The sequence below is a fragment of the Pseudoalteromonas phenolica genome (assembly GCF_005876835.1).
Taxonomy (GTDB): domain Bacteria; phylum Pseudomonadota; class Gammaproteobacteria; order Enterobacterales; family Alteromonadaceae; genus Pseudoalteromonas; species Pseudoalteromonas phenolica_B.
This window is the reverse complement of the sequence record NZ_PPSW01000030.1, coordinates 1-57,671: the sequence shown is the minus strand read 5'-3', so window position 1 is coordinate 57,671 and position 57,671 is coordinate 1. Positions and strand designations below refer to the sequence as shown.

Genomic DNA, 57,671 nt, shown 5'->3' with positions numbered 1-57,671 from the left:
TTTTTTAGCTCAAATAAGTTGTAATCGAGGTCAACACTCAGATTATCAGAGACAACATATTGAAGTGACAACTGTGTTGAGGCACGCTCTCGGCTTTCATCAAATAAAATTGATGACATCGCACCATAAGACTTTCTTGCTGTATCATCAGTATCGACAAAATCCCCCGTTGGCCCAGGACCAAAGTTAGATAAAGTTTCTCGATATACTTTTGACTCTTCGTTCGAATAGGCAAACAATACACCTATTTTTTCTGCATCATCTTTCCAACTATATAGTGCAGAATAAGCTGGTGATGTTTCTTTTGCACTGGTGTGATAGGCGGCTTCCGCTGAAGCATAAAAAGTATTGGCATCCATGTCTAATGGCTTACGTGTTTTAAGGTTAACTGTGCCCCCCATCGCACCTTCATTGATCTGCGCTTCAACCGATTTATACACATCCATGCCAGAAATCTGCTCTGCCGCAAGCATCTCAAAGTTAAAGCTACGATTCATTCCGCCTAAGTCAAACCAGCCAACAGAGGCCACATTTTGACCATTAAGCAACACCATACTGTGCTCTGGCGCAGTACCGCGAACTGTCACACCATTCACTTCACCAAAGGTTCTTACAACAGTCACCCCAGGAATTCGCTGCATGGCATCTCCGATGTTTTTATCGGGGAATTTGCCTATGTCTTCAGCTGAGATAGAGTCGACAACTGAATTTGCAAAACGTTTGGTATTTAAAGCCTCAGTTAAACTACGACGAATACCTCTGACCTCTATTACTTCAACGTCAGATTTGGCTGCCGTTTCTTCTGCAACCGCTGAAACTGAAAGACCAGATAAAGCAGCGCCTATACACACAGCAAGATAGCTTGCCAATGTCGTCTTAGGCTGTTTTTGGTTGGTTAATTTCATTTTGTTATCCTTATTATGTTTGCACACCCAAACTCAATTAAGTTCAGTTCACCAAGCTTTCATCAACATTGAGTGTGTCATGCTGTTTATCTGATACTGCGTCGATAACTCAGTTTATTTAGTAAAATTATTAGACTAAATATTTAATAAATCATTTTGACTAAATGTCAAGCATTCATTATTGCTATTTTTTATTAATGACAGACTCCCCTATAACTTATTAGCCAGTGCCGTCGCAGCACAGGCTCTACTTGAGTAAGCACAAATATAAGTAGATAAATCAGTATATTGGGTAAGTTCATAATCAGAACGCATAGCAACAACCACAACCTGTTCTTGCCATTTTGATAGCGCTTTTTGCACTAAATCTTGCTGATTTTGCACGTCAAAACGCGTGCCCGGTAATGGGTAGTCTTCGGTCACAATCACCAGAGGTAAAACGATATCAGGCACAGAGTCACTATTAAGTAGTTCAGAAAAGTCATGCCAATCTAAAATATTCAGCGTTGATTTTCGCTGTTTAAGTTGCGCTATTAAGACTTCTTTTACGGAATTGGGATCATTGGGTCCAATACCTCGACAGTTCACAATGTCGTCATAGCACCTTGGATGTGTGGCGAAGAATAACGAGTATTCACAGTCTTTTAATGGCCATAGTCCTTGGTTATTTCGCAACACAGTTAAGCTTTTTTCACATGCGCTAGTCACTACACTCTTTATCTCACTGCTTGATAGTTGTGGCTGAAGAGGCTGATTTTGTAGCTGCTGATATTTATAAGTTAAGACATGAGCCAAACGTGTATCGATAAGTGCTTCTCTCAATTCGCCTTGTTTAACGGCATTTACTACACCTTGAATGGTTTGCGCTTGTAACGCTTTGTAATCGGTGGTGCTGTTTTCATAATGCTCTTCACTGAGCATTACCAAATGCGCACCTGCTTGCAAAGCTAACACGGCTGCTTGCTCGGGCTGATAATTTTTACGCATCGCCCACATATTCATGCTGTCAGTAATAATAAGCCCTTTAAACCCCATTTCTTCAACCAGTAGATCCGTTAAAATGACTTTTGACAACGTTGCAGGATATTGCGCATCAACTTGAGGATATTGAATATGACTGGTCATTACCAAATCAACACCTGCCTCTATGGCCCGTTGAAATGGCACAAGGTCTTGGGCACGTAGCTCTGCCAGAGATTTATTAACAATAGGTAAGCTTTGATGCGAATCAGTATGGGTATCACCATGCCCAGGAAAGTGCTTAGCACAACTTAAATTACCTGCTTTCTTAGCACCGCGCACAGCTGCAGCAACATGCTTTGCTACTTTATCTGTTTGCTCACCAAAAGAGCGCAGCCCAATGATTGGGTTATTTGGATCTGCATTGATGTCAGCACAAGGTGATAGAAGCGTGTTATAGCCAATACTTCCCATTTGCTGCGCAAAGGTTTGATACATTTTCTCCGTTAACACCACATCGTCGGCTTTACCCAATGCCAAATTACCCGGCCCGACATCGGTATACTGAGTTAAAATCCCCCAAGCGCCCTCTTGATCAACGGCTAATATTAATGGTGCATCACATCCTCTCAGTGCAGCTTGATGCTGTAATATTTCAGATAGCTGTGTGGCTTCGGTTAGACTAGAAGCATTATCATCTGTGATGTAAAAACCACCAACGTGCTTTGTCTTCACTAAGTCTTTGGCATAGTCGAGATCTTTCCCAGCAAATGCCAAAATGAACAATTGCCCTACTTTCTCCTCTAAACACATAGTGCCTAATAGTTGCTTTACTTTTTGCTCGATATTCATGCTATTCCTTAAATTTTGCTCGCAAAAAGCCTTCGGCTGATAATTGCTCATCAACCGTGCTTTTAAAATGAATAAAATTATGCGGCGTGAATTTCCGCTATTTGTGCTTGCGATTTAGCGCCAGTGATCAAGGCGACTAAATCTTCTTTTGAGACTTCATCGACAGCGACATCTGCAACTGACTCGCCTTGGTATAACACCACTGCGCGATCACAGGTTTCGACCACATGCTGCATGTTGTGGCTTATTAATAAAACCGCGACGCCCTGCGAACTAATGACATTGATTAACTCATTAACTTGTGCGCTTTGCTCAACACCAAGCGCTGCGGTCGGTTCATCCATAATCACAATATCAGCCCCCCAGTTAACGGCTCTGGCAATGGCAACCGCTTGACGCTGTCCCCCAGATAAAGATTGTATTTGTGTATCGAAGCTAGGAATTCGGCTATTAAGACGATTAATGGCTTTTTTTGCCCGTTTTTGCATGGCTTTTTTATCAAGCCAGCCCAGCTTGGCTAACAAAGGGTTTTTATGTTTGATTTCTCGATTCAAAAATAAGTTATCAACAATATCAAATTCAGGGATCATGGCCAGATCTTGAAATACGGTTTCAATGCCTACCTTGCGAGCGTCTAACGGCGTGTTTATCTGTACTGCGGTACCATTTACTTTTACTTCACCTTTGTCAGGGGCATGTATTCCAGAAATGCAGCGAACCAAGGTTGACTTACCGGCACCGTTATCACCTAACAGCCCGACGACTTCCCCTTTATTAATCTTAAAGCTGACGTTTTTTAAAGCTTCTACAGGCCCAAAGCTTTTGCCTAGATTACTCAACTCTAATGCAACTTGATCGAGTGCTGTTCTAACCATTTTTCATCTCCTTTACACCAATTGCGACCGCTGCAATTAAAATTACTCCCCTGGCAATCATTTGCTCATTGGTTGAAAAACCCGATAAAATTAGCCCATTATTAATGAGTCCCATCAGCCAAGAACCCAGTACCGCCCCTATGATACAGGCACGGCCACCGAATAAGCTGGTGCCACCGATCGCCACAGCAGCTATTACAGTAAGTAGGTCTGCTTCACCTAAAGTATATCTGGCACCATGTAATCGCCCAGCATAAAGCAGTCCAGCTAACGCTGCTGCCATCGAAGAAATAACCAAAGCATAAATACGCACTCTGGTAACCTGAATACCCATTGCCAATGCTGCCTTTGGGCTTCCCCCCACAGCCAACAAATGCCGCCCAAATGCCAATTTCGTCAACACAACATAACCGATGCCCGCTATTATCAAAGTCCAAATCAATAATGAAGGCACGCCAAAAATCTCACCTGCGCCAAAAAAGCCGGTAAAGTTCGAATTTATGATAGGGACTGATTCAAGGTTAGTAAATTGGCGAGCAAGACCTGTGATCACCCCCATAGTGCCAAGGGTAATTAATAAAGAAGAAACTTGTAACCGTTCAATCAGCAAGCCATTTACAACCCCAACAACCAAGCCAACACTTAGTGCCCCCAATACGGCTAAAGGAGTACCCACATGCTGTAATAACACTGCCCCCACTAAGGCAGATAGGGCAACAACCGAGCCAATTGATAAATCAATATGTCCAACTGCCAAAGCAAACGTTAATCCCACCGCCATCACCGTTAAAGGCGCCGTTTGACGAATAATATTCATAAAATTGGCAAAGCTAAAAAACGCTGTGTCATGCAACGCCACTGCAAATAGCAGTAACACAGCGATGAAAATGTAATAAATAAAATACTCACGCTTGAGCGCTTTTTTGCTAATAAACTCTGAGGCTCGTGCCTTGAAGTCGGGGTTATTTACTTGACTAACACTCATGGTTATTCCTTATTGTTGTAGTGCAAGGTCTAATAATTTGGGAACTGGCACTTTAAAAGCATGCTGCCAGATGGTGGATATATTTTTTTTGGTAACTGTATCGTAGGGTACCAAGGTAAAGAGTGGCGTTGGCTCATCTAACACCGCAAGCCCTGCTATATAAGCCATACTCGAGCCTATGGTATAGGGTCTATCCGAAATCGTACCAAACATGTTACGACTCATTGCCATATCAAGTAAGTTATTTACGCCCAAGTCATGGGTGATCACTTTGACCTTTTTATTGCCAAAAGACCTAAGGGCTTCTACTACCCCTTCTGCTGCGGCATCCCAAGAGACATAAATAGCATCGAGTTCAGGGTTTTGAAGTATCATCGCGGCTGCGATATTACTGGTCTCACTTTCTTTAATGAAACCTCGTTGACTCACCACTGTTAAATTTTCAAACTCTTGTAGTTTGATTTTAAAGGCATTGTCGCGGTTATTGGTAATAAAATAATTCGCATCGTGATAAATAATCCCCACCTTCCCTTGCCCTTCAACAGATCTATTTACTAGCTCAGCCGCGGCCTTACCCATACCAAACATATCGTCAGTGACTATGCCAAAAAAATCTTTACCATGTTGAAATCCAGGAATGGGATTGCTCAATAAAACCAGTTTTGCCCCTTGGCTTATGGCTTTTTGGTAGCTCTGCTTAGTGCTTATCCCATCTACACTCAGTGATAAAATAATATCGGGGTTAAGCGCAGAAATATTTTCAAGGTCAGCAACTTGCTTCGCTGGATCAAATTGCGCATCGGTTACTGCAACTACTTCAACGCCCAATTGCGCAAAAGCATCTTGTGCGCCTCGAGTAACAGCTGTTATCCAAGGACTTGCACCATGCCATACTAAGGCTGCTGTAAGCTTTTTATCTTTTAGCTGTTTTTTTTGTGTTTCACTCAGTGAAATATCTGAAGCTTTTGCCGCTTTGGCCCAGTCGATGTTCTGCACTTGCGTCGCAAGTGCTTCAAAGCACAAGGCAAACAGCAGCGCGGTAAACAAGGCAAAAAACCGTATTGAGTTCCATGTTATTTGCATTTTTTTAGTCTAAATGATCCGTCGATAGGTTTATATTTATGCAACAAAACCTTTATGTCAAACATTTTGACTAATTCTTTTTGTACGATTCTGCCCTTGCTTAGCATACAATGACGAATCAGTAATAATAATGACCAGCCACCTTCTGGCTCAAAAAACAAACTGGGTGTAAGCACATTGATAGGATCGAATGCCAAACAAAACAAAGCGTTAAACTTACGACTAGTACTCGCCCAAATCGTTGCGCTCGGCCCCATTTCAAGGGTTGAAATCGCCAGAAATACCCACCTCACCAAACAAACCATTACCAATATGGTAGAAGCGCTTTTAGCGCAAAATTTAGTGACTGAAGTTGGCATCAAAAAATCAGAAGGCGCAGGGAAGCCTTCAAAAATGCTCTGCTTAAATGAAACAGCAGCTTACTCTGTTGCCGTCAGAGTAACTAATACAGAGCTACATGTTGCTTTATTTAAACTTAACGGTGAGTGTATAAATAGCCTTCATACTCAATGCAGTCACAGCGAATTACTTGAAAAAACAGCTTATCTCGTAAATACCTTACTTAATATTGATAATATCGATAAATCTCAAGTGCTTGGTGTTGGTTTTTCGATGCAAGATAGCGCTCACTTGGCGTTAGAAAGCCACCTGACAGCGCAAAAAATTCAGCAAGATTTAGCGCAACAGTTAGCACTACCTATTGCGATTGAAACATCTGCAGCGGCTGCAGCATCTTATCAAATGTTATTTGGTGAAGCCAAAGATCTACACAACTTCATATATGTCCATTTGGGTAACCGTGTAGAGGCTGCAGTTGTATACGACCGGAAAATTCTACTCGGCCAAAACGGCCTAACTGGCGCCATTGGCGACATTTTTGTCACACCTGAAACCGATGACAAGACTGGCGAATTAGGCCGACTCAATGACTTTGTCTCTTTGCAATCTTTAAAAGCACAGCTCAAAGACACAAAGTTAACCCAAGATATGCTGTTATCTGAATTAAATGAAGAGAATAAAGTTGTACTTAATTGGGTAGATAAAGCCGAAGAGCCACTTCGTATTGCAATACATACTCTTGAGTCTTTGTTAAACACACAAACCATTATTTTAGGCGGTGATATCAATGACTGGTTGTTAGATAAGTTGCTAACACAATTACGCCCTTATATTCCGAGTATTGCTCAATACGGTGAACGTAATGTGATCCGCTTAATCAAAACACCTGATGTGAGCCAAATTGCCATGAAAGGGCTGGCTACTTTGCCTCTTCATGCAGCTCTTAGCTTTGAAAATATGCAAACCCTATATACCCCAGACAACCTTATCCCCTCAGATCTACAGTCACTTATTTATGGTTAACTGAGGTAAAAATTAAAGGCCTGCCATTTGTGCTTCAGCATCAATACCGACTACTGCTAATCGCTCTTTTCGCCAATTTAACCACCAATATGAAGCGTGATTGGCGATAAACTCTCGATATTCGGCTAACTCATGACTCTCGCCTTGGCTTTGCTTTAGCTCTAGCAGTAATAAGGCACTGTTTAAGCTCAACCAATTCAAATGCTGGCCACGACCAATATTGAATGAACGTTTAGCATAAGTGATGGCATTATCGATATCATCCAGTGCCCGATAATATTGTGCATGTAATAACGCAGAACGCGCAGGGTCTGTTATTTTTTCTACCACTTCAAGCGCTGCTTCAGGTTTGTCTAATTTTAAATATAACTTTGATAACTGATCTGCAGAAGAGAAAAACACCCAATAGTTTTCAGGTGTCACTGGCTTATCTAACACCTCATGGTAAAACTTAATGCGCTCTTCCTCGGTTTGGGCAAACAAGGCAAAGTGATACATAGGCAGCATATAATGAGAGCCATCTAACTGGTATTCAGCCAGTAAGGTTTTCGCTTGAATAAGGTAATCCATACGTTCTTTTTTCATACCAAATTTACTGGCTTTAATAGAGAGTAAAGTATAAGCGCGTATTTCGGCGACAGGCTTTTTTCCTAACCTAGCTAAGCTTGCAGCCTTGTATAAATAACGGTGTATAGCATCATAATCTTCTTTAGTATGCGCAATTGAGTGCGCAAGTTCAGCCATCGATTTATTCACTTCTGCCTGCAAATCATAAATATGCGCATCAGACAAAAGCAACTCAGCTTGTTCATAGAAGGTTTGAGCACCAATTGCGTCTCGTTTACCTTGATAAAGTTGCCCTTTTAACCATTTTCCATAGGCATAATAAAGCGGATGTTTTAGCTCACTTTCAGCCAATAGTAATTCAACATAGCCACTGGCCGAGTCAAACTTATCTGCCTGAATAAGCTGGTAAGTTAATAAAGGCAAAACATGTAAAGACGCATTCATATTCTCTTTCATTAAAGTGAGCTCAGCAGAAAGTAATGACTCACTTTTTAAAACAAAATAATCACTGTTCGCCAACTCATTTATCAACGCCTCAGTTTGCTCTGCAAGATCGGTCATCGAGCTACCATACAAGTAACTTGTCCAACTTCGCTCTGGACCTTGTACTAGTAACTCAAGTAAATAAGGTGCCTGCTTACGCGTAGCTGAGTCGCCATTATTTTTTAAGATCCCCGTAAATACCAGTGCGTTATTAACGCTTAATTTTTGATACTGCATAAATGGTGAGTTTATGAAATCTCTGGTATCTAGCGCTTTGTTCTCAAGCGCAAAATCAAGTTGGGTATGTAAAGCAGCTAACTCGTCTTTAAAGTGCCTCGGGCTATCAGCTGTGAAAGGAATAAACTGCAACTCACTGTGCACAGCTTGATTATCACTTTTAGTGTTGAGTTCTTTTACTTGCAGGCCTAGTTTGTTGCTAAAGATGCCATGTTCTGCATGATAGTAAGCTGCACCTGAAATCAAAATAATAACCATCAAACATGCCATAGCAATACGCTTATCGAATGTTTTCTTTAGATTAGTTGACTCGACAATATTTTGAGAGGCTAACTTTTGCTCTTCTGAGCTTTTCTCTACTTTAAGGCTGGTATTTGCTATTTGAGAATGATTAGGCCTTTTCAGCTTCTCTAGAGGGGCTTCAATTAAAATTAATTCTAGGTGCCATTGATACCCTTTTTTTGGAAAGGTTTTGATTGCATCTTCGCCTAAAATTGAGCGCAATTGGCTGATATTCTGAAAAACGACTTGCTCAGATACCACCTTTGAATGCCAGATTGCCGTGAGGATATCTTCTTTACTGAATATTTTTTGAGGGTTGGAAATAAACAACGCCAGTAGATTAGATTGAGTACTGTTTAGTGGAATAACTTCTCCAGCTTTATATAAGACAGACTGACTCTCATCAAACTCAAAATCTAGAAACTGGATCATACAGCGCACAACCTTTGCTTTTATACCAACCCGCTTAACTGAGGTGGTATTTTTATTTTTTCAGTGTCGAAAACACGGCCCCGCTCAGTGTACGACAATCAGGGCCGAATTCAATCTAAGGTGTTTTCAATCGCTTATAAAACTGTGGAAGACTAAAGTTTTTTTACATCTAACCAATTAATTGAAAGACGTGTTCGCTCTCCTACAGGTTGAATTGTGAGTGTGTGCGTGCCTTTAGGTAAAGTCACAGGCACTGCACTGGCCGTTTGCCAACCGTTTTCACCTGTTGTGGTGATGTCTTTCAACAACTTGCCATTTAATAACACTGAAAATGTCTGTTTGTCGCCACTGTGAAATACTCTTGGTTCTAGTGTGTACTTACCCGCTTTGGTTACCTTTACTTGGTAATCAGCGCTGGTATTACGCATATTCGCAAATACCAAATCGTGTTTTGGCTCTTGAGAAGAGTTTCGAACGTTCACTTCAGTACCTTGACTGAATGCTTCCGCTTGAATACGAGCTGGTAAGGCATGGGTATAAACGGCATTTGAATCCGCTGTATTTGAAGCGAGTCCCTCTCGCTCTCCAATCTGAGGCGTCACTTTATAACGAGCTTTATTCTTGCTTGGCTTAGTATCGACATATTTTAGTCCTGAGACGCCTTTTGCAATCACTTGTTCTTCATTTGAGACTAAATCTAAGCGAGTCACTTTATAAGTTGTACCAGTAATATCTTGTTGATGTTGCCAGGATAGAGCCACTTCTCGGCCTTTGTCTTTCAAAGAAAGCTTAGATACTTTACTTGGGTAATCCGCTATTTGCGCATGCATTATTTTGGCTTGCTTTTGTGCTTTCGCTAACCCGGTCACAAATTGGTCACTACCAGCCTGTGCAGGGAGGGTTTTACCTTTTGTATCAAGTACCAAACGAAAACCTTCTATAGCCGCGATAAAATCATCAGCCATTTCTCCTCTTCGGTCTAGATCTGGTACCTCCCAGTGCCAACTACTGCCTTTAGCAATACGTGAAGTACAATTAGCTTGAGTAACAGGTCCTCCCCCTTGAGGGAATCGTTGTTTACCATCAACATAACAATCAGCAACCACCTCTTGAATGTTACCAAGCAGGTCATGCACACCATATTTATCCGCTTTATATAAGCCTACGGTAGAAGAAAGTATCTCTTTGTCATTACAATCCTCAATGGTATAAGCAGATGAATATGGGGCTTGATACACTTTGCCTGTCATCGCATTTGCGTGTTGGTCAGCTAAGTTGGCTATTTCACATACTTGATGACGCTTTTTACCTTTTTCAGTAACATACTCGTCATACCCCCCAGTTCGCATCACATATAACCACTGCGCTTCTGACATAAGTCGATACTGCTTACCCGTTTTATCTGAAAGCCATTTAGCATACTCTTCAGCACCCTTTGTCCCAATACATACCACAGGATGGTATTCAGAAAGATTAAAAAAATTGTTATCCCACGAGCCATCTCGCTCACCCGCACCAAACCATCCCGGGCCAATTTCGTGCATACAATTTGTTGGTGCTTTATAACCTGTATCTTCAATGAATTTTCTAAACTCTGCCACCGTGAGCTCATACTTTGCCATTTGAAATGGCTGCATTGACACCTTATATCGACCTTCCCCGTCATGGTCTTTTGCCATAAAGCTACCAGCAGGAATACTGGCTGTAGGCGGTTCGAAATATGATACTGATTGTGATTTTGCGAATGCTTGAGTACAACTCAAAGCAATGACTATTGAAAGGATCTTTTTAACCATTATGTGCTCCGTTTACACCTGTTTTGTTGTTGAGCAAACAATAGTGAGTACACAGTTTTTAGTCTTATTATTTTTCTAAAAAATTTTTCTCTCTTTATTTAACCTTTAAATACAATAACTTTAGATTTTTTATAGCTTCTACGATGCCATAAAACTAATATAGGCTTTTCATAAACTCGCTCCGAAATCTTATTCGAATAATAAAAGTACGTCGTACACGGTTGAGTTTTTCACACATTTCCTGCCATGTTCTACACTTAAAGCATGTTTAACTGTCACTATATGCTGTGGAAATATCTTTAAGGGTGCTATGAAGTTAAAGACCGGATTTATCATTTCCCAAACCAGTATTATTATCAGCCTAATTGTGACCCTTGTTGGTGGGCTTTTTTTATACCAACAATCACAGCTTAATAAACAAATAGATCAACACCTTCTCCAATATAAAAATGCATTCACCCGTTTTCTTTACCTACAACCCGCATTTAGCCTGTATCGCTCGAAAGACATTGAAAGCGACTTAAAAAAACATAAAAACGATTATGCATTAGCCACAATGTCACTCAAACAGCACATTGAAGATAACAGCATTGCCCTACTACTACTTAACCAAATTCAGGTAGGGGTTGGTGAGTTTGAAAAAAACTTACTTGAACAAATCAAACTTCAAAGGCGTTTAGGGTTCAATGAAGATAGAGGATTAAGAGGTTTTTTTCGTCATGCCGTCCATGAGCTACAGACCATTACTGAAAAGTTAGAAGATCCCGAGTTTGAAATTCTAATTTTAGAACTGAGACGCAGAGAAAAAGACTATCTACTTCGTTGGGATCCTAAATATCTCAAGCAACACAATAAGCTTATTGCACAGACACAGCAGTTAATTAATACCCGTTACCCCGAAAAAGGCGCTGATTTAAATTTAAGGCTCAATGAATATATTCAAGGATTTAATCAATATATTTATCATTTAGAAACCCAGGGGCAGCATGCTTCACAAGGGTTAAAAGGTAAAAATAACGCACTATCAATAGAGCTAGGAGAGCGTTTTGATACGCTATACCAGCACCTCAATGAGCAACAAGCTGCAACGTCGCAAGATTACCTTAGAAAGATTTTTTTACTTATTTTAGCAACCACCATTATCAGCCTTTCCGTTTCATTCGTGATTAACCGCAGAATGACTTTTTCATTGATTGCTGTTACCACATTTGTCAGAAAGCTATCTGAAAGTGATGATTTTAGTGAGCGATTAGAACTTGGCGGTAATGACGAGCTATCTCAGTTTAGTGATGATCTAGGCATATTATTAAGCCATATAGAAATACTTATAGAAAGGCTCTCACTAGCCCAAAATAGGCTTATCGAAGATGCTAAAATGGCCAGTTTAGGCGGCCTTGTAAAAGGCTTTGCACACGAGTTAAACACTCCCTTAGGCGTGGCAATAACCAGTGAATCTTTCCTTAGGGAGAAGGTAGGCAAGCTTAAAGATGACTTCAAACAAGGCAAGATATCTAAAGCTAATCTACAAGTTTTGCTTCAAGAATTTGATGACTCACTTAATTTAATAGAAAGTAACTTAACTCGCTCTGCAGAACTCATAAGCAGCTTTAAGCAGGTTGCGTCACATCAAGAATATGATGAGCTCGTCGAGTTTGATATACACGAATTTTTAGATAACCTTGTCATCAGCCTAAGACATGAAATTGATAAACATGATGCATGTATCTCTCTCGATATTCCAAAAGGAATGATTATAAAAAGCTACCTTGGGGCTTTTGGGCAAATATTCACTATTTTTATCGTAAACAGCCTACGCCATGGTCAAGTTGCACATAAAAAACTCAACATTGAAATTTCGTGCAAATTTGTCAGCGGAGCTATCCACTTCAGGTTTAGCGATGACGGTGCGGGTATAAAAGAAGAGCTACTTGAAAAGGTGTTTGAACCCTTCGTAACGACAAAACGAGGTGAAGGCGGAACTGGCCTAGGCCTAAGCATAGTGTATAACTTAGTCACCCAGCGCCTCGGTGGTCATATTGAATTACAGAGCATTGAAGGCAAGGGCATATGTATTTATATGCACTTCAATGACATCCCATTTCGTCAACACTTTGAGTGAGTTACCTAAAATTATAAAGTTATGAAAAGGCTTTTATTAAACTTTGAAAATAACCTTCAACAGAGTCTTGTTGTTCAGTATGCTGAACTAAACAGGTATGGACCTCTGAACGCACACGCTCAGCTTGTTGATGGTATTCGTAACAGGCATTTACGGGGTTAATGATAGCGCTAATGTCCGTATTGATTAAGATACAAGCCTGAGCAAGTACCACCTTACCACCACCATTTTTAAGTACCACTCGTTGCGCTGTTCCCACCACTTTTTTGCCTGCGATATTAAGATTGTAGTCTCCATCACAGTAAGAAAACTCAGTGGCATGAACATCTACTTTTACAGCATATAACGCAAAAAACCGAGATAGCTTGTCACAAAAATCTTGATAGGCTCTTGGTATCGAATAAGGTGTTTGCTCATCCCACACATACATATGAGAAACATTAATCACGCCAGGTACTTGTGGTACCGGTGCGCCACCTGTTTTTCGACTAAGCAGCTGCCACCCCATTTGCATAAGCTGTAGATGCAGCCCCTCTGAGCTTTGCCATTTGTTACCTGACGGCAAAACCAATGTTGGCTTATCTGGTTGCCACAAAATCAAAGCTTCATTTAACTCCCCTCTTTGCAATTGACCTAAGACTTCCGTTTCTTTTGCAAATACATTTTCAACCTGAATATTTGGATACAATAAAAGTTTAGGTTTCATAGGCTAGTAACCTTGAGTTTTGTTCATATATTAATTGTTGCATCAGCAATATATAACAAAATAAGGCTGAGTAAAGACAAGTTTGTTAACACAAAAAAGCGCCCAAATTGGGCGCTAAAATAAAGTGGGCCAGGGAAGCCCGTTTTATAATTTCAAAATAAATACAAGGATTAAAACTCGTATTTTAATTTAAAACTATATGCTCTTCCTGTAAGGTCATAAGTTGCTCCCTCAATACCTGATGGCTCACTTCCAACTACTGGTGGCTCTTCATCAGTTAAATTGTCAATACCAAATGAGAAAGAAAGGTTGTCACTATATTGATATACAGAATTAAGGTCTAATCTAGAATAAGAATCTACAATTTCATCGTCATTACCTTTATCTTTAACTTCATCTAACCATTGACCTCTTAATTCAAGGCTCCAATCTTCAAAACTCCAGTTTACGAAGTAAGACATTTTATATTCTGGGATCAAGCCTGCATTTGAAGAGTTATCATAAGTGCCTGAACGGTTAACAACTTCAGCTTCAGGGTGCGCTTGGTCATTGAATTTGTCATACCAAGATAGCTCTGTTCCTATTTTCCAAAAACCATAACCAGACTCAAAACCATAATCTGCACCAAGATCAACACCTACAACTTCTCGCTCAGCCAAGTTAACGTAAGTAACGTCTACCTGAGAAATGTTACCATTAGCATCTCTGACCACTCGATTCCCCAATAAAGGGTCACCTTCAGCATTTTTGTCTATAAAGTACTGCTTAGGATTGTCTATTGCATTTTCTTGAGTAATATTAAAGTAGTCTAAACGAAGGTTTAAACCTTCAAGCGACTCTGGACTCCAAACTACACCTGCAGTAAAGCTTTCTGATTCTTCAGCACTTAACTGTACCGAGTTACCCGTGGTAATAGTAAGGAATTGGAATAAAGCAGGGTCAGATTGCACACTACAACCTGCTGTACTAGCAGTATTACCAGCGTCCTCTGCCGCACATGGGTCAGACAAAAAGTCGAAAGACTCAGATGCACCTTGATATAACTCTTGAAGTGAAGGGGCTCTGAAACCCGTTGAATATGTTGCTCTTAATTTCAAAGACTCACTGGGATCGAATTCAATACCAACTTTAGGATTTACATCTGTTCCAAAATCATTGAAATCAGAGTAACGAAGTGCAAAAGTCATGTTTAACTTATCAACGACAGGTACAAATGCTTCAGCATAAATCTCTTTTGATGTTCTATCACCTGCTGTAGCTTGTAAGTTTGCGCCACCTATTGTTTGGAAATCTGAAATTAAACCATCAGGATCTTTAGAAAAGCTTTCTTTTCTATATTCCACACCAACAGCCACTGCAACTGCACCTGCATCCAGCTCAAATAAATCACCTGTTACATCGAATGCAAATGTATGAGTACGAGAACGGCCTTTCATTTGAACATCAGTTAACATGTAATTCCATTGCTCATCAGGCATCTGACCAGCTTCAGCTAAAGGGTTTATCTGAACACACCCTTCAATTTGAGCACAAATATTTTCTGGACCAACACCTAACTTTAAGTGCTCTTTATTAACCACGTTCACATATGTTTGACTATATCGACTCTGTGAGCCTAATACTTTACCTGACCAACTCCAATTGTCATTAAACTCACCGTCAAGCTTTAAGACTAATCGATCAAATTGAGTATTATGGTCAAAAAACCTAGGCGCTCCAGAATCTGTCATCCTGCGGCGCCAATCTTTTATATCTTGATCAAAGATATTGTACTTATTATCTTTACTCCAAGTTAAGTCACCTACCTCAAAAGCAGCAAATATTGGTGCATATGCCCAAGTCTCAAAAATTTGAGTGTCAGAGTGAAGAAACTCTGCATTAAATAAAAGTGTATCTGAGATCTCATAATGTCCATTTGCAAACATTGAAAATCTTTGGTTATCAGGGATTTCTGAAGTAACTTGTTGATAGTTATATGATTCCCAGTTAGTTGAATAACCAGAAAAATCTGTAGCGCTATTTGCTCTAGTTATTGTAGCAGCGTCATCAGCAACACCTGTTTTAACTATCGTGCCATCATCCAGACCTTTGAAACCTGAGATTGTTGCACGACCAGAAGGAATTGCTGAAGATGGAATTGGTGTAATACTTGTTCTATTACGATTACGAGAGAAAATTGCCTGTTGCTCGTAGAAGTTCGCACCAAAAACTATTGAACCTTTATCACCAGAAATACCTGTTAATAAATTAAAGCTCCCTCTTTCACCCCCCTCTTCAGAAGGTTTTGTATATGTATAGTCAACCATTAACCCTTCATAGTTTTTCTTAAGTATGATGTTCACTACACCTGCAATGGCATCAGAACCATAGATTGATGATGCGCCATCTTTAAGAATCTCAATTCGCTCAATGGCTGCTGGTGGAATGACATTAAGGTCGACAGAATCACCGCTTGACGCATTATTTGCTGCCCTATGCCCATTAATTAATACTAAGGTTGATGTATCTGGTAATCCCCTAAGGTTAATACTTGATGTTGGACTACCTGCTCTCGTGGTATTTGTAATACCCGTTATAGCAGGCAACTGATTAATTAAATCAGCAATATTGTCAACGCCAGCCATTTCTATTTGCTCAGCATCTACTGTCGTAATAGGTGAAGCATTTTCTAAATCATGTCTTTTGATCCGCGAACCCGTAACTGCTATTCGCTCAACTTCATTTGCACCATCTTCATTTGCGATAGCAACACCGGTAGACAGTCCTGTAGAGATCACTGAGCAAGCAATCGCATATTTTACTGCTTTAGCTACTTTATTGTTTTGCATTATTTCATCCATCTTAACTTATAGTTTTTATAAAACGCATACACCCACCCCTGAGGAAGAGAAGGATTAACAGAATCGATACAAACCTGTTAACAAGCATAAAAATATGCATATAAATATGCACAGTCAAGACCGAAAAAAACATACGAGTACTTATTTAAATTATTATTATTGCAGAAAATGCACACACTCAAACCACAACAAAAAAAACACAAAACATTAATAATCATAAAGTTACAAAATTTAAAAAAAAACAATTAAAAAAAAACACAAAATATAGGGCTTAAAACCTTCTTTAAGGAAAGCTTATATTGCAATAAAAGGGACAGTTACAATTTTAAAAAATAATAAATATTTTTGATTTATATAAAGTTAATAGAGAGGAATTTAAAAAACCAAAGAATGTGAATTTAAGAAATATTAAATATAATCGCCACATTATTGAAATAGATCATTTCCAAAACCGGAACAATCTATGTATTTTGGTTATATAAAGAAAGTTTTACACTTTGATTTTGTATAAATACTAGGCTATCACTTAGTATTGCATCTTTTATTGGTACATTTTTAGGAAGCTAAGCATGGACACAGCAACCCCCTCTTTTGGCATTTTCAGCACACTCAAAGCAAAACTCATATCAGCCTTTACTTTTATTTTGTGCATTCTTGCGGCAATCGGATTGACCGCATATTTAGCATTAACTTCAGCAGATGAAGGATTCAAAAGCTATCGAGAGCTAGCAAGAGACTCTAACCTTGCGAGCACCTTACAATCGAATATGTTGATGGTACGCATGAATGTAAAAGACTTTCTTCTCACAGGTAGTGAGAAAGACCTTCGCGAATACAACCAGTACTTTGAACAAGTTGATAAGCTCATTCTCGACGCCAAACAAGAAATTAATAAGCCCGAACGGGCACAAATGGTCACTAAACTCATTCGAGAAATTGAGCAGTACAATGCAACGTTCGAAGTTATCAAAGCGTATCGGGTTGAGCGTAATGAGTTGGTGTTAGATCAATTAGATGTGATTGGTCCAAGAATGGAGCGTGAGCTCACACAAATTATGCAAAGCGCCGCACAATCTAATGATACGCAACTGGCTTATGTTGCTGGTGAGGCGATGCGCAACTTATTACTTGGCCGCTTATATGTTGTGAAATACTTAGAAAGTAATCAACTATCAGCGTCTGAGCGAGTCAATCAAGAATTCTCGAGCTTCGAAGACCAACTCATAAATATAAGCACTTTTAGTTTGAATAAAGAAAATCAAACTAGGCTAAACAACATCAATAGTATGTTTCTTGATTACACAAATGCCTTCACTCAAGTTCAAAACCTTATTGTTGATAGAAATGACAAAGTAACCAATGTATTGGATGTGATAGGTCCGCGTTTTGCTTCTTTAGTCAGAGATTTAAGTAATTCAGTTAAATCAGACCAAGATATTCTGGGTCCTCAATTAAAAGCCGCTAATGAACAAGCCGTATCGCAAATTTTCATTATGTTCATGACAGCGCTTGTAATTAGTGCTGCTATTGTATTTTTCTTACTTCGAATGGTGATGAAACAACTCGGTAAAGATCCTAGTGAACTAGATAATATTGCAACCGCCATTTCAAAAGGTGACTTAGACCAAGAATATGATGAACGAGCACCGCAAGGCGTCTTCAAATCTATGTTAGAAATGCGAGAAAGCTTAAAACTCATCCGTGAAAAAGAAGAACAAGAGCGTCGCGTGGCAAGGGTCAACGCTCGTATTAAAAGTGCATTAGATAACGCCAACTCTAATGTCATGATCACCAATACTGAGCACCAAGTCATTTATCTAAATAGTTCAATCCAGCAAATGTTTGAAGGGGTTGAAACACAGCTACAGACAGAGCTGCCTAATTTTAGTGCTCATCATATTCTAAATGCGCAAATCAATGGTTTAATGCCTTACTTTGAGCAACACCTAGCACAGATTGAAAATCTAACCACCAGCCTTGAAGAGCAATTTGTAATTGCAGGAAGAACTTTTAAATTAGTTGCAAGCCCTGTCATTGTTGAAGCGCAACGCGTTGGTACGGTATTCGAGTGGCAAGATAGAACCGAAGAGCTTGCCGCAGCTGAGGAAAAAGCACGTATTGCCTCTGAAAACGCACGTGTAAAGTATGCTTTAGACGGTTCGTCTGGTCAGGTTATGATTGCTGACAAAGACCTAAATGTAATTTACATGAATAACGCCATTCATGACATGTTTAAATTTGCCAGCCAAGATATTAAACAAGCCATTCCACATTTTAATCAAGAAGCCATTATTGGTAATCGAGTTGATGCGTTTTTTGAACATTTCAGCAATAAAGTAGAAGAATTCAAAACTCAAACAACAAGCATTGAAACCGAGTTTGTGATTTCTGGCAGAACCTTCACAGTAATCGTGAGCCCGGTAAGTGTAGAGGGTGAACGTGTTGGTACGGTCTTAGAGTGGCAAGACAGAACAGATTGGTTAGCTCAAGAGCGTGAAAAGACACGTATCGCAGCCGAAAATGCCAGAGTCAGATATGCGCTTGATAGTGTCTCGGGCAATGTCATGATTGCAGACAAAAATTTAAATATCATCTATGCAAACCAAGCGCTGAAAAGCACCATGGAAAGTGCTGAAGGCGATATTCAAGCCCATATAGGCCAGTTCGATGCCAACAACCTCATTGGCTTCCCTGTTGATCAATTCTATTTAGAACCAGAACAACAACGCGTCTTGTTTAATAACTTGTCTCATGCTCACAAAAGTACTGAATACATTGGGGAACGCGTCTTCTCTGTGACCTCTAACCCCATTTTCGTAAATAACGAGCGTATTGGCACTGTTCTAGAATGGACCGACAGAACCGCAGAAGTAAATATTGAAAAAGAAATAGACAACTTGGTGCAATCTGCCGCACAGGGTGACTTAAGCCAGAAACTATCTTTACAAGGTAAGACAGGCTTCTTTGAAAAACTCAGTACAGGTTTAAATGATCTAGTCTCTACCGTCGAAATTGCACTTGATGACGTCACAAAAGTGCTAAGCGCATTAGCTCAGGGCGATTTGAGTAAACGTATCACCAACGATTACGAAGGCTCTTTTGGTCAACTGAAACAAGATACCAACAGCACAGCCGATAAACTAACCGAAGTCATTGAAAACATCACCCATGCCTCTGGCAGTATTACTCAGGGCGCAAATGAAATTGCTCAAGGTAATGCAGATTTGAGTCAACGTACTGAAGAGCAAGCCAGTAGCCTAGAAGAAACCTCGGCTAGTATGGATGAAGTTACCGAGATTGTCCGTCAAAGCTCTGAAAAAGCCGAAGATGCGAATGCGCTTTCAATGACGGCTGAAGACAAAGCCAGTCATGGCGGTGAGGTCGTGAAATTGGCTGTAAGCGCAATGCGCGAAATCAATCAGTCGAGCAAACAGATCACTGAGATCATCAGTGTGATTGATGATATTGCATTCCAAACTAACTTACTTGCCTTGAATGCGGCTGTAGAGGCAGCCCGTGCGGGTGAACAAGGTCGAGGATTTGCGGTGGTTGCCGGTGAAGTACGTAACCTAGCCCAGCGCTCATCAAATGCAGCAAAAGAAATTAAAGATTTGATCAGAGACAGTCAATCTAAAGTTGAAGAAGGCACCGACCTAGTAAACCGCTCCGGCGATACCTTAAGTGAAATCGTTGAAGCCACCAGCAAGGTACGCGTCATGATGGCAGAGATTGCCCAATCAGCAAGGCATCAATCAGAAAGCATTATGCAGATTAATACTGCGATCACTCAGATGGATCAGATGACCCAACAAAATGCAGCACTGGTTGAGGAAGCAGCTGCAGCTGGTGAAGCGATGGCTGAACAAGCGCAAATGATGAACCAAACGGTCGAGTTTTTCTCCCTAACTGAGGGTAGTGCTTCATCTACGGCTTTAGAGCAAACCTATTTACCCGATGAGCGTTACTTGCCAAATTTGGCTTAATAATTTACAAAATTAAAGGGCTGCTTTTGCAGCCTTTTTCATACCTAATTTGAAACATTTAGAAATACTTTTTCCATATTGCTAGCAGTCAGTTAGGCGTACAATAACCTCAAGTTGTGCAAGGTTATAACGACCTGAACATCATGTAAGTAAATCTGATATTTACAAAGGATTGTGCTCAGCTCTTTATAACTTTTTAAAGGGCACAACTATGATTAACACGCATCCCAATATTGTCATCATCGGCGGCGGCGCAGGCGGCCTAGAACTGGCAAGTAAATTAGGGAACAAACTTGGGAAGTCTCGTCGCGCAAATATTACTTTAATCGATAAAAACCGTACCCATATTTGGAAGCCGCTCTTACATGAAGTGGCGACAGGCTCACTCGACACTAGCTTAGATGGTGTCGTTTATTCTGCCCATGCGGCTCGGCATGGATTTCAGTTTATTCTTGGTGAGTTCATCAATTTAGACGCTGAGAAACAAGCGATATATCTTAAAGAACAGTACGATTCAGACGGTGAATTGATCTTGCCACAGCGTACCGTTCACTATGATGAGTTAATCATTGCCATAGGCAGTATCAGTAATGACTTTAATACGCCTGGTGTCAGTAAACATTGTTATTTCTTAGACTCTCACCAGCAAGCCGAACGCTTTCAACATGCGCTACTTAACTGCTTCACGCGTGTACACCAAGCTGCAAGCCAATTACCTGAAGAACAAAACCGTCTATCAATCGCCATTGTTGGTGGTGGAGCAACCGGTGTTGAACTTAGCGCCGAGCTTGTTCATGTCGCTCAACTACTTAAACATTACGGTATGAATGCGTTTACCAGCACCAAGCTCACCATTCATTTAATTGAAGCTGGGCCAACTATACTGCCCGCCCTACCCAGCAGAATAAGTAACTCTGCGCGAGACGAGTTGCGTCATTTAGGTGTAAATATCTTAGAAGGCACCAAAGTGAGCAAAGCAACTTCTGAGGGCTTTATCACCGATGACAATACCTTGATCCAAGCCGATTTAATGCTTTGGGCGGCGGGTGTAAAAGTGGCTAACTTTATTAAAAACCTCGATTGCTTTGAATTCACTCGCAACAATCAAATTAAAGTAGACGAATATTTACAGGCAAAAGGCACTTCACACATCCATGTATTGGGTGATGCTTGTGCCTGCGAGCAAGAAGATGGCACTTTCGTGCCACCTCGCGCGCAAGCTGCACATCAGATGGCGAGTAATGTAGCGCACAATATTTTAGCCAAATTCACAGGCAAAGCGCCAAAACCTTTTGTTTATAAAGATCACGGTTCACTGGTGAACCTTTCTCGCTTCAGTGCAGTAGGAAGCTTAATGGGCAACCTGACTAACAACACCATGTTTATCGAAGGTAATCTGGCGCGAGTGATGTATTTATCGCTTTATCGTATGCATCAAAATGCCATTCACGGCCCAGTTAAAACCGCGGCTTTGTGGTTATCAGAAAAGTTACTGCGCATTGTGCGCCCTAAGATGAAATTGCATTAATTTTATCTCTAAGTAGCCTGAACATTTAGTAAAGTTCAGGCTGCTATTTTTCACTTCTTTTTATTGTGCTTCGGCCAGTGCTAAAACATCATTCAATGCTGAGACAGAAAACCCTCTGTCGTAGAAGTAGATAATTTTGCCGTTTTTATCGAGTAGCATCACTCTGGCGTTATTCGGATTTTCATTACCTGTAAACGCTTGGATTTTTTCACCGTCTTCATAAATGGTGATCACCCCACCCCATAGCTCTTTAGGAATTCCACGACGCATGCCCTCATCGATTTGTGTGCTAAACATTCTCGGGAACATGCCAGCAATGGTTGGTAACTCATACGCTTTAATATCAGCGCCTTTCATATCAAGGCCAATCAACCAACGGTCAATGTCGAACTGACTGTCCTGCTTGTAGCCAACCAAAAATAGCGCAACTTCACCTTTAACGAAATCAGGTAAGTTAATACGCTCTTTTTCTAGGCTTCCACCAGAGACACTAGGAAAAGCTTTTCCCGTCACATCTTGGTTTGGGTATTGGGCTGCACACCCAGTTAATAGAACTAATACAAATATGAGTAAAAATTGTCTCATCAATTTAATTTCCTTTTTGGTTTTACTGAAACTGCTTGGCAATTACATCCAGCTTTTTCAGAAACTCTTCTTTTAATTTACTGTGCTCGTATTCAAGGTCATATTTGTTATGAAACCCAAAACGGAGCAACACCCCATTACCCTGCAAGTATATGGTGTAACCATCAATATCTGAGAATGCCGTGATCCCTTCTAAATGCTTGCCCTGTTCGTATGGCTCACCATGTTGTTGAATATGCTCATATACACGCAAAATATGTTTTGACTCTAAATTATTCTTCATATGCCGACCTTATTGCATTCATCACTCATTTTTACGTCTTACACAGACATTAAGTTTAGTCTTATTTTGCTTTCACATTGTTTTCACACCTGACTTGCGACCATCAAGTAAAATTAAGGAGCAAAGCCATGCGAACTATCTTTCAACTTTTACTACTTATTTGGTTGTTATTTTTAAGCAATCAAACCAATGCAGCACAATTTGAAGCGTCACACTTAAAATCTGTCGTTCAGAATGCGATCCAGAGAATTAAAAACGTCGACAAAACAAAGTGGGCGTTTGAGCTACACAGCTTTGAGAACGAAGAAGGAGAAATCACAGACTATACAGCTGCATTTAATGGTGCACTTCCCGAGGATCAAAAATGGCAACTACTCACGAAAGATAAGAAGCCTGCGACCGACAAACAAAAACGCGCTTTTATCAAACAACGAAATAAAGACAAGAAAACCTTCAGCATTAAACTTGAACAGCTCATTACTTTAGATTCATTACAGTTACTCAATTCAACAAACGAAGCGATTACGGCAAGTTTTGAGGTTAACATCCCAAAACTCGGTGATGACGCCATTGGTAAGTTAAAAGGCACATTAATCGTCTCGCCAAAAAATCACTTAATTAAGCACATCATCATCACGAACTTAGATAAATTCAGCCCTATGGCAATGACAAACATAGATCAATTTAAGATGGTGTTAACCTTCACTGAAGTGTCAGAACAAGTTCTGCCGATAAGTGCAGAAATGACGATGCGCGGCACCTTCGCCGGCTTCATGGAGCTTAACGAAACCTCAAAAGATAGCTACACAAACTATCAACGTCTTGAATGATAAAACCAAGTTTTAGGCTAAATAATAAAAAAGGCAGCCTAATGCGACGGCTGCCGTGGTACCAAACCCTATTAATATTTAATTTAGAGGATTGGTATAAACTCGAGCTCCAAAAAAGCGCTTCAGAAAATCAACAACATGAACAATTTCGTTTATGCTTTTCCATCTTACCCACCCCAGGGTTAAAGCGGTTGGTCGGGTCTAATGAGCGATAAAATGCCTTTACATCTTCTTCGGCTTCATAAAGATGACCGACATTGTGCTCAGCCGGGTACTTAGCACCTCGAGAATCAAGTAGTGCCAACATTTGCGCTTTCACTTTCTTAGCATCCGCACCTTTTTTCAGTACATAGTCTTGGTGAAATACATGGCAGAAGAAATGCCCATAATAAAGGCGCTTATCGACCTGACTTGCAATGTCTTCTGGTAACTGCTCAACCCAATCAAAGTCATTTCTACGTAGGGCAATATCGAGCGCTAAAATGTCTCCCACTTTATCTTCATGTAATGCTTGATAGCGAATAGCAGCACCTGCCGCTGCAAAACGTTGTAAATATGCCTTACTGGCTTCATCGGACGTACATTCAAAATACCCGCCCGCTTGCGGGTTTTGAGTAAAGTATGACTTGAGAAATTGTTTGGCTTCGGCAATACCACCATCACTCATTTTTAAGATTAAGTGATGCTCATAATTATCTCTAAATTCGAGCATGCGCTTAGGTAAATGCTGTGGGAATAAGTAGCTTGCCAACTGCATCACCTTGTCGGTGAAATTGCTTGGCATAAAGCGCCACTTTTTAAAAGTCGCATCCAACCGCCCTTTTAAGGCAAACAACTTAGGTAATCTATCTGTGCCTAAATGTTGAATGCTTAAAAAAGTATCTTTGCCATATTTTTCTGCGATATCGAAGATTTCGCGGTGCAGGTATTCCCCCACCTCTGGCAAATTTTGAAATTCAGATAATATGTGACGTCTTAAATCGCTTAAAGTTTTAGGGTCATTGGTACCAATATAGAATGTCTGTTCTTGATTCGGTACTTCAAAGGTATCTAGGCGCACAGCAAACACAGCTATTTTACCTGCACAGCCACTGGCCTCATAAAGTTTTGAGGTATCAGCATTAAAACGACTCGGCGTATCGGCATTTACATCGCGCAATAAACCTTCATAGTCAGTCGCACTGGCTTTTTTATCGGTAACCAGGTAGTTATGAGCGAAGTTACCCGACATCAGGTTCTTTAAGATCTCTTCTGGCGTTTCACCCAATTCAATGCCTAAGTGATTCACTAAATGCAATTGGCCTTTTTCATCTACGCGGGCAAAGAGTGACAACTCAGTATAAGCTGGCCCACGCTTTACCAATGCCCCACCTGAGTTGTTTGCCACTCCGCCAACAATCGATGCCCCTAAACAAGAAGAGCCAATCACCGAGTGCGGCGCTCTTGCCAAAGGCTTCAAGGTTTTTTCTAACTTATGTAACGTAGTACCCGGAAAGCTCAACACTTGTTTACCCTGCTCTAGCACCACTAAGTCATCCATCGCCAAAGTGTTAAAGATCACGATGTCTCTATCATAGCCGTCACTCGAAGGCGTTGACCCTTCGGTTAAACCAGTATTCGCCGCTTGCATTATCATTATGCAGTCAGCTTCGACACAGAGTTCTAGCGCATGCCAAAATGCCAATAAGTTTTGCGGAAATAGAACAGCCAGCGCACTACCGCCACCCGAGCGCCAGCCCGTTCTGTAGTGCTGGGTTTTATTGGCTTGAGTTTGTATGTTCTCGCTGCCTAACACTTTGCTTAAAGCGGCCAATAGCTGCTGGTTGTTCATATTCTTCTCCATTTTAATGACTTAACGGTCCTGCAATATTCAAAACATATAAGGCAGTCATAACTAAAGCGCCTGACGCCAAAACATAATATAAGGTTGGCACAATTGTGCGTCTGAGTGTGGCCCCTTCTTGACCCAATAAGCCAACTGTTGCACTTGCCGCGACCACATTATGAATGGCAATCATGTTACCTGCCGCAGCCCCCACAGCTTGTGCTGCGATGATTAATGCAGGCGATAGCCCTAAACTCATTGCCGCTTCAAACTGAAATTGACTAAACATCATATTTGATACGGTATTAGAGCCTGCAATAAAGGCACCTAGTGCGCCAATGGTAGGGCTTACAAGGGGAAAAGCCTCACCAAACCAAGTGGCAAACATTTGGGCACAGGCCATTGGCATACTAGGTAAATCGGATAGGTTTACACCTGAATTAATAAATAGGCGGACCATTGGCACAGTAAACATTAAAACAAAGCCTGCACTGATCACGGTTTTAGTCGATTCACCAAATGCATTTCGCACGATTTGACCTTTTTGACCCGACTGACCTTGTAAAATGAGCGCAACCAAAGCAGCAATCACCATTAATCCACCTGGCAAATATAAAGGGGCAAAAGAAGCGCTTATCCCAGTTTCACCGAGAATATTACTGATGCTGATATTGAAGCCAGTTAAAAGTCCTTTAAACTCTGTAAATACACGAGAACATACCAATAAAGCCGCAACAATTAGGTAAGGTACCCAAGCCACGACAATAGACATTGAACGACTACCGCTGATGTTTTCAGCTTTAATCTCTAGGTTGCCTAACCACTGTTTAGGCCAAGTCTCTTTATTCGCAAAATCCCATTGTGTTTTAGGCACTAAAACCCCTTTTTTCGCGGCGGTAACAACAATGGCAATACTCACTAAACCGCCAAGGAGCGATGGAAATTCAGGACCGAGAAAAACCCCAGTTAATGCATAAGGCACGGTGAAGGCACAACCTGCAAAAATAGCAAACGGTAACACCTCAAGACCTTCTTTCCAGCTTTTGTTTTGTCCAAAAAAACGTGTCAGCATCATCACCATAAATAACGGCATCACAGTGCCCACAATGGCATGAATAATTGAAACATTGGTGGTAATGAGCTGCAGATATTGCTCCCACGTCCAGCCTTGAGTCGCAAGCTGTTCAGAAATTGCTGTGGTATCTAACCCTTTATTTACACCGATGATAATAGGTGTGCCCACAGCACCAAAAGAGACTGGCGTACTTTGGATCATCATGCCCATTAACACCGCTGCTAAAGCTGGAAAGCCGATTGCAACCAATAATGGCGCGGCAATTGCCGCTGGCGTACCAAAGCCAGAGGCGCCTTCTATAAACGTGCCGAAGCACCATGCAATCACAATTGCTTGAACACGTCTATCGGGCGAGACGTGCATAAAGCCTTCACGGATGACGCCAATGGCCCCAGTATGCTTTAGCATATTCAATAAAAAAATTGCGCCAAAAACTATCCACAAGATAGAGAAGGTGATCCCCAAACCTTGTAGAATTGACGCTAACACGCGATTAGTTGACATATCCCATACAAAGAGCGCCAGTGCGGCAGTCGTTGCCAATACCACAGGCATGGCTTTTTTCGCAGGCCAACTCAGGCCCACCAGCAGCAGAGCTGCTAATGCAATTGGCAATAAAGCCAATACACCTAATGTTAATTCGTTCATATTACTTTCTCTTGTTGTCCAGTTTTTATTGTTTTACTTACCCACAACGTGCTTATTGGTGATTTATTTAATTATTGATACATAAGCATCGAGTAAACAAAATTTATAGAAATGTACAACTCTGTTAACTATTAATATATATTCATTAAAGAGAATGTTTTTTTCCTTTTTTGACATAATCAATATTATTGAAAGAGGCTGTTAGGTGTATTTATGGTTAAATCTGATGATATTTTCTTGTTTGTTCAAGTCGTTGATGAAGGCTCGTTTTCTAAACTCGCTGAAAAACTAGAGATGACCAATTCTGTGGTAAGCAAGCGGATCAGCCGCTTAGAAAAAGCCTTAAATGTACAATTATTGTATCGTACAACGCGCAAACTCAGCTTAACCGATGCAGGACAAGCCCTCTACGGTAAAGCGCGCTTGGCCAAACAAGCATTGCAAGATGCACAAGACACAGTGACAGGCTATGGTGATGCTGTGCGCGGTAAAATACGCGTGACCGTGCCATCTGTCTCAGCCAATCTATTACTGAGTAAAGCCATTGCTGAGTTTTGCCAACTCTACCCTGATGTTGAGGTTGAACTGCATGTCAGTAATCGATTGGTCAATATTCTTGATGAAGGCTTTGATTTAGCCATCAGAACCGCTTTTCTTGAAGACTCCTCTTTGGTAGCAAGAAGACTTATAGATTCCCAGTGGATTGTATGTGCCAGCCCAAGCTACTTGAATCAGCATGGTATTCCTCATAAACCAAATGACCTACTGAACCATGAATGTTTGATTTACAAATACGAAGGCGTTGGCCCTGATAACTGGCTATTCCAACAAGATGGCGTAGAGGCAAACGTACAAGTACAAGGTCGCTTTTATACCAATAGCCTTGCGGCCATTCGCGATGCAGCCGCAACCAGCTTTGGTATTGCGTATTTACCTCGCGCACTGGTTCATGATGATTTAATGTCAGGCAGATTAGTATCTTTGCTAGCTGATTACACAGCAAAAGAGCTAGGTGTGTATGCGGTCTATCCAAAATCTCGCCAGCCAGATAAAAAGCTTAATCTACTCGTAGAGCATCTTCGTGACGCGTATTTAGCAAAAAAAGAATATCTTCATTAAATGAAGATACTCTTTTTACTTTAAACAAATTTATAGAGCTTTTAATTAAAAACTTTAGTTAAAATTTTAGCTTGGCACTGAATTGTAAGTAATTTGAATCAATGTTCTGCATGCGTTCGTCGTCAACACTAAAGTTACCTAGCTCAACTCCTAAATCTAAGTATTCGTTGTAACTGGTGATCAAGTTCGCGCCAAAATGACTGCGCTTGCGCTCAAGTACATCTGTTGAGGCACTGCCGTAAAACACCGATGAACGTAACTTTGGCGTCCAAAAGTGTCTATATGCAATCGCAAAGGCCACCGTACTTTCAACTTCGGCTGTTTGCTTACCCTCTGCGGTGACTATGTCAGGAGTAATGCCAGCTGCAACATAACGTCCAGCATCTCCGCTGGTTAACTGAAAACGTAAATCATCTTTGCCAATGGTGTTAATTTTTGCCGCAATGTTAAATGCAGTCGCCGTTTTATCTAGACCGCCTTGGTCAACTTTACGTAACAGTCCAGCCACAGATACCATGCCCCAATCCGCTTTATGGTTATAACGGGCAATAAAGTCTGGTAGCGATTCATCTCTATCTGCCTGAGCACCAGTCACGCCTACGCCACTGACACTGCTGCCGACATCTCCGTCACCATTAGTCTCTGGGTTTTCAATGGCAAACTGCCAAGCACCATGGGTGTATCTCAGTTGAGTTTGACGAATAAAGACCTCACCGGCATGTGGGCCACCGAAATCAAGTGACTCTGGCAGTGCATGTAGTGGCATAAAGGTGGTCCAGTTTTGACCTGCCATCCAGTTCTTATACTGAATATATAAATGTCTTAAGCGTGGATTTGATGAATTACTTACCACTTCGTTACCGCCGCCGCCATAGAAATCCACTTCAACAAAGCCTTTAATGTCGCCATGCTGCACAGTTAAATTCACTCGAGACTCTTTAACATTAAATGCCGTATGTGAGGTGTCTTGTGCCGCACCTCCTGGAAAATTTGCTAACCAATAATCTTGGTAAGCCACATCTCCAGAGACATGACGAATATCGACCTTACCGTAACCGCCAATTGCCACCTTAGTTTGCTTTTCACCCTGTTTAACGTTCAGTATTTCTACAGCCTGCGCTTGTGATGCCAGGCTCAGTGCACATGCACCTATACCGTAGCTGATGCCTAAAACGACTTTACTTGATAGCTGTTTCACCACGCACTCCTCAATTTAGGTTTATTGTTATGGATGAAAATTTACGGGCAGCTAACCTTTCGATAAATGGACATAAAGCCAAAGACTTTTTCCAAAAGGCGCAAAATAGAGAAATCTCCTGATGAGCAGGTTTAGCAAATCATTAACATTAAACCGAGTCTTTATCGAAGATTAAGTAAGGGTCGCGCATTCTATTCAGCTGTGTGTTAAACCATTTAACATAGTTAGGTTGCCAATTTGGCAAAAATGCTTTTCTATTATTGCTATTAACGCTTGGTGGTTTTCAGCCATACACTTCGCAAAACACAGCAGTGCTCATACTTCTGATAACACTTAGGACACCTGTTATGCGCCTTAATCAATGCTACAACTTTCAAGACTTTAGAAAACTGGCAAAGCAACGCTTGCCCGGGCCAATTTTTAATTACATCGATGGTGGCGCTGACGATGAGACCACTTATCGTCGCAATACAGAGGCGTTTGAAGAATGTGATTTACTACCAAGCGTACTGACGGGAGTCGAAGATATTGATTTATCTGTCACTGTCATGGGCCAAAAACTCGACATGCCTGTGTATTGCTCACCCACCGCGCTGCAAAGACTGTTTCACCATCAAGGCGAGCGCGCAACTGCGGGTGCCGCTGAGAAATACGGCACCATGTTTGGCGTGTCCTCTCTTGGCACCGTCAGTTTGGAAGAGATTGCCCAGCAAACCTCAACTCCGCAGGTTTATCAATTTTACTTTCATAAAGACCGAGGGCTAAACCGCGCCATGATGGAGCGTGCCAAAGCGGCAGGTGTAGAAGTGATGATGCTAACTGTTGATTCAATCACAGGTGGCAACCGTGAACGGGATTTGCGCACGGGGTTTTCAATTCCGTTTCGTTTAACACTGGCAGGCTTGATCCAGTTCGCCATTAAACCAATGTGGGGGCTGAACTACGTATTCCACGAAAAATTTAGCCTGCCGCAACTTGATGCCCACATAAAAATGGGTAGCAGCACCAGCTCTATTGGTGACTACTTCACAAATATGCTAGACCCAACCATGAACTGGGACGACGTAGCCGAAATGGTTAAGTTTTGGGATGGCCAGTTCTGCCTAAAAGGCATTATGACCGTTGAAGATGCAAAACGTGCAGTTGATATTGGCTGCACGGGTATTGTGATCTCCAATCATGGCGGTCGCCAACTCGATGGCGCTCGCAGCTCATTCGATCAATTGGCTGAAATCGTCGATGCCGTCGGCGATAAAATTGATGTGCTTTTCGACAGCGGCATTCAACGAGGCACCCATGTTTTAAAAGCGCTTTCACTGGGCGCAAAAGCGGTGGGCATTGGTCGTATGTATTTATACCCGCTTGCCGCTGCTGGTCAGCCAGGTGTCGAACGCGCACTAGGACTTATGCAAGAAGAGCTCATCCGAGATATGCGCCTAATGGGGTGTAAGTCTATTTCTGAGCTTTCACGGAAAAATTTAAGGTTCAGGTAGTTTCAAAAAATTCATAACACGTTGTCATACTTGCATTATGAAACTCAAGCCAACCTTTTCGGTTGGCTTTTTTGTGTTTCTAAATATGTGAATTAATACAAAAAACGAAATAATCGACTTTCTTTGCTGTATTCAGAACCAAAATAAGTATAATGTATACAAAATTCACATTTAGCATTTGGATACTTGAAGCAATGAAAGCAAAAATAATAACTGCGGTCCTATCGCTTGCCGTGCTTGCAGGCTGTCAAACCACAGAGCAACCAGCCGCTGTCGTAGATTACAGTGAAGTAAAACTGGCATATGGCAATGTCGTTAAAGAAGGTGAAGTCTATATTCCAGCTTGGAAACGCAATGAAGCGAAAATCAACCAAGTGCTTGTAAATCAACATTATTGTGCTGATAACTTGGTCTTACGCTTCCAAGCCATGTCACAGCAAAACATTGAAGATTCTTGTAAATTACTGCTAGAAACAGAAAAGCGTTTTCACTCTCTATTCAATACGCGTGGCAAACCGCTGCTGCATGATAACAATGATGTGTTGCGCGCCAATATTTACGCCAGTCGTGAAGATTACGTAAGGTATGTCACCGATCATTTTGACGTACCGTCTAATAATGGCGGCATGTACCTCGAAGGTTTACCACATTTAGAAGACAACAGTGCCGAGTACGTGGCCTATTTGAAAAAGGGTACGGTATGGAACTTAAACCATGAGTTCGTGCACTATTTAGATGGTCGTTTTAATACTTATGGTGATTACTGCGCACCGCCTCATGATAACCATTATGGTCCGGAATACTGCCCGGAACCTGCTGCAGAGCCACCTTATTTAATTTGGTGGGGCGAAGGGCTAGGTGAATATGTTGCGCACATGAACAATAACCCACGAGCGCTTGCGTTGGCCGGCGAGAAAACCTATCAACTGAGCGAATTGTTTTATAACAACAGCGCGAACTGGAATACCGACCGCATCTATCGCTGGGGCTATTTAGCTGTGCGCTACATGATGGAAAAACAACACGATAAAGTTGAAGAGATGTTATTTCATGTACGCCGCGGTGATTACCCGCGCTATCAAAAAATCGTAAAAAATTGGGGTACCAGCATGGACGCTGACTTTCATGCTTGGCTTGATACGGTCGCAACCAAATAAGCTAACGCAGTTACCTGCTTAAGCTTGGTTAACATCTTTTGACCCAAGTAACACTTTATAAGTGTCAATCCAATAAGGTGCAGTTTGCCTAGGTCTCTACTCTGCACCTTATTTTTCTTATCAAAATCTGCCTCCACAACACCTAGCCTTTTCATTCATTGTTTACATTTCATCACATTCCAAATTCTCACCATTCTTTCACCAAACATGCAAAAGTGAGATAATTTATTCAATAAAAACAAAATGTAAGATAAGTAATGAAAAAATATCTACTCACTCCTCTTGCGGCAGCATTAACACTTACTTTAACGGCGTGTGGCGGCGGTTCATCTGGTGATGATAAACCATCTCAAGGCACAGGTAGCGGTGGCGTTACAGCACCACTACAAAAAATATCATTACAGGCATACACATACTCTTGCCAAACAGAAACGCCATATGCAACCGATATCGTTTTTCATAACGAAGCAGGTAAGCCTGTAGGCACAGCCAAAACCAATGCTGAAGGTATGTTTTCTGGTGAAATACCAAAAGACACAAAACACGTTTCAGTATTAGGTGATGAAGTTGCGTTTGATGACGGTGAGTATAAAAAAATTCGCACCGTTTTAGATATAGAAAACAGAACCGATTTGGGTAAGTTTTATTTTAATCAGCTCAAATCTGATTGCGGCTGTGAAACTTACACACTAGACACCAGTGAACTTTCTTATGCGCAAACAGGTTACTCACTCTATGCAGGTTATTTTAGCCCTGTTACAGACACTGTAAGAGTATGTACTGATGAAGACATTTACTTCTCCGTTGTCGCAAACGATTCAAATGAAGCCAAGGCAACGATCACAGCCTTACCAACAGATACAAAAACAATCAAGCTCACTGATGCTGACTTTACCGACCAAGGAGTCTGGGTAGACCATCAAGTCAGCGCAGGAACAGAGTACATTACGACCGCAGGATATTTTGAAGAAACAAACGCATTTAAATTCTATCAATTTAGACAAGTTGAACAACTTACACCTGTATTTATTTTCCCGACATTAACCGAGCATAACTTTTACAGACAATATTTTGACGAAGATAGCTATGTGGGCGATGTAAACGTTCGCATGCAAAGCCAAGCACGAAGTAGAATAAAAAATGACGGCACATTTGAACTTACTGAGTTACCTGTCATATCACCCGATCTCAGCGCCGATATTGTGGCCTTTGCAAATGCCAGCGACTTGAGCTATGACTTTAGTTCTGTTGATGATCGCCTAACAAATACTGAAATTGATTTCAGCTTCTTAGTTGATGATGCAGCCGAAACACGATTTGATATGAATATCAGAGGCTATATCAGTGGACAGGTGCCTGACCTATCATTTGGCTCTGTATTCCCAGAACCTACAGGCAACGCAACTCTTGAGCAGCTTGATATCTTTTTATATGGTTATGCTGGCAATCCTACCGATAAGAAAAGCGTTGATGCTTTATTAGAAGAAAGAGCCCAAGGTAAGCACATTACAAAAGATAAATTTAGTAATTACGTATATATAGATTTAGATGCAGCACTAGACTAAGCATTTATAAAGGCCACATTTGTGGCCTTTTACTTCTCTTCTTTCAAGTAATACACTGCTCAGTGCTTTTATTCTTCAAACAACAATAAATCATGAGTAAATATTACGACCCTATTAGCGCACAACACTGCCAAAACCAAGCTTTCGCTCCAAGTTATTGGGCCAGCACCCAATCATTGCCTAACTTACTACCTACTTTAACGTCTGACACAAATTGCGATGTCGTCATCATTGGCGGCGGTTTTAGCGGTTTACTTACCGCCTATTACTTAGCAACTGAGCATCAACAAGAGTGTATATTGCTTGAAGCGAATCAAGTTGGTTTTGGTGCCAGCGCACGCAATGCGGGGTTTGTATTAAAAGGCTCAGGCCGTTTAAGTTATCCGCAAATGGCAAACAAATGGGGCATGGATGTTTGCCAAAGCATTTATGGCGAATTTACAGAAGCGGTACAACGGGTTGAAGATCTGATTAAAAGCCAACAGATAGCCTGTGACCCGCAACCAAAAGGCTATCTAAAAATAGCGCATAATCAGCAGGCCTTCGCGGGTCTTAAAGCGCAAGCAGAGTTCTTACAAAAACACCTTTCAAGTGATGCCGAGTTTGTGTCAGTTGAAGAATTAAAAACAGGTTACATGAATAACCATCAAGCCTATGGCGCGATGCGTTTACCCGATGGCTTTGGTATTCACCCGCTTAAGCTTGTGCTGGGTTATAAAAAAATGGCCATGGAGGCTGGCGTTAAAATATATGAGCATACACTCGCAAGCAATATTAATGAAACAGGTAGCCATGTGACCCTTAAAGCCAATGGCTTTAATATCCAAGCCAAAAAGTTGGTGATCTCCGGGAACGCCTATAACAGTAAGGTAACTTCGCCAGTTATTAATAACCGCTATCTACCTATTCTCAGTAGCATAATGGTGACAAACCCACTTACTCAAGACCAACTTCAAAGCTCAGGGCTAAAAACCCACCAAGTGACGATGGATACGCGCACCTTAAAATACTATTACCGTTTATTACCCGATAATCGCTTATTGTTTGGCGGCCGTGGTGCAATTTTTGCCAAAGACCAAAATAAGCCAACCTATTTAAATAATCTAAAGAAAGGCCTCGCTGATTGCTTCCCAACCCTCAGTAATATCAGTCACGACTATTATTGGCATGGTTATATCGCGGCTGCGCTCGATGATATGCCTCACGTCACTGTGCAAGGAAATATTGGCTATACGCTTGGGTATTGTGGTGCAGGCGTCTCTTTTAGTGCACAAGCCGCATATCGACTGGCACAACAAATCGCGGGAGTCACAGTACCAAACTTACCTTTATATCGAACACCACTGCCTTATTTACCCTTTCCTAGTCTTAGACGATTTGGGCAATGGGGATATTATCAATACGCTCAATTAAAAGATAAGCTTGGTTAGCATATAAATTCTTGTGTCAGTCTATGGCTTTGCAAAAGGCTGACACTTTGTGCACATTTGCTGCACAATTGAAACCTACAGTTAATTCATAATCCAATTAAAGCTTTACTAATAGGAGTGATTGTGATGAAACTGACCAATCTCATAACACCTAAGTATCTCCTTCTATTCGCAACTACTTTCACACTATTTGGTTGCGGTAGTTCTGACAGCAATAATGAAATCATAGCTGACAACTCATCAGCTAGTGACGACACGAGTAGTAACTCTACACAAGGTGACTCTAATAGCTCTACAGACTCTGACAACAGCACTTCTTCCAATAACGGCACAGACAATGGTGCTGCGTCTATAAATGGCTCTACCAACGGCGTACTATGTGATTATTATTACAATGAATACAATGATTCAGCTTCTGTCCAAGCCACCAGCAACGCGCAGTGGTCATGTGATGGCAGTAATCGAACACTAACGGCTAATGGCCTACCGGATCATGCTACCGGGCAATTCCCCAATGCTAATAACCCCAATGAACTCAGCGAGCAAAACGTCTCTACCATTTACACACTTACCCCCAGTGAAAGCACATCGGCAAGTACCTTAGGTGGCCCTCGCGGTGCAACTGGCTATGTTTTAAATGGCGTAAAAATTGACGCCAATACTGCTGGCACCTGTGATGATTCTGGTAATAACTGTAATCTAATTGGCAATGAGGGGAATTGGCATATAGAAGCCCTGGGACAAACCAGTTTCAACTTCGGCACTGACGACAATAACGCCCATGTGCAACCAGGTGGTGCCTATCATTATCATGGTATGCCGGAAGGATTTATAACGCTCAGAGGCGGCAATAATACAACTATGACTTTAATTGGCTGGGCGGCTGACGGCTTTCCTATCTACGCACGATATGGTTTTAGCGAAGCTGGCAATGCTAATTCGCCAATAAAAGTAATCACAAGCAGCTATCAGTTGGTTGAAAATATCAGTGCCAGTCGCCCATCTGTTGAAGTGTACCCATTGGGCACTTTTACCGAAGACTGGCAATATGTAGCAGGGTCTGGAGATTTAGACGAATGTAATGGCCGTTTTGGTGTAACGCCTGAATTCCCTGAAGGTATTTATCATTACTACGCCACCGATTCTTACCCGTATTTTCAACGCTGTGTAAAAGGCATACTTTAGTTAAGGAGAGCAAGCTATGAATAGAATAAATCATTTAAGCACCACGGTCTTTTTTACTTGGCTTTTAAGCCTTATTTTCAGTACGACTAGTCATGCACATTTAATGGCACCGCATAAAGGCACGCTTAATTTTGATAATACAGGGGGCTATTTAGTGCTTTCTTTGCCTGCTTCCGCATTCTTAGAATTTGACGAAAATAAAGATAAGCAATTAACTATCAATGAAATAAAAAGGCGACAACAAGAGATCATTTCACTTATCACCAAATCGATTTATTTAACAGAAGAAACTAAAAAAACGTATTTGAGTGGCGCATTGTTAGCGCCGCAGAAAAGCCATACAAAGGAACAAAACACCGTAGAACAGATAGTGGTGATTGGTAAGTTCTTATCACCATTATCAAATAACACAACGTTGAATGCATCTTTATTTGGCGATACCGAAAAAAGCAAAGAATTAATAGTCACAGCATCAAATAAGAGTAGTAATCTGAAGCATATATTTAAACTAAATGAACAACAAATCAGCCAACGATTATTTCATTGAAGTGTAAGGAAACGATAGTTTCTTTACACTGCTTTATTTGACTCCTTCATCAAGGATTCAAAATCTTTTAACTTCATAGGTTTTGATAACAAATAGCCTTGAATTGCGTCACATTTCGCATTTTTCAGGTAGTCTAGCTGCTCTTGTGTTTCAACACCTTCAGCGGTGGTAACCACTTTTAACGACTTAGCTAACGAGATAATATTTTCTAGAATTGCCTGCCCTTTTACTGACTTCATACCTAAACGAATAAAACTTTGATCTATTTTTAAGTGCTTAATGGGCAGTGATAACACGGTTTCTAAATTTGCATGCCCAGTACCATAGTCATCAATGGCCACTGAAATACCTGCTTTCTCTAAACGCATCATATTAATGGCTGTTTTTTTATAATCTTTTATCAAACCATACTCGGTGACTTCTACTTCAAGCATATGTGGTGGAATATCAAACTCCCCAACGTGCTCAAAAATAACAGCGATAGTTTCTTGCTCAAACAAATGCCTTGCCGATAGATTGATTGAGATTGGCAAGACTTCTAACCCCATATCAAGCCATTGACGGATCTGCTTACATACAGTTCTGATCACATACCTGTCTAACTGAGGCATCATGCCTTTTTTCTCTGCCAAGGTGATAAACACCCCAGGAGAAATCACCTCACCTTCACATTGCCATCTTATAAGTGCCTCAGCGGCACAAGGTTTTAACGTTTTTGTATCGAACTTTGGCTGGTAATCAAAGTATAGGTCTTGTTCTTCTATCGCTTTTTCAAGCGCTTGCTTGAGCCAAGCCTGATATTTCAACTCTTCCAAAAAGTCCACATCAATCTTAACAACAGAGCCATAACTTCTATTACCTAGATCCCGTAAAGCCAAATCACATTGACCCAGTAAATCACTGAGACTTTCACTACTTAAAAGCTTGGCAGTACAACGAACAAATTTTAGCTTCACATAAAAGTCATCTAATTCGACTTCTTTTTTGTTTAGCTTATGAAACTGCTTACTCTCTTCTTTAAGTGAGCTTTGATGAAGCACGATAAACCGGCTAGAGCGCACTCGAGCAGCTATTATGCCCTGTAGAGGAAGCTCTGTTAGCGCGTTGGCAAAAGCACAAATATATTGGTCGCCGACTTTTGGGCCATAAACGTCATTTAAATCTTGCAGCCCTTCAAGCTCAATCACTGATAGTTGCATAGGTAATTTGATCGCTTTTAATTGATGAATAACGCCATTTAAATTCTGGAGCTCAGTTAATGAATCAAAATACGCGAGTTTTTTTATAGATTGCTCATATTTTGCAACATCACTAAAGTCTCTGACAAAGGCAATATATCGCTGCTGTTCATTGACTTTATATTGTGAAATAACAATTTCTACAGGGAAAGCTTCGCCATTTTTTTTAACCGCTGCCACATTTCGGATCGTGTTGAGCACTTGCTCCATGTGCTTCTTACCAGAGTGATTCATCATGCTTTGGCTGTGTTTGCGCTGATATTGTGTCGGTATTAATACAATGACATTACTACCCAATAGTTCAGTCTCATGACTATAACCAAACATGGTAACTGCGGTTTTATTAACATGGGTGATCATGCCTTGCGCATCTGTTTCTACAATGGCATCAGTTACCAAACCATTCACCAATTCGGAGAATTGTGCCTGCGCATTTAAGTAGCTTTGCAAGTATTCATTTAATGCAAAAGAGTCATTTAAAGTACATTGCAGTGGGAAAAAGTCACTTTGCTTATTTTCGGTAACCCTAGCGCTATGCGCCCCATCATTAAATTGCGTAATGACTCCTTGGATCTCAAAGATGGTCCTTTTGAGCTCTTGCCTTTTAACTTTTAAATATAGAAAAAAGAAAAATAAAAATAGACTGATTAACATCACTGACAAGTAGAATACTTGTCGTTGCAACTGCTCAAGCTTGTTGCTGATGTCACGTTTAAGATAAAGATAATGACTCGCTTTATTGGAACCCAATTCATAAATAGGCTGAACTAGCTGCAACAAATTTTCATCCATATCTAATCGCGAATCTGAGGAGACAAAATTAAAGATATTTGCATCTATTTCCAGTAATGGCTTGCCCTCATCAGCAATTTGATTAGATGCCACCACAACTTTATTCGCGTTGACTAGAATGACTCTTTCTACATCTCTTAGTTCACTTTTTAATGTGAGCCAGTTCTTGCTTTGCTCAATGTCATTATGACTAAAATTGTAAGCAAGTATCTCTGCACTAAAACTTAAACGAGCCAAATTATCTTCAGCAATGCTGTCAACTAAACTCTGTTTAATAATCAATTGATAGGCCAGAAATATACAGATTAATACTGCTGTAATAATCAATACAACATATATGAGAAGCTTACTTTTCATTTCGTACCATGTCTAAAATTACCGAACTGATTAAATCATCACAGTCGCAATCTTGTGAGGTTATCTGCTCTTCTTTCAATACCGAAGAAAATCGTTTAACGAGCTGCTTTTGAGTATCAACTTGGGCATACCAGTCTGTTACTTTATCTAGTTCAAATAAATGCAATTGTTGGTAAGACGCATAAAACTGTGCTTCTGGTAAGTTAAGTCTATTATTTAAAGAATGAAAGTAAGGCGTAATATTGTGATTTATTGCGGCCACTGTTTTTGAATTAGCAGCTAAAAAAGCGCTTAATACAGCTTGCTGATTAGCATTGAAGTCATATCGATTAACAATTAAAACATCTACAATTTCACCTGGGATCTGGGTGCTATCAAATAGGTTTGCAGCCCCTGCTGCAAGTAGTTTACTTTTTACGGGATCAAAGGTGAGAACAGCATCAACTTGCTCTTCAATCACAGCAGAATAATGGCGGTTTACTTCTAAATTAACAATTTCAAAGTCTGATTTTTTTAATTGGTTTATTTCTAAAAATCGTTTTAAAAAGTAGGCCCCCAGTGCTGAGGTTTCTACACCGATTTTCTTTCCTTTAAGCTCTAAAATAGAATCATAGTGCAGTGACATTAACGCATCAGCACCAAATGACTCATCAATAACCCAAACTACTTGGATATCGTAACCTAAGGTTTTAATTTTTACCGCTTCATCAAGTGTCACGGCAGCGACATCAATCGAGTTATTTATTATCCCGTTAAGTACCTGAGAAGCGTTCCTGTACTCTACAAACTTTATCTGTGTTTGAAATTCTGGATATTTCTTTTGAGTAACATATAAAGGCTCATAGCCAGGCCAAGTATTGGTTCCTATCCTCAATGGTGTTTGGGCTTGCTCAGTACAGCCCAATAGAAATATGCAAAAAAGTATAAGTAAGACTCTGAAATACATAGGTTCATACACAAACAAAACTGATGTATTTAAGTGTAGATGGTATTTCTAAAAGTGATATGAATCTTATTATTAGAGGTAGATTTTCATGAGAAGCACAAGCTTCTCGCCATACATAAGTTACTGAGCGTTTAAAGCATCCTGTTCAGTAAACTCTGGGTAACCCGCTGGTTTAAAGCGATTAATATTATAAACAAACCGGCTATCTTTGACTGGCAGAGTGGCAGAGCCATAATCATACTGGTTAAGCTTTTCACGTAAGCCATGGTTATCGATGCCATCACCCTGCATTTCGTACCAACTGATAATTGGTGGCGTTACAAAGCGATTGTATGCCGTTTCTGCAATTTCATTGCTTTTGGCAAAGCGAAGCGCATGAGTCAAAATGCCATCTTTGTGATAAACAATTTTTAAATGGCCATTTTCCATAGGCAGCTCAGATGCAGGCTTAGTAAATAAATCTCCATGCGCACTGTAACTTCCGTGCGTCACTAATCCATTTTTGGTCCATACAGCTGCGTACTCCCAATCATGACGATGCCCTCCTCTAAAATATGAAAACACCTGATCTTTTTTAAAATAAAGTGCATAGAAATGCGCGCAATACTGCCCACTTGGGGTATCTTTGCACGCATAACGGTGTACGGTATTAGAGGTATTAAGAAACCAAGTATCTCGGCAGTTTCCGCCTAAACTGCCTGATGTTTTCAATCCGGCATTTTGCTGCCCGGTACGGCTTATACCTGCGCTCGGCAAGCAACCATCACCATCAAAATCGAAGATAGGTTCTGTACCATTGATAACGTACGAAGCGGGTAATGCTTCATCTAAAGCGGCAAAGTCATTCGCCATAAGGTTGGTCGAACTTAACGCATAAGTCACAATGAGGCTTACACTGTGTAACAGAAGTGTCTTTGGTGTTGTCATATTGATTATCCTTAAAAAAACCAAAATAAAAATACAACATTTTTGTTACATTTTAAATTTATCTTCCTAACTCAGAAATCGACATAAAAGCCTACTTTTATTAAGAACTCCATCTAACCCCTTATTCCTAAAACAGCATAATGTAAAATAAATGTTATAAATAAATTGACGATATAAAGTTGTTACTCTATTTTATCGTTACACCTCGATGGGTGTTGTGAATAACATAGACACGGATTATTTCAAGGAAATCTTATGAATCACTTAATTAAAACAGCCTTAATGGGCTCATTATTGGCAAGCTTCTCCAGCTTTTCAGCAGACCTAGTTAAAACCACAAATACGCTCTCTCAGCATCCTGAGCTCGACATAATTGACCAGTTCAACCACAGCGCAATGCAGGTCACTGACATAATACGCGTATTGGCAAGCAATGTCGCCAAAGACTTAATCTCACAAAATAAGCATTGGTTAAACATGCTTAATAAAAACCACACTGCAAAGTTAAGCAAACTACATTTAACCCAAAATAATCAGCAGTTGATGCAAAGTGCCAACGCTCGTACGCGCTCTCTAAAAGGCTTGGAGCAAGAAAACTCTAACTTGTACCAGCTTAGACTTGCCTCTGAAAAGATGCTTGAACAATGGCAAGACGGTCAACAACCCCTTATTGCATTTGCACCAAAAGGCGATGACAAAGATTGGATATACATTGAAGCATTTGACGCTCAAGGCAATGTACATCTGCTAGATGCGCATACTATGCCCTCTCAACCTGTTCTGATTTTAGAATTAGACGGTCAGCAAGTTAAAAAAGAAGGCCTTGCTGTTATGCAGTCTATTTTTGAGCAAGCACGCAATCAGCCTGCATCGGAATTTATGGCACAGCAAACAATGCAAGCGTCATCTATCTCTACATCAAAGCTCGATAGAATTCGCTTGAATGATGATGAAGAGCCTTGGATCTCTGGTAAAGCAGAAGTCTATGCGGTGGTGACTGGCGTGAGTCCATCTCGTGATGAGCCAATCTTAGACATCGTCGATATGCCATACCTAGATCATGATGGCACTGACTATACGCCAAACCAAATTCTGATCCATTGGGAGCGCTACCGCTGGCAGGCTGCCGATGTCTTGTTGATGGAGCAAGATGACAATACTAACTATCAAGACTTGGCGACGACGTTTTTAGATATTGTTACTCAGGTGATGCGCGCAATACCAGACCCGAATGTACAAGGCTATGCGATTATTCCGCAATTAACTAACCAGTTAATTAAAGCCATGCCAAGTCACTGGTTTAGTAATGATGATGATTACCTAGATGTGTTTTACACGCTATTTGAGGGTCAAACCTACAGCAATCATATGGGCGCCAGCAATAACGCAAGAATCACCTTAACACCGCTGACAATCAACCCGAGAAATTAAAAAAAACAATGGTTTGAAAACATAAGTTTTAAAACTAGCAGCTAGACTCCCTGCTCTAACTGTAAAAGGCCTTAAATGAATATTTAAGGCCTTTTCTTATTGTGCAAATACCTTGCTATTTAGCTATGTTGGTAGCATCTATATGGTTTTGCTGTCTTACGATTAATAATTTGTACTTGATCATGTTCTAAGCCTTCGAGACTGGGTTTAATGGCGCGTTCAAAACGCATTGACGCCGCTTCAATTCTTCTCGCTTCTTTTTCAATTGCACGAATATCGGCTTCGTGATGTCTCACTATTTGCTCTATTTTGCGTGCTAGCTGCTTTTGCTCTCGTAACTTCTGCTTATCTATTTTTAGCACATTGTCATCTTCATAGGTCACCGCATCAGCCAGCTCTTCTAACTGATCTTGATACACTTCTAGCTCTTCGTCCATATCGCGTACAGGCTTTTCAAGCCGTGTCATTGTATCTTCGATATTTTGCAATGCCTGATAGGCAGAAATCTGTGATTCAGACATAGGCATATCTTTTACTTTTTCACAGTCTTTAAATACTTGGATGCGGTAATCTGAGTCTGCTTGTTTCTCAGGTGCAGCATTGGCAGCAACACATGCTGTTAAAACTGCACTGCTTAATACGGATATGAGGGCTTGAATTTTCATGGCAGTCACCTTTCCTGTTGATGTCATTGTTAATCAGTGTTTGAAAGGTTAGTCGCAGCGGTTTTGAAAAAAGTTTGAATAAATAAACTTTAAGCAATAAAAAAGCACAGGGCGAGTATTTTATTTGCTCACTGTGCTTTTAGCTTTTAGCTTTCAGACTATTACTTCTTAACCCATTTGCCATTTACTTTTACAAAGTGGCCTTTGGCTGTTTTTTGCAATGCTTTTTTGCCAGCTTGTTGTTCGACCTGCGCTAAGGTAATGCCATGTTTTTTAGCTAACTGCTCATACTTTGCTTTACGCTTGGCATTGATTGAATCAACTAGGCTTTTTGCATCAGCACTGTTTTTTACTGTAGCTAAATAACCTGATGCAGTTTCACCTACTAACCCTTGAGATTTAGCCGCTGTTAAATCTAATGCGAAAGCTGAAAAGGCAAAGCTCAAAGCTAAAATTGGCAATAAAAATACACTCTTTTTCATAACGTTCTCCTTAGAATAACTCACTGTCATCGCTAAATAGGTCATCTAGCTCTTTATCTACTTTTACTCGGATCTCATGATCCACTTTTACATTCAAATTAATGGTGATTGGTTCTTTGGTTTCTACTTGCACCTTATGCGTACATCCCATAAGCACTAAGGCACTGAATAAAGCCGCTATCCACTTCATGGTGTTCCCCTATTGAGTTAAAGCTTTCTCTACTTGTTGACTAATTTCATCATTCAATCGTAACGCCTTAAATAAGGTGTAAATGTTTTCATGATGCGTGTAATTAAAGTTCACTGGCTGTGCTTGGCTTTTATTTTCACCCTTAATATTCACACCCAATGTTAACCAACCGTCTTCTGTTAATGCCACATCACTGTGCAGCGTATCTATATCTAAATTATCCAGTAAACCAATCACCGTCTTCAATTGCGGCTGTTGAGCTTTGAGTGCATTTACTGATGCATTTTCTGACACACTCAACAAACCCGCTCCTAAATTGTAGAGCTTACCTTCAGTGATACTCACTTTGCCATCGCGCACTTCAATAGGCAACTCACCCGACACTCGCCCAGTAAGCGTTACGCCGGCTTCACGACCCGCTTTAGCTAAAATTGCCAAATCTAAGTTTTCAGCTTTTGCTTCAATGCGTTGTGGCGCTTGTGTGAGTCGAACCTTATTCGCTGTAAGTAAGCCATCAAACGCCTCTGCCGTAATAGCACTCAACCACGCCTGATTATCTTGAGCCTGAAGATCTGCGGTAATGTTTGTTAGCACAGCACCTGAACGAAACTCGTCAATTGTCACTGTAGTTTTTGGAATATTAATCACACCTGAATTGACCTGCCCGGTTATTTTGCCTGATGCATTACTTATATAATGCGTATCAAACAAGGCTGACGCGCCAAATTGCACATCAAACTCAACATTCTGTGACACCAAATCCCCACTTGCCACAACACTAGTGCTACCTTTTTCTATTTTTAATTTAGGCGCTATTTGCTCCAAAACTGGCTGTAAACCGATAAGGTCTTGCTCAATCATGACAAGCTGAAAAGGCTGCGCTTTATTTACTAATTCATGGCGTAACGATAGGTTCATGTCGAACACATCAATATCATGCTCAAAGCGTATACCTTCACTAAAATTAGCTTGAGAAGTGATATTCATATCTTCTACGAGCAGTTCAGGAGTTACAATCGCATCAAGGTGTGTTGTCACCGCAAGCATACTGGTATTCATAAAATCTTGTATACTGCCTTTTAAGTTCAAACTTTGTTGTATGCCTTGAACTTGGTTATCTGCTTGCTTAATGCCTTTTAACTGCCAGTCAGCGTCAAATTGAATCGCGTCATCGATGAGCTTTGACTGCCACTTTGCTTTAAGATCTCGCCCCTGAGCCAAAGGATGACTGAACGATAAAAGTGACAGCTCCCCATCCGCTATCGCATTTATATGCTCTGAAAGGTCACCCTCTACATCAAGATTAAGTGTTAACTTGGGCAGTTTAAGTGCTTGCCCTTGCCCGTCGATAAATTCTACTTTTAGAAGCTCAAGCTGGTTACTTGTTTTAAATGATATGTCGCCGCCAAGCCTACCTTTCACATCAAGCTTTGAATCAAACTTGATATCCGCTTGTTCTATAGGTGAGTTATCGATAAAAAATGCAGGCATATTAGGTTGAATTAAACTAACAGATATTTGGCTTTGAAACGCTTCACCACTGATACCAATAGGCCCATCTAGCTGTAATGTGCCAATTAATGCTGTTTGATGCTTTAAACTAAACTGAGACTTAAAATCCTGGGTAAGCAATTCAGCCTCTACATTATCTAATTGAATCTGGGTTAGCGCACCATTTGAAAGTATGACTTGATCTGTCGACAAGACATTATTACGTATAGACAACACGCTAGGTAATTTCAAAGTAACCTGCTCGGCCATTAAGTCAGCAGCTTGAACACCCTGTGACAAGTGTGTTTGCAATACCTCAATGCATGCTAAGGCCTTTACCGTGTTGGTAAGCTGGCTCAAATCAGCAACTGCCGCTCGATTTAACAAATCGACTTCACCGCTAATATTACCGAATGAATTTGCTGACACTGCACACTCAGGTAAATGGTGCTCAGCCAGCACTTCAATATCACCATCAAATTGCAACTGTTGGCCGTCAAATGCTGCATTCATCGAACCTTCTAACAGCTTGACTTGCTCAGGCTTAAAGGCTTGTATTGCGTTACTTGCTAATGAAACTTGGTTTAGCGTTAGCTTATTTTTAGATATGTTAACTTGGCCAATGAGATCACCATTAATTTTAAAGCGATTGAGGCTTGGTTCATTAAGGCTCATTGATACAGGCTCTATTAATGGAGTGCCTGACAGACTAATTTTTTTGACATTTAGCAGTGGACGCTCGTCAGGTAATACAAGATTAAGAGGTTTAAATTGAGGTGTTTCAGCGCTTGTCTCTTTTGCTGGCTTTAGCGCTATATTCAACTCTGCTAAAACAATATTTGACGGGTTAATGTCTGCTTTTATTAATTCAATAGACGCTGCAGAATGTTCAATGCATACCCTTTCAACCCTGATAGAGCGCAATCCGGTGAGCGACCAATCTATACAACTGAGCTCTACATTGGCATCAACCAAATAGGGCGAAGCTACTTTGGCAACCAATGTATTTCTATATCCATAAAGACAAATTAGGGCTGTGAATAAAAATACACTTACCCAAAGCAATCCTTTTTTAAACATAGCACCCTGACTAATAATAATTATACGCCGCTATTTTACCTACTTTTGTGATGTTTGTATCAGCAAAAATGTAATGAGATGTAGGTGATATAAAAAATACTCAATTTACATTATTTCACTAAATTGATGTGCCTAAGTTATATACATAATAGTTAAACTCATTTACGATTTTCTTAATTGAATAATAAAAAGGATTACCTAACATGTTAAAAAAAGCCCTTCTAGTTACGACGTTATTGTTGCCTAGCTTTGCAAATGCTGATGAAAATAAAGTATCGGCTGGGGTTGGCTTTCAATATGGCGGAGCACTCGGCGTTAAATATGCAGTGAATACGGGCGACAATAGCCGTTTATTTGCTGCCATTGGACTCATTGGTGGCGCCGTGGGTTATGAATATGCACTCAGTGAAAAGAATGCAATAAGCTTTGCACTTGGTTCTGAAATGATAGTCAGTGAAAAGGGATTTGTCATGCTTGAATACAATCATTACTTCCAAGGTCGCGATAATACTGGCTGGCGTGTTGGTGGTGGTATTGGTATCACCCGAGAAGATCAAGGAGGCGCATATGGTGCATACGGAGAAACCGATACAAAAGGAAACGTCAGCGTAAATATTGGTTATCAGTTTTAAACTTGGTGCAAAATACCCGCTGCAGAGCGAGATTGCTTTTTGTGAGGTTCAATAATCCATATGAAAAGTTGAACTTATCAAATTCAAAATAAGATTAGCCTATTCCCAAAGCCCCCTTAAAACATAACTGTGAGCTAACTTCCTTCCATTTTTATCGTGGATAACACTGCCGAGAGTTAGCTTTCTCAAGCAACAAAAAAGGTCACCGAAGTGACCTTTCAATTAAATAAAGTTGAGGCTGTGCAGATTAATTCGTCCTGAAGCTGCAGCCCGTTGCGTTCGCAGGAATTTTCTTCCCTGAAAAGCGTTCGACTAACTGCGAAACTTCGTTTCGGTTCAGTCTCACCCAACGTTTTTACGTGCGTTGCGGAACATGCGCATCCATGGGCTATCATCGATCCACTCTTGTCGTGGGTATCGCTGCCAAGAGTTAGCTTTCTCAAGCAACAAAAAAGGCCACCTTAGTGACCTTTTTTCATCTAACTAAACGATTAGCCGATGTTCTTTCTAGCGTTGCGGAACATGCGCATCCATGGGCTATCTTCTTTCCACTCATCTGGATGCCAAGAGTTAGCTACTGCACGGAATACACGCTCTGGGTGTGGCATCATTACTGTTGCACGACCATCCGTTGATGTAATACCTGTAATACCCTCTGGTGAACCATTCGGGTTGTTCGGGTATTGCGTTGTTGGCTTACCAAAGTTATCAACGTACTGAACTGCAACTGTGCCAGACTCAAGTGCTGCTTTCACTGCTGCGTCGTTTGCAAACTCAGCATGACCTTCACCGTGAGATACCGCGATAGGCATACGAGAGCCAGCCATACCTTGGAAGAATACTGACGGGCTTTCTTGCACTTCAACAAGGCTGAAACGTGCTTCAAAACGCTCTGACTTGTTCGTTACAAAACGTGGCCAGTGCTCAGTGCCTGGGATTAGCTCTTTCAACGTTGATAGCATCTGACAGCCGTTACACACACCTAAACTGAACGTGTCTTGACGCTCAAAGAATGTTTGGAACTGGTCGCGTGCCATGTCATTAAATAAGATTGACTTAGCCCAACCTTCACCAGCACCCAGTACGTCACCGTAAGAGAAACCACCACAAGCTACAAGGCCTTTGAACTCTTCTAGCGTTAGACGACCTTCAAGGATGTCACTCATATGAACGTCTACTGCTGCAAAACCTGCACGGTTAAATGCCGCAGCCATTTCAACGTGTGAGTTAACACCTTGCTCACGTAGGATTGCCATCTTAGGCTTAGCACCTGTAGCAATGTAAGGTGCTGCGATATCTTCGTTTAAATCGAAGCTTAGTTTTACGTTAAGACCTGGATCTTTTTCGTCAAACTTGGCATCAAATTCTTGCTTAGCACACTCTGGGTTATCACGAAGTGCTTGCATCTTGTAAGTTGTTTCAGCCCAAATAGTACGTAGTTCAGTACGTGTATTTGAAAGTACAGCTTCGCCACCACGGTTGAAGATTACTTTGTCTTCAGTGTTTAGTGCACCGATAGTGTGGCTGATTGCTGTAAGACCGTTATCAGCTAACACAGCTTCAACAGCTGCAAGGTCGTCGTTGCGAACCTGAATTACCGCACCTAGCTCTTCGTTGTAAAGCGCTTCGATGTCAGAGCCTGTTAGGCTATCAAGGTTGACAGTCACACCTGTACGACCTGCGAATGCCATTTCAGCAACGGTTGTAAATAAACCACCGTCTGAACGGTCGTGGTAAGCAAGTAGCTTCTCGTCTGCTACAAGTGCTTGCATCGCGTTGTAGAAACCTTTTAATAGCTCTGGGCTATCTACGTCAGGTGTCTTGTCACCAAGTTGCTTGTAAACCTGTGCAAGGCTTGATGCACCCATGCGGTTTTGACCAGCACCTAAATCAACTAGGATTAGGCTTGAATCACCTTTATCAGTGCGAAGCTGAGGTGTTACTGTTTTACGAATGTCTTCTACACGGCCAAATGCAGTGATTACTAGAGAAAGAGGTGCTGTAACCGCTTTGTCTTCACCGTCGTCTTGCCATGTTGTCTTCATCGACATTGAGTCTTTACCAACTGGGATCGTTAGGCCAAGTGCTGGACATAACTCTTCACCCACAGCTTTAACCGCTTCGTAAAGACCTGCGTCTTCACCTGGGTGACCAGCTGCAGCCATCCAGTTTGCAGATAGCTTGATGTTCTCAAGGCCACCAATGTTTGCGCCAGCAATGTTCGTTAACGCTTCTGCCACTGCTAAACGTGCTGATGCACCATAGTTTAGAAGTGCCGCAGGAGTACGCTCACCCATTGACATCGCCTCACCGTGGTAAGTATCAAACGCAGCTGCTGTTACAGCGCAGTTTGCTACTGGTACCTGCCAAGGACCAACCATTTGGTCACGTGCTACTAGACCTGTTACCGTTCGATCACCAATGGTGATAAGGAATGTTTTCTCAGCAATCGTCGGTAGACGAAGTAAACGCTTAGCGGCATCGAGTACGTCGATGCTATCTGTTTTAAGTGCTTCACCAGATACCTGCTTTGATTCAACGTCACGGTGCATCTTAGGTGCTTTACCAAGTAGCACTTCAAGCGGAAGATCTACAGGGTTGTTATCAAAGTGGCTATCCGCAACGGTTAGGTGACGCTCTTCTGTTGCTTCACCAATTACAGCGTACTGTGCGCGCTCACGCTTACAGATTTCTTCAAATCGTGCGAAGTCTTCTGCCGCTACAGCAAGTACGTAACGCTCTTGTGATTCATTACACCAAATTTCGTGTGGTGCCATGCCCGGCTCATCGTTCGGGATATTACGTAGTTGGAATTTACCACCACGACCACCGTCGTCTACAAGCTCAGGGAATGCATTTGAAAGACCACCCGCGCCCACATCGTGGATAAACGCGATTGGGTTTTCGTCGCCTAACTGCCAACACTTGTCGATAACTTCCTGACAACGACGTTCCATTTCTGGATTTTCACGCTGTACAGAAGCAAAGTCTAGGTCTTCGTTTGACTGACCAGATGCCATTGATGATGCAGCACCACCACCAAGACCAATGTTCATCGCAGGGCCACCAAGGGCTACTAGCTTAGCGCCAACTGGAATTTCACCTTTTTGAACATGCTCAGTACGGATGTTACCTAGACCACCTGCAAGCATAATTGGCTTGTGGTAACCACGTACCTCTTCACCGTTGTGGCTGTTCACTTTTTCTTCATAAGTACGGAAGTAACCAAGTAGGTTAGGACGACCAAATTCGTTGTTGAACGCCGCGCCACCTAGTGGGCCATCGATCATGATGTCTAGTGCGTTAACAATACGACCTGGCTTGCCAAAATTTGTTTCCCACGGCTGCTCAAAACCAGGAATACGAAGGTTAGATACAGTAAAACCAACTAGACCTGCTTTTGGCTTAGAACCACGACCTGTTGCACCTTCGTCACGAATTTCACCACCAGAGCCAGTTGATGCGCCTGAGAATGGTGCAATTGCCGTTGGGTGGTTGTGCGTTTCAACCTTCATCAAGATTTCAATGTTCTCTTGATTGTAGCTGTACTCGCCTTCTTTATTCGGGAAGAAACGACCTGCTTTAGAACCTGTCATTACCGCAGCGTTATCTTTATAAGCAGATAGTACGTTCTCTGGGTGCGTTTCGAATGTATTTTTGATCATTTTGAACAGCGACTTAGGCTGCTCTTCACCGTCGATTGTCCAATCGGCGTTGAAAATTTTATGACGACAGTGCTCTGAGTTCGCCTGTGCGAACATGAATAATTCGATGTCGTTCGGGTTACGACCTAGCTTTTGGAAGTTTTCCACTAGGTAGTCAATTTCATCATCCGCTAATGCAAAACCTTGCTCTACGTTTGCTGTTTCAAGCGCTTCACGGCCACCACCAAGGATGTCTACTGATGACATTGGACGCGGCTCTTCAACGCGGAATAACTGACCTGCATCTTCAAGACTGTTGTGCACAGACTCTGTCATACGGTCGTGTACTAGCTTAGCAACGTCATTTAGTTGTTCAGCGCTTAGCTCACCCTCAACATAGTAAGCAATACCACGCTCAACACGGTGAACCTTGTCTAGGCTACAGTTGTTAGCGATATCAGTTGCTTTTGATGCCCACGGAGAAATGGTACCAATACGCGGTGTCACTAGAATAAGTGCACCTTGAGGCTCATGTTCGGCAATAGTTGGGCCGTACTTAAGCAGTTTGTTTAGCTTGTCTAATTCAGAGTCGCTTAGCTCTGCAGTGACATCTGCAAAGTGCATAAACTCAGCGTAAATACCAGTTACTGGTAAGTTCGCATCAGCGCAAGTTTTAAGGATTTTTTGTACTTTGAAATCAGAAAGTGCTGGCGCACCACGTAAAATCAACATAGGTAATTTCATCCGGGGGTTAAGGATTGAACGATATTTAGGGCCGCTATTATAGTCGAATTCATGGCTAGTTTTAACTGTAAAATTATAAAACTGCCAAAAATCGTATTAGGTTCTTTATTCGAGTAAAAAAACACTTTTACTTCATGGTGTTAGATTTCTCATTTTGCATCTACTCAGAACTTTGATAGTTTAGTTTTATTAATAACTTCTCGCTTTGTCTTCATGCAGTTAAAACCATTGCTTACACTCATCATTTTTATGTGGGTTTTAGTCGGATGTGATAAACCGCCTATGACACAGCTTGAGCGCGTGCAACAAAAGCGCGAATTAAAAGTGGGCACTCTGGCAGGACCTGCTAATTTTTATCAGGCACAGCAAGGCGAACAAGGCTTTGAATATGAGTTAACACAAGCATTTTCAGAGTCTCTTAACGTTAAACTTAATATCGTGCCGTTTTACAGCCTACCTGAGCTTTTCCAACGTTTGGACAATGGTGATTTAGATTTTATTGCTGCAGGGCTTAGTTACCACCCACAACGTGGCGAACATTATCGCTTTGGCCCAAGTTACCGAGCTATTAGCCAAAAGCTAGTTTATAAACAGGGACCAAGACGACCAAGAAACTTTGAACAAGTCGATGCCCCTATTACTGTGTTAGCAGGCTCAAATCACTTAATTAGCTTACAAGAAGCAAAAAAAGCATATCCCAATATAGAAATAGATGTTGTTGATGATGTGGATGAAGAAGAGCTACTACAAAACATCATTGACGAAGAAATTAGCTACACAATTGCTGATTCTCACTCTCTTGCCCTTTTTCGCCGCTACCACCCAGAAGTCAGTATTGCTTTTTCGGTCACAAAACAAGATTCGATCAGTTGGATAATGCGCAAAGACCCCGATGATTCGCTCTACGCACTACTGATGCCTTTTTTTGACAAAGTAAATCAAAACGGAAAATTAGCAGAGCTTGAAGAAAAGTACTTTGGCCATGTGGAAACATTTAACTATGTAAACACCCTCGCCTTTGTAGAAGCCACGAAAGAAGTACTCCCCAAGTATCAAGCATGGTTTGAAAAATACTCAGAACAAAACAAATTAGACTGGCGATTACTTGCCGCATTAAGCTACCAAGAATCCATGTGGAAACCACGAGCAAAATCACCCACAGGGGTGCGTGGCATCATGATGCTCACACAACCAACGGCAAAACAAGTCGGTGTAAAAAACCGTCTTAAACCCGAGCAAAATATTAGAGGGGGAGCTATTTACTTAAGTAAACTGATCAAACGTGTTCCCAAGTCCGTACAACACCCTGACAATATTTGGTTTGCGATGGCGTCTTACAATGTAGGCTGGGGGCATGTGAATGACGCACGTAAAATTACAGAGCAACAAGGTGGCGATCCAAGCCGCTGGGCAGATGTGAAAAAACGACTACCACTGTTGGTTAAAAAGCGCTACTATCGAAAAACACGATATGGATATGCACGTGGGGATGTGGCAGTTCAATACGTTGATAACATCCGCCGATATTATGATGCACTGGTTTGGTTAGACGAAAACGGTGCGCTCAATTCAGAAAACGGACAAAAGTGACGCTTTCGGTCGCGTTGTCACAAATTTGCAATCATTCCCTGTAATTCTGCCAATCGTAGTATCAATCAATTTTCTTAAATAACGAGTTATATTGTTTGATATATGTACCAAAGATATTGGTATGGTTTAATCTCTCACAATTAGGAGGTGTCGATGCTTAACAGACGTCGTACTCACCAATTTAAACGAAACACTTCTCATACATCACCAAATCGTAGACGTGTTTTGACTAAAAATTCGCACAAGAAGGTGCTTAATCGAAGAAAAGCGTTCGCCATCATGCAAATGGATGAAATGGCAGAAAAAAATGAATCAGCAGCTCAGCCTTCTTGAGCTGCTTGTTTTGCCAACCTTTTCGCTTCTTTAATTTCTTTTCTGCGGCGACGAAAAAACGCCGATAATTTTTCTGCACACTGATCAGCCATCACACCCGAAGTCACCTCTAACTGATGGTTTAACTTAGGCTCTCTGACGATATTCATAATGGACCCCGCAGAACCTGTTTTTGCATCAGCTGCACCATACACTAAGCGCTTAATACGACTATGAACAAGTAAACCAGCGCACATTGGACAAGGCTCAAGGGTGACATATAAAGTGCAATCAATCAGGCGATAATTCTCGATTTTTTTGCCCGCTTCTCGCACAGCCATCATCTCAGCATGGGCTGATGGATCATGGTTACAAATTGACTGATTCCAACCTGCTCCTACAAGCTCGCCATCTTTCACTAACACGGCCCCAACAGGAATTTCATTCTGTTGCTCAGCTTTATCCGCATATTCTAGCGCCTTTTGCATCCAGTATTGATCTTGCTCGATTTCTGTCATTAGTGTCTGTTACTGCTACTATTTAGGAAGTTTAAGCGCAAATATACCACATTTAATTGCAATATTTGTCGATTTGGCATGGCTCAAGCTCCCGCATTTAGGCTATAATTCGCCGCTTTTTTTATTTCTTGAGCTATTATACCCGAACAATCTCAAGATAAATGACTCAGAGCGTGGCGTTCTGTTTCAGTTCAAGGAAAAGGACGCAGCGTAATGACTGGTCCTTTCCAAGTTCTTTAACGAAGAAATGGGACTGAAAACGCGCTATGTAAGCGAGATTGAGTTAGTTTGGGTATACACACACACGGGTAACACATGAAATTTCCGGGACGCCGCAGGCATAAACATTATTTTCCGGTGGAAGATAAAGACCCACTACTAGACCAGATCAGTAGTGAAGATGGGCTTAAGCGCAGTTATATTTGCGGCATAGACCAAATCGTTGTCGATATCGAAGCTAAAGTTGATCAAGCATTTCTTGATGAATTTGGCCTGCAACGAGGTATGTCACAAGTCATCGAAAGTGAGGTGACAAACGCGTTATATGACCGTCTTAAACGCGAAAATATGATCGATTATGAATTTGCAGGTGGCACCATAGGTAATACCATGCACAATTACTCGGTGTTAGCCGACGATCGCTCAGTACTGCTTGGTGTAATGAGTGAAAACATAAAGATTGGTAGCTATGCATACAAGTTTTTATGTAATACCTCTAGCCGAGTCGATCTGGATTATTTGCAACCAGTTGACGGCCCTATTGGTCGCTGCTTCACATTAATTGACGATACGGGGGAGCGCACTTTCGCGATCAGCCCTGGCTTAATGAATCACTTAAAGCCTGAATCAATTCCAGAGCAACTTATTGCAAATGCTTCAGCACTGGTGATTAGCGCCTACCTAATGCGCACATCTGGTGATGAGACGATGACAGAGGCAACACTTCAAGCAGTTAAATACGCGAATGAAGCCAACGTTCCGGTTGTTTTATCACTCGGCACCAAGTTTTTAATCGAACAAGATCCTAAATGGTGGGCTGAGTTTGTTGAAAAACATGTCGACATCTTAGCGATGAACGAAGAAGAAGGTGAAGCAATCACGGGCTTCAGCGATCCGCTATTGGCTGCTGACAAAGCGCTTGATTGGGTTGACCTTGTTATTTGTACTGCTGGTCCGAAAGGTCTCGTCATGGCGGGTTACGTTGATGATGAATTCAAACGTGAAACAGAATACCCGCTATTACCTGGTGCAATCGCTGAATTCAATCAATATGAATTTTCGCGATCTATGCGCAAAGATGCATGTGTTAACCCGATTAAAGTTTACGCACATACAGCGCCTTATATGGGTGGTCCTGATTCAATTAAAAATACCAATGGCGCGGGCGATTGTGCGTTAGCTGCGGTATTGCATGACTTATCAGCCAACGAATACCATAAAATGAATGTGCCAAATTCAGCAAAGCACGAGCACACTGCTATTACTTACTCATCATTAGCTCAGATCAGTAAGTATGCAAATCGTGCAAGCTATGAAGTTTTAGTACAGCACTCTCCTCGTTTATCGAGAGGTTTACCAGAACGTGAAGATTCATTAGAACAAGCGTATTGGGAACAATAAGCAGATTTGTACTAAAACAAATTAAACTTATAAAGCCGACTAATCAGTCGGCTTTATTGTATTTATGATTAAGTAAGTTTTAATGGTTTATATGTTCAGCAAGATATTCTAATGCGGCTATTCCCGCGACCGAATTGCCATAACTGTCTAAACCTGGAGACCACACAGCAGCTGTAAACTGCCCCGGCAACACTGCGATAATAGTACCTGACACGCCTGACTTCCCCGGCATACCAACACGATAAGCAAAGTCGCCGGCTGCGTCATAAAGACCACTGGTAAATAATAACGAATTGAGTTGTTTCGTTTGCTTTGCCGATAACACTTGCTCACCACTTTGCAAACAAACACCTTTATTACTCAAATAAGAAAACGTCTTAGCAAGTTCAACCACGTTCACCTCTATGGCGCAGTAATTAAAGTAACTCCAAAGCACTTTTTCGACGTCATTATCAAAGTTACCAAAGGACTTCATTAAATAAGCCATAGCCGCATTGCGATACCTATGCTGATATTCAGAGTTAGCCACAGTACGATTTATCACAACATTACTGTTACCCGACTGAGCTCTAAACTTCTCTAGTACAGCATGAATTGGTGCACTCAAACGAGAATAAAGTGCGTCTGCTGTAACGATAGCACCGGCATTAATAAAAGGGTTTCTTGGTTTACCTTGCTCGAACTCAAGCTGAGTCAATGAGTTAAAAGCTGTTCCTGATGGTTCTTTGCCAACACGCTGCCACAACACATCCCCATAACGCTGTAATGCCATGGTTAAGGTGAGTGCCTTTGACACTGATTGCACTGTAAATTTATTACTGACATCTCCAGCCGAGTATACTTTGCCATCAGAGGTTTGCAGCGCAATAGCAAACTGACCTTTCTTTTGCTCGGCAAGCGCAGGAATATAGGTCGCAACTTCTCCCTGGTAAGAAAAAGGCTCAACATGCTGGCATGTTTTTTCTAATAAAGTTTGATAATCAAGCACTAAATAAAGACCATAATTTTTTTCACAATATAGCCGATGTTAAACCACCAAAACACCAGTCGATATTCGTAACTAACAATATTAATTCAATACAAAAATCTAAACTCTCAAGCAACTCTCTTAAATAAATAATCTATTTTGAGAAAAGGCATTAGGTATAAACGAAACAAGCCCGATAAATCGGGCTTGTTTCGTTGTATTTGCAATAAACTTATTGACTTAAGTTCATCTCTTGAATAATTTCGTGGGCGATAGGTGGTGTGGTGCTCACTGGTTTTTCATGCCTATCTGCTTTTAACTGACCCTTTCTATGCTTTAGGGCGGCATCTAATTTTTTAGCTGCTGCTGATATAGCTTTGTACATAACATCACCATCTCCTTTTACTGCTACGCGTGCGCCTTCATAGTTGGTGCTAATCTCAGTGTAAAACTGGTTGTGCTCTTTACTAATAATAATATCTAAGGCGATCAATGAAGGAAAGTGGGTTGCAACTTTGGCAAACTTTTCTTGGACATGCTGTTTTACGGCGTCGGTTACATCTACGTGATGACCAGAAAGATTTATTTTCATAGGGTATCCTTTTTTTGTTTACCTCAACTACAGTATTGAGGGCAAAATTGGATTTCACAAGCAAAAAAATAGAAATTTTATTTTAATAAGAATGCCATTTGATTCAGATCAGCGCCACATTGCAAGTGCCTAAAAAGAAAACACCTTTCTATGGTTTTGAGTTGACTGAGGTTTATCTTGCTAGAAATGAAAAAGCCTCGCTATTGCGAGGCTTTTCAATGATGGTGCCCAGAGGCGGAATCGAACCACCGACACGAGGATTTTCAATCCTCTGCTCTACCGACTGAGCTATCTGGGCAAATTTTGTCTTGTATTAAAACCTTAATGGATTTTCAATACTATTCCCGAAAGCTCTATCGACTGAGCTATCTGGGCAAATTTTGTCTTGTATTAAAACCTTAATGGATTTTCAATACTATTCCCGAAAGCTCTACCGACTGAGCTATCTGGGCAAATTCTTCATGAATTTAGGCTTAGTTTAACTTCTTAGCGAGAAAATGGTGCCGACTATCCGAGTC

At 41.1% G+C, this 57,671-nt stretch carries 42 protein-coding genes and 1 tRNA gene (1 of these 43 running past the window's edge); 17 read left to right on the top strand and 26 right to left on the bottom strand.

Features of this window, described 5'->3' with window-relative positions; genetic code table 11:
* From C1E24_RS17355 to C1E24_RS17335, 5 genes are all read right to left on the bottom strand, one after another.
* A protein-coding gene (locus C1E24_RS17355; protein ID WP_138483638.1) for a TonB-dependent receptor crosses the window boundary here: on the bottom strand, positions 1–905 show its 5' end (the start). 1,675 nt of this gene lie to the left of the window's left edge; 905 of the gene's 2,580 nt are visible here — the first part of the coding sequence; the start codon lies at positions 903–905; the stop codon falls past the left edge of the window.
* Between the two features lie 210 nt (positions 906–1,115).
* Positions 1,116–2,717, bottom strand: a complete 1,602-nt coding sequence (locus C1E24_RS17350; RefSeq protein ID WP_138483636.1) for a glycoside hydrolase family 3 protein — start codon at positions 2,715–2,717, stop codon at positions 1,116–1,118.
* 77 nt (positions 2,718–2,794) lie between these two features.
* Positions 2,795–3,592 carry an ATP-binding cassette domain-containing protein gene (locus C1E24_RS17345; RefSeq protein WP_138483635.1) on the bottom strand — a complete coding sequence of 266 codons (798 nt, stop codon included), beginning with the start codon at positions 3,590–3,592 and terminating at the stop codon, positions 2,795–2,797.
* Positions 3,585–4,577 carry an ABC transporter permease gene (locus tag C1E24_RS17340; RefSeq protein WP_138483633.1) on the bottom strand — a complete coding sequence of 331 codons (993 nt, stop codon included), beginning with the start codon at positions 4,575–4,577 and terminating at the stop codon, positions 3,585–3,587. The genes C1E24_RS17345 and C1E24_RS17340 overlap by 8 nt, the downstream gene beginning before the upstream one ends.
* A 9-nt stretch (positions 4,578–4,586) precedes the next feature.
* The gene (locus C1E24_RS17335; protein ID WP_138483631.1) at positions 4,587–5,660 is read right to left on the bottom strand and encodes a substrate-binding domain-containing protein; all 1,074 of its coding nucleotides are present in this window, start codon (positions 5,658–5,660) and stop codon (positions 4,587–4,589) included.
* A gap of 177 nt (positions 5,661–5,837) precedes the next feature.
* Here C1E24_RS17335 and C1E24_RS17330 point away from each other — a divergent pair, with 177 nt between their 5' ends.
* Positions 5,838–7,022 carry an ROK family transcriptional regulator gene (locus C1E24_RS17330; RefSeq protein WP_138483629.1) on the top strand — a complete coding sequence of 395 codons (1,185 nt, stop codon included), beginning with the start codon at positions 5,838–5,840 and terminating at the stop codon, positions 7,020–7,022.
* Between the two features lie 12 nt (positions 7,023–7,034).
* On the opposite strand, the gene C1E24_RS17325 is transcribed toward C1E24_RS17330, so the two are convergent.
* On the bottom strand, positions 7,035–9,023 hold the full coding sequence (locus C1E24_RS17325; protein ID WP_138483627.1) for a winged helix-turn-helix domain-containing protein: 1,989 nt from the start codon (positions 9,021–9,023) through the stop codon (positions 7,035–7,037).
* Positions 9,024–9,175: 152 nt separating this feature from the next.
* Positions 9,176–10,819, bottom strand: coding sequence for an SUMF1/EgtB/PvdO family nonheme iron enzyme (locus C1E24_RS17320; protein ID WP_138483625.1), 1,644 nt, complete (start codon positions 10,817–10,819; stop codon positions 9,176–9,178).
* 310 nt (positions 10,820–11,129) lie between these two features.
* Between C1E24_RS17320 and C1E24_RS17315 the strand changes: the two genes are divergently transcribed.
* On the top strand, positions 11,130–12,938 hold the full coding sequence (locus C1E24_RS17315; protein ID WP_138483623.1) for a sensor histidine kinase: 1,809 nt from the start codon (positions 11,130–11,132) through the stop codon (positions 12,936–12,938).
* A gap of 19 nt (positions 12,939–12,957) precedes the next feature.
* Here C1E24_RS17315 and C1E24_RS17310 read toward each other — a convergent pair whose 3' ends face one another.
* Together C1E24_RS17310 and C1E24_RS17305 are read right to left on the bottom strand one after the other, a co-directional pair.
* A complete protein-coding gene (locus C1E24_RS17310; RefSeq protein WP_138483621.1) occupies positions 12,958–13,644 on the bottom strand; it encodes a lipoate--protein ligase family protein in 687 nt (228 codons plus the stop codon).
* A 170-nt stretch (positions 13,645–13,814) separates the two neighbouring features.
* Positions 13,815–16,472, bottom strand: a complete 2,658-nt coding sequence (locus tag C1E24_RS17305; protein ID WP_171040923.1) for a TonB-dependent receptor — start codon at positions 16,470–16,472, stop codon at positions 13,815–13,817.
* A gap of 581 nt (positions 16,473–17,053) precedes the next feature.
* On the opposite strand from C1E24_RS17305, the gene C1E24_RS17300 reads away from it, so the two are divergent.
* Positions 17,054–20,467 (top strand): methyl-accepting chemotaxis protein, encoded by a 3,414-nt coding sequence (locus C1E24_RS17300; protein ID WP_138483617.1) that lies wholly within the window; start codon positions 17,054–17,056, stop codon positions 20,465–20,467.
* A 211-nt stretch (positions 20,468–20,678) separates the two neighbouring features.
* Entirely contained in the window at positions 20,679–21,995 is a 1,317-nt protein-coding gene (locus C1E24_RS17295; RefSeq protein WP_138483615.1) for an NAD(P)/FAD-dependent oxidoreductase, read from the top strand.
* A gap of 60 nt (positions 21,996–22,055) precedes the next feature.
* On the opposite strand, the gene C1E24_RS17290 is transcribed toward C1E24_RS17295, so the two are convergent.
* The gene (locus C1E24_RS17290) at positions 22,056–22,580 is read right to left on the bottom strand and encodes a hypothetical protein (RefSeq protein ID WP_171040930.1); all 525 of its coding nucleotides are present in this window, start codon (positions 22,578–22,580) and stop codon (positions 22,056–22,058) included.
* A gap of 22 nt (positions 22,581–22,602) precedes the next feature.
* Positions 22,603–22,863: a DUF3081 domain-containing protein gene (locus C1E24_RS17285; protein ID WP_058029052.1), complete on the bottom strand. Its 261-nt coding sequence runs from the start codon at positions 22,861–22,863 to the stop codon at positions 22,603–22,605.
* A 128-nt stretch (positions 22,864–22,991) separates the two neighbouring features.
* Between C1E24_RS17285 and C1E24_RS17280 the strand changes: the two genes are divergently transcribed.
* On the top strand, positions 22,992–23,693 hold the full coding sequence (locus C1E24_RS17280; RefSeq protein WP_138483611.1) for a hypothetical protein: 702 nt from the start codon (positions 22,992–22,994) through the stop codon (positions 23,691–23,693).
* A 130-nt stretch (positions 23,694–23,823) separates the two neighbouring features.
* Here the strand turns inward: C1E24_RS17280 and dld are convergent, their stop codons facing one another.
* Both dld and C1E24_RS17270 read right to left on the bottom strand, forming a co-directional pair.
* The gene (dld, locus tag C1E24_RS17275; RefSeq protein WP_138483609.1) at positions 23,824–25,524 is read right to left on the bottom strand and encodes a D-lactate dehydrogenase; all 1,701 of its coding nucleotides are present in this window, start codon (positions 25,522–25,524) and stop codon (positions 23,824–23,826) included.
* 13 nt (positions 25,525–25,537) lie between these two features.
* Complete coding sequence (locus C1E24_RS17270; RefSeq protein ID WP_138483607.1) at positions 25,538–27,241, bottom strand: L-lactate permease; 1,704 nt, start codon at positions 27,239–27,241, stop codon at positions 25,538–25,540.
* Between the two features lie 213 nt (positions 27,242–27,454).
* Between C1E24_RS17270 and C1E24_RS17265 the strand changes: the two genes are divergently transcribed.
* The gene (locus tag C1E24_RS17265; RefSeq protein ID WP_138483605.1) at positions 27,455–28,360 is read left to right on the top strand and encodes a LysR family transcriptional regulator; all 906 of its coding nucleotides are present in this window, start codon (positions 27,455–27,457) and stop codon (positions 28,358–28,360) included.
* 58 nt (positions 28,361–28,418) lie between these two features.
* Here the strand turns inward: C1E24_RS17265 and C1E24_RS17260 are convergent, their stop codons facing one another.
* On the bottom strand, positions 28,419–29,558 hold the full coding sequence (locus C1E24_RS17260) for a DcaP family trimeric outer membrane transporter (RefSeq protein WP_138483603.1): 1,140 nt from the start codon (positions 29,556–29,558) through the stop codon (positions 28,419–28,421).
* A 347-nt stretch (positions 29,559–29,905) separates the two neighbouring features.
* Here C1E24_RS17260 and C1E24_RS17255 point away from each other — a divergent pair, with 347 nt between their 5' ends.
* The 6 genes from C1E24_RS17255 (at position 29,906) to C1E24_RS17230 (ending at position 36,935) form a co-directional block, all read left to right on the top strand.
* Positions 29,906–31,051: an alpha-hydroxy acid oxidase gene (locus C1E24_RS17255; protein ID WP_138483602.1), complete on the top strand. Its 1,146-nt coding sequence runs from the start codon at positions 29,906–29,908 to the stop codon at positions 31,049–31,051.
* 194 nt (positions 31,052–31,245) lie between these two features.
* Positions 31,246–32,208: a collagenase gene (locus tag C1E24_RS17250; RefSeq protein WP_171040922.1), complete on the top strand. Its 963-nt coding sequence runs from the start codon at positions 31,246–31,248 to the stop codon at positions 32,206–32,208.
* 257 nt (positions 32,209–32,465) lie between these two features.
* Positions 32,466–33,773, top strand: coding sequence for a hypothetical protein (locus tag C1E24_RS17245; protein ID WP_138483598.1), 1,308 nt, complete (start codon positions 32,466–32,468; stop codon positions 33,771–33,773).
* 92 nt (positions 33,774–33,865) lie between these two features.
* On the top strand, positions 33,866–35,203 hold the full coding sequence (locus C1E24_RS17240; RefSeq protein ID WP_138483596.1) for an NAD(P)/FAD-dependent oxidoreductase: 1,338 nt from the start codon (positions 33,866–33,868) through the stop codon (positions 35,201–35,203).
* Positions 35,204–35,329: 126 nt separating this feature from the next.
* Complete coding sequence (locus C1E24_RS17235; RefSeq protein ID WP_138483594.1) at positions 35,330–36,388, top strand: YHYH protein; 1,059 nt, start codon at positions 35,330–35,332, stop codon at positions 36,386–36,388.
* A gap of 16 nt (positions 36,389–36,404) precedes the next feature.
* A complete protein-coding gene (locus tag C1E24_RS17230; RefSeq protein WP_138483592.1) occupies positions 36,405–36,935 on the top strand; it encodes a hypothetical protein in 531 nt (176 codons plus the stop codon).
* Positions 36,936–36,958: 23 nt separating this feature from the next.
* Here C1E24_RS17230 and C1E24_RS17225 read toward each other — a convergent pair whose 3' ends face one another.
* The 3 genes from C1E24_RS17225 to C1E24_RS17215 all read right to left on the bottom strand — a co-directional run bounded on the left by C1E24_RS17225 (position 36,959) and on the right by C1E24_RS17215 (position 41,195).
* The gene (locus tag C1E24_RS17225; protein ID WP_138483590.1) at positions 36,959–39,322 is read right to left on the bottom strand and encodes a GGDEF domain-containing phosphodiesterase; all 2,364 of its coding nucleotides are present in this window, start codon (positions 39,320–39,322) and stop codon (positions 36,959–36,961) included.
* Positions 39,312–40,196, bottom strand: a complete 885-nt coding sequence (locus C1E24_RS17220; RefSeq protein WP_171040921.1) for an ABC transporter substrate-binding protein — start codon at positions 40,194–40,196, stop codon at positions 39,312–39,314. The genes C1E24_RS17225 and C1E24_RS17220 overlap by 11 nt, the downstream gene beginning before the upstream one ends.
* A 192-nt stretch (positions 40,197–40,388) precedes the next feature.
* Positions 40,389–41,195 carry an NPP1 family protein gene (locus C1E24_RS17215; protein ID WP_138483586.1) on the bottom strand — a complete coding sequence of 269 codons (807 nt, stop codon included), beginning with the start codon at positions 41,193–41,195 and terminating at the stop codon, positions 40,389–40,391.
* A 255-nt stretch (positions 41,196–41,450) separates the two neighbouring features.
* On the opposite strand from C1E24_RS17215, the gene C1E24_RS17210 reads away from it, so the two are divergent.
* On the top strand, positions 41,451–42,626 hold the full coding sequence (locus C1E24_RS17210; RefSeq protein WP_138483584.1) for a DUF3103 family protein: 1,176 nt from the start codon (positions 41,451–41,453) through the stop codon (positions 42,624–42,626).
* Positions 42,627–42,745: 119 nt separating this feature from the next.
* Here C1E24_RS17210 and C1E24_RS17205 read toward each other — a convergent pair whose 3' ends face one another.
* From C1E24_RS17205 to C1E24_RS17190, 4 genes are all read right to left on the bottom strand, one after another.
* Positions 42,746–43,291: a hypothetical protein gene (locus C1E24_RS17205; RefSeq protein ID WP_138483582.1), complete on the bottom strand. Its 546-nt coding sequence runs from the start codon at positions 43,289–43,291 to the stop codon at positions 42,746–42,748.
* A 161-nt stretch (positions 43,292–43,452) separates the two neighbouring features.
* Positions 43,453–43,773 (bottom strand): YdbL family protein, encoded by a 321-nt coding sequence (locus C1E24_RS17200; protein ID WP_058029036.1) that lies wholly within the window; start codon positions 43,771–43,773, stop codon positions 43,453–43,455.
* A gap of 10 nt (positions 43,774–43,783) precedes the next feature.
* Positions 43,784–43,963 (bottom strand): YnbE family lipoprotein, encoded by a 180-nt coding sequence (locus C1E24_RS17195; protein ID WP_058029035.1) that lies wholly within the window; start codon positions 43,961–43,963, stop codon positions 43,784–43,786.
* Between the two features lie 9 nt (positions 43,964–43,972).
* On the bottom strand, positions 43,973–46,534 hold the full coding sequence (locus C1E24_RS17190) for an intermembrane phospholipid transport protein YdbH family protein (RefSeq protein ID WP_138483580.1): 2,562 nt from the start codon (positions 46,532–46,534) through the stop codon (positions 43,973–43,975).
* Between the two features lie 203 nt (positions 46,535–46,737).
* On the opposite strand from C1E24_RS17190, the gene C1E24_RS17185 reads away from it, so the two are divergent.
* Entirely contained in the window at positions 46,738–47,166 is a 429-nt protein-coding gene (locus C1E24_RS17185) for a hypothetical protein (protein WP_138483578.1), read from the top strand.
* 491 nt (positions 47,167–47,657) lie between these two features.
* Here C1E24_RS17185 and purL read toward each other — a convergent pair whose 3' ends face one another.
* Positions 47,658–51,542 carry a phosphoribosylformylglycinamidine synthase gene (gene purL / locus C1E24_RS17180; protein ID WP_138483576.1) on the bottom strand — a complete coding sequence of 1,295 codons (3,885 nt, stop codon included), beginning with the start codon at positions 51,540–51,542 and terminating at the stop codon, positions 47,658–47,660.
* Positions 51,543–51,767: 225 nt separating this feature from the next.
* Between purL and mltF the strand changes: the two genes are divergently transcribed.
* A complete protein-coding gene (mltF, locus tag C1E24_RS17175) occupies positions 51,768–53,144 on the top strand; it encodes a membrane-bound lytic murein transglycosylase MltF (protein WP_138483575.1) in 1,377 nt (458 codons plus the stop codon).
* 153 nt (positions 53,145–53,297) lie between these two features.
* Entirely contained in the window at positions 53,298–53,477 is a 180-nt protein-coding gene (locus tag C1E24_RS17170; protein ID WP_058029031.1) for a hypothetical protein, read from the top strand.
* Here the strand turns inward: C1E24_RS17170 and tadA are convergent.
* Positions 53,465–53,974: a tRNA adenosine(34) deaminase TadA gene (tadA, locus tag C1E24_RS17165; protein WP_138483573.1), complete on the bottom strand. Its 510-nt coding sequence runs from the start codon at positions 53,972–53,974 to the stop codon at positions 53,465–53,467. The two genes, C1E24_RS17170 and tadA, sit on opposite strands and share 13 nt — an antisense overlap.
* A gap of 315 nt (positions 53,975–54,289) precedes the next feature.
* Here tadA and C1E24_RS17160 point away from each other — a divergent pair, with 315 nt between their 5' ends.
* Positions 54,290–55,594, top strand: a complete 1,305-nt coding sequence (locus C1E24_RS17160) for an inosine/guanosine kinase (RefSeq protein ID WP_138483571.1) — start codon at positions 54,290–54,292, stop codon at positions 55,592–55,594.
* Between the two features lie 79 nt (positions 55,595–55,673).
* On the opposite strand, the gene glsB is transcribed toward C1E24_RS17160, so the two are convergent.
* The 3 genes from glsB to C1E24_RS17145 all read right to left on the bottom strand — a co-directional run bounded on the left by glsB (position 55,674) and on the right by C1E24_RS17145 (position 57,451).
* The gene (glsB, locus tag C1E24_RS17155) at positions 55,674–56,582 is read right to left on the bottom strand and encodes a glutaminase B (RefSeq protein ID WP_138483569.1); all 909 of its coding nucleotides are present in this window, start codon (positions 56,580–56,582) and stop codon (positions 55,674–55,676) included.
* 211 nt (positions 56,583–56,793) lie between these two features.
* Complete coding sequence (gene hpf, locus C1E24_RS17150) at positions 56,794–57,153, bottom strand: ribosome hibernation-promoting factor, HPF/YfiA family (protein WP_138483567.1); 360 nt, start codon at positions 57,151–57,153, stop codon at positions 56,794–56,796.
* Positions 57,154–57,375: 222 nt separating this feature from the next.
* A tRNA-Phe gene (locus tag C1E24_RS17145) sits at positions 57,376–57,451 on the bottom strand.
* Positions 57,452–57,671 lie beyond the last annotated feature (220 nt).

Excerpts from the sequence above, each read along its gene's own strand:
- C1E24_RS17225 (WP_138483590.1), bottom strand. The coding sequence starts at position 39,322 with ATGAAAAGTAAGCTTCTCATATATGTTGTATTGATTATTACAGCAGTA.
- tadA (WP_138483573.1), bottom strand. The coding sequence starts at position 53,974 with ATGACAGAAATCGAGCAAGATCAATACTGGATGCAAAAGGCGCTAGAA.
- C1E24_RS17280 (WP_138483611.1), top strand. The coding sequence starts at position 22,992 with ATGCGAACTATCTTTCAACTTTTACTACTTATTTGGTTGTTATTTTTA.
- purL (WP_138483576.1), bottom strand. The coding sequence starts at position 51,542 with ATGTTGATTTTACGTGGTGCGCCAGCACTTTCTGATTTCAAAGTACAA.
- C1E24_RS17345 (WP_138483635.1), bottom strand. The coding sequence starts at position 3,592 with ATGGTTAGAACAGCACTCGATCAAGTTGCATTAGAGTTGAGTAATCTA.
- C1E24_RS17190 (WP_138483580.1), bottom strand. The coding sequence starts at position 46,534 with ATGTTTAAAAAAGGATTGCTTTGGGTAAGTGTATTTTTATTCACAGCC.
- C1E24_RS17255 (WP_138483602.1), top strand. The coding sequence starts at position 29,906 with ATGCGCCTTAATCAATGCTACAACTTTCAAGACTTTAGAAAACTGGCA.
- C1E24_RS17295 (WP_138483615.1), top strand. The coding sequence starts at position 20,679 with ATGATTAACACGCATCCCAATATTGTCATCATCGGCGGCGGCGCAGGC.
- C1E24_RS17265 (WP_138483605.1), top strand. The coding sequence starts at position 27,455 with ATGGTTAAATCTGATGATATTTTCTTGTTTGTTCAAGTCGTTGATGAA.
- hpf (WP_138483567.1), bottom strand. The coding sequence starts at position 57,153 with ATGAAAATAAATCTTTCTGGTCATCACGTAGATGTAACCGACGCCGTA.
- C1E24_RS17340 (WP_138483633.1), bottom strand. The coding sequence starts at position 4,577 with ATGAGTGTTAGTCAAGTAAATAACCCCGACTTCAAGGCACGAGCCTCA.
- C1E24_RS17230 (WP_138483592.1), top strand. The coding sequence starts at position 36,405 with ATGAATAGAATAAATCATTTAAGCACCACGGTCTTTTTTACTTGGCTT.
- C1E24_RS17170 (WP_058029031.1), top strand. The coding sequence starts at position 53,298 with ATGCTTAACAGACGTCGTACTCACCAATTTAAACGAAACACTTCTCAT.
- C1E24_RS17210 (WP_138483584.1), top strand. The coding sequence starts at position 41,451 with ATGAATCACTTAATTAAAACAGCCTTAATGGGCTCATTATTGGCAAGC.
- C1E24_RS17185 (WP_138483578.1), top strand. The coding sequence starts at position 46,738 with ATGTTAAAAAAAGCCCTTCTAGTTACGACGTTATTGTTGCCTAGCTTT.
- C1E24_RS17305 (WP_171040923.1), bottom strand. The coding sequence starts at position 16,472 with ATGCAAAACAATAAAGTAGCTAAAGCAGTAAAATATGCGATTGCTTGC.
- C1E24_RS17195 (WP_058029035.1), bottom strand. The coding sequence starts at position 43,963 with ATGAAGTGGATAGCGGCTTTATTCAGTGCCTTAGTGCTTATGGGATGT.
- C1E24_RS17285 (WP_058029052.1), bottom strand. The coding sequence starts at position 22,863 with ATGAAGAATAATTTAGAGTCAAAACATATTTTGCGTGTATATGAGCAT.
- C1E24_RS17325 (WP_138483627.1), bottom strand. The coding sequence starts at position 9,023 with ATGATCCAGTTTCTAGATTTTGAGTTTGATGAGAGTCAGTCTGTCTTA.
- mltF (WP_138483575.1), top strand. The coding sequence starts at position 51,768 with ATGCAGTTAAAACCATTGCTTACACTCATCATTTTTATGTGGGTTTTA.
- C1E24_RS17290 (WP_171040930.1), bottom strand. The coding sequence starts at position 22,580 with ATGAGACAATTTTTACTCATATTTGTATTAGTTCTATTAACTGGGTGT.
- C1E24_RS17245 (WP_138483598.1), top strand. The coding sequence starts at position 32,466 with ATGAAAAAATATCTACTCACTCCTCTTGCGGCAGCATTAACACTTACT.
- C1E24_RS17270 (WP_138483607.1), bottom strand. The coding sequence starts at position 27,241 with ATGAACGAATTAACATTAGGTGTATTGGCTTTATTGCCAATTGCATTA.
- C1E24_RS17310 (WP_138483621.1), bottom strand. The coding sequence starts at position 13,644 with ATGAAACCTAAACTTTTATTGTATCCAAATATTCAGGTTGAAAATGTA.
- C1E24_RS17200 (WP_058029036.1), bottom strand. The coding sequence starts at position 43,773 with ATGAAAAAGAGTGTATTTTTATTGCCAATTTTAGCTTTGAGCTTTGCC.
- dld (WP_138483609.1), bottom strand. The coding sequence starts at position 25,524 with ATGAACAACCAGCAGCTATTGGCCGCTTTAAGCAAAGTGTTAGGCAGC.
- C1E24_RS17235 (WP_138483594.1), top strand. The coding sequence starts at position 35,330 with ATGAAACTGACCAATCTCATAACACCTAAGTATCTCCTTCTATTCGCA.
- C1E24_RS17320 (WP_138483625.1), bottom strand. The coding sequence starts at position 10,819 with ATGGTTAAAAAGATCCTTTCAATAGTCATTGCTTTGAGTTGTACTCAA.
- C1E24_RS17240 (WP_138483596.1), top strand. The coding sequence starts at position 33,866 with ATGAGTAAATATTACGACCCTATTAGCGCACAACACTGCCAAAACCAA.
- C1E24_RS17215 (WP_138483586.1), bottom strand. The coding sequence starts at position 41,195 with ATGACAACACCAAAGACACTTCTGTTACACAGTGTAAGCCTCATTGTG.
- C1E24_RS17300 (WP_138483617.1), top strand. The coding sequence starts at position 17,054 with ATGGACACAGCAACCCCCTCTTTTGGCATTTTCAGCACACTCAAAGCA.
- C1E24_RS17350 (WP_138483636.1), bottom strand. The coding sequence starts at position 2,717 with ATGAATATCGAGCAAAAAGTAAAGCAACTATTAGGCACTATGTGTTTA.
- C1E24_RS17250 (WP_171040922.1), top strand. The coding sequence starts at position 31,246 with ATGAAAGCAAAAATAATAACTGCGGTCCTATCGCTTGCCGTGCTTGCA.
- C1E24_RS17335 (WP_138483631.1), bottom strand. The coding sequence starts at position 5,660 with ATGCAAATAACATGGAACTCAATACGGTTTTTTGCCTTGTTTACCGCG.
- C1E24_RS17315 (WP_138483623.1), top strand. The coding sequence starts at position 11,130 with ATGAAGTTAAAGACCGGATTTATCATTTCCCAAACCAGTATTATTATC.
- C1E24_RS17205 (WP_138483582.1), bottom strand. The coding sequence starts at position 43,291 with ATGAAAATTCAAGCCCTCATATCCGTATTAAGCAGTGCAGTTTTAACA.
- C1E24_RS17160 (WP_138483571.1), top strand. The coding sequence starts at position 54,290 with ATGAAATTTCCGGGACGCCGCAGGCATAAACATTATTTTCCGGTGGAA.